This window comes from Bacillus sp. B4EP4a (assembly GCF_006680105.1).
Taxonomy (GTDB): domain Bacteria; phylum Bacillota; class Bacilli; order Bacillales; family DSM-1321; genus Peribacillus; species Peribacillus simplex_E.
In genome coordinates, this window is record NZ_VHIK01000016.1 from 57,349 (window position 1) to 115,019 (window position 57,671).

The 57,671-nt window shown below is 41.9% G+C and carries 52 protein-coding genes and 1 riboswitch (2 of these 53 only partly in view); of the genes, 29 read left to right on the forward strand and 23 right to left on the reverse strand.

Going from position 1 to position 57,671, the window contains the following annotated elements; genetic code table 11:
- Positions 1–495: the 3' end of a CitMHS family transporter gene (locus tag FNK51_RS08655; RefSeq protein ID WP_098372560.1), read on the forward strand. Its footprint begins 813 nt before the window's first position; 495 of the gene's 1,308 nt are visible here — the last part of the coding sequence; the start codon falls outside the window, past its left edge; it ends in the stop codon at positions 493–495.
- Between the two features lie 168 nt (positions 496–663).
- Positions 664–1,296, forward strand: coding sequence for a superoxide dismutase family protein (locus FNK51_RS08660; RefSeq protein WP_098372559.1), 633 nt, complete (start codon positions 664–666; stop codon positions 1,294–1,296).
- Positions 1,297–1,608: 312 nt separating this feature from the next.
- On the opposite strand, the gene trhO is transcribed toward FNK51_RS08660, so the two are convergent.
- Positions 1,609–2,574, reverse strand: a complete 966-nt coding sequence (gene trhO, locus FNK51_RS08665) for an oxygen-dependent tRNA uridine(34) hydroxylase TrhO (protein WP_141993065.1) — start codon at positions 2,572–2,574, stop codon at positions 1,609–1,611.
- A gap of 140 nt (positions 2,575–2,714) precedes the next feature.
- On the opposite strand from trhO, the gene FNK51_RS08670 reads away from it, so the two are divergent.
- Together FNK51_RS08670 and FNK51_RS08675 are read left to right on the forward strand one after the other, a co-directional pair.
- Positions 2,715–3,728, forward strand: a complete 1,014-nt coding sequence (locus FNK51_RS08670; RefSeq protein WP_286178610.1) for a nitronate monooxygenase — start codon at positions 2,715–2,717, stop codon at positions 3,726–3,728.
- A gap of 20 nt (positions 3,729–3,748) precedes the next feature.
- Positions 3,749–4,204, forward strand: coding sequence for a GNAT family N-acetyltransferase (locus tag FNK51_RS08675; protein ID WP_141993172.1), 456 nt, complete (start codon positions 3,749–3,751; stop codon positions 4,202–4,204).
- A 264-nt stretch (positions 4,205–4,468) separates the two neighbouring features.
- Here FNK51_RS08675 and FNK51_RS08680 read toward each other — a convergent pair whose 3' ends face one another.
- Positions 4,469–5,047: a GNAT family N-acetyltransferase gene (locus FNK51_RS08680; protein ID WP_141993066.1), complete on the reverse strand. Its 579-nt coding sequence runs from the start codon at positions 5,045–5,047 to the stop codon at positions 4,469–4,471.
- A gap of 103 nt (positions 5,048–5,150) precedes the next feature.
- Here FNK51_RS08680 and pdxR point away from each other — a divergent pair, with 103 nt between their 5' ends.
- Entirely contained in the window at positions 5,151–6,542 is a 1,392-nt protein-coding gene (pdxR, locus tag FNK51_RS08685) for a MocR-like pyridoxine biosynthesis transcription factor PdxR (protein WP_141993067.1), read from the forward strand.
- 68 nt (positions 6,543–6,610) lie between these two features.
- Here the strand turns inward: pdxR and FNK51_RS08690 are convergent, their stop codons facing one another.
- The gene (locus FNK51_RS08690) at positions 6,611–7,030 is read right to left on the reverse strand and encodes a MarR family winged helix-turn-helix transcriptional regulator (RefSeq protein WP_076367409.1); all 420 of its coding nucleotides are present in this window, start codon (positions 7,028–7,030) and stop codon (positions 6,611–6,613) included.
- Positions 7,031–7,381: 351 nt separating this feature from the next.
- Complete coding sequence (locus FNK51_RS08695; protein WP_098372640.1) at positions 7,382–7,585, reverse strand: hypothetical protein; 204 nt, start codon at positions 7,583–7,585, stop codon at positions 7,382–7,384.
- A 128-nt stretch (positions 7,586–7,713) separates the two neighbouring features.
- Here FNK51_RS08695 and ytvI point away from each other — a divergent pair, with 128 nt between their 5' ends.
- Positions 7,714–8,757 carry a sporulation integral membrane protein YtvI gene (gene ytvI / locus FNK51_RS08700; protein WP_179891126.1) on the forward strand — a complete coding sequence of 348 codons (1,044 nt, stop codon included), beginning with the start codon at positions 7,714–7,716 and terminating at the stop codon, positions 8,755–8,757.
- A 346-nt stretch (positions 8,758–9,103) separates the two neighbouring features.
- On the opposite strand, the gene FNK51_RS08705 is transcribed toward ytvI, so the two are convergent.
- Positions 9,104–10,456, reverse strand: coding sequence for a hemolysin family protein (locus FNK51_RS08705; protein WP_141993068.1), 1,353 nt, complete (start codon positions 10,454–10,456; stop codon positions 9,104–9,106).
- 615 nt (positions 10,457–11,071) lie between these two features.
- Here FNK51_RS08705 and FNK51_RS08710 point away from each other — a divergent pair.
- From FNK51_RS08710 to uptA, 4 genes are all read left to right on the forward strand, one after another.
- Positions 11,072–11,644, forward strand: a complete 573-nt coding sequence (locus tag FNK51_RS08710; protein WP_311608592.1) for a YitT family protein — start codon at positions 11,072–11,074, stop codon at positions 11,642–11,644.
- A 94-nt stretch (positions 11,645–11,738) separates the two neighbouring features.
- Positions 11,739–12,452, forward strand: coding sequence for a FixH family protein (locus FNK51_RS08715; protein WP_098372553.1), 714 nt, complete (start codon positions 11,739–11,741; stop codon positions 12,450–12,452).
- Between the two features lie 92 nt (positions 12,453–12,544).
- Positions 12,545–12,709: an Lmo0850 family protein gene (locus tag FNK51_RS26505; RefSeq protein ID WP_179891125.1), complete on the forward strand. Its 165-nt coding sequence runs from the start codon at positions 12,545–12,547 to the stop codon at positions 12,707–12,709.
- A gap of 163 nt (positions 12,710–12,872) precedes the next feature.
- Positions 12,873–13,502: an undecaprenyl phosphate transporter UptA gene (uptA, locus tag FNK51_RS08720; protein WP_141993173.1), complete on the forward strand. Its 630-nt coding sequence runs from the start codon at positions 12,873–12,875 to the stop codon at positions 13,500–13,502.
- A gap of 52 nt (positions 13,503–13,554) precedes the next feature.
- On the opposite strand, the gene FNK51_RS08725 is transcribed toward uptA, so the two are convergent.
- From FNK51_RS08725 to FNK51_RS08740, 4 genes are all read right to left on the reverse strand, one after another.
- On the reverse strand, positions 13,555–14,886 hold the full coding sequence (locus FNK51_RS08725; RefSeq protein ID WP_098372552.1) for a hemolysin family protein: 1,332 nt from the start codon (positions 14,884–14,886) through the stop codon (positions 13,555–13,557).
- Positions 14,887–15,167: 281 nt separating this feature from the next.
- Positions 15,168–16,277, reverse strand: a complete 1,110-nt coding sequence (locus FNK51_RS08730) for a histidine kinase N-terminal domain-containing protein (protein ID WP_181762225.1) — start codon at positions 16,275–16,277, stop codon at positions 15,168–15,170.
- 227 nt (positions 16,278–16,504) lie between these two features.
- Complete coding sequence (locus FNK51_RS08735; protein WP_098372636.1) at positions 16,505–17,392, reverse strand: cation diffusion facilitator family transporter; 888 nt, start codon at positions 17,390–17,392, stop codon at positions 16,505–16,507.
- 470 nt (positions 17,393–17,862) lie between these two features.
- Positions 17,863–18,387: a universal stress protein gene (locus FNK51_RS08740; protein ID WP_181762226.1), complete on the reverse strand. Its 525-nt coding sequence runs from the start codon at positions 18,385–18,387 to the stop codon at positions 17,863–17,865.
- A gap of 320 nt (positions 18,388–18,707) precedes the next feature.
- Between FNK51_RS08740 and FNK51_RS08745 the strand changes: the two genes are divergently transcribed.
- Positions 18,708–20,705, forward strand: a complete 1,998-nt coding sequence (locus tag FNK51_RS08745; RefSeq protein ID WP_286178612.1) for a transglycosylase domain-containing protein — start codon at positions 18,708–18,710, stop codon at positions 20,703–20,705.
- A gap of 190 nt (positions 20,706–20,895) precedes the next feature.
- Here the strand turns inward: FNK51_RS08745 and FNK51_RS08750 are convergent, their stop codons facing one another.
- Positions 20,896–21,204, reverse strand: a complete 309-nt coding sequence (locus FNK51_RS08750; protein ID WP_098372549.1) for a hypothetical protein — start codon at positions 21,202–21,204, stop codon at positions 20,896–20,898.
- Between the two features lie 191 nt (positions 21,205–21,395).
- Between FNK51_RS08750 and iadA the strand changes: the two genes are divergently transcribed.
- The 6 genes from iadA to FNK51_RS08780 all read left to right on the forward strand — a co-directional run bounded on the left by iadA (position 21,396) and on the right by FNK51_RS08780 (position 29,900).
- On the forward strand, positions 21,396–22,571 hold the full coding sequence (gene iadA / locus FNK51_RS08755) for a beta-aspartyl-peptidase (RefSeq protein WP_141993072.1): 1,176 nt from the start codon (positions 21,396–21,398) through the stop codon (positions 22,569–22,571).
- 770 nt (positions 22,572–23,341) lie between these two features.
- A complete protein-coding gene (pdhA, locus tag FNK51_RS08760) occupies positions 23,342–24,430 on the forward strand; it encodes a pyruvate dehydrogenase (acetyl-transferring) E1 component subunit alpha (protein WP_098372633.1) in 1,089 nt (362 codons plus the stop codon).
- Entirely contained in the window at positions 24,430–25,413 is a 984-nt protein-coding gene (locus tag FNK51_RS08765) for an alpha-ketoacid dehydrogenase subunit beta (protein WP_098372634.1), read from the forward strand. The genes pdhA and FNK51_RS08765 overlap by 1 nt, the downstream gene beginning before the upstream one ends.
- 29 nt (positions 25,414–25,442) lie before the next feature.
- Entirely contained in the window at positions 25,443–26,723 is a 1,281-nt protein-coding gene (locus tag FNK51_RS08770) for a dihydrolipoamide acetyltransferase family protein (RefSeq protein WP_141993073.1), read from the forward strand.
- On the forward strand, positions 26,724–28,148 hold the full coding sequence (gene lpdA / locus FNK51_RS08775; protein WP_141993074.1) for a dihydrolipoyl dehydrogenase: 1,425 nt from the start codon (positions 26,724–26,726) through the stop codon (positions 28,146–28,148).
- Between the two features lie 372 nt (positions 28,149–28,520).
- Positions 28,521–29,900: an amino acid permease gene (locus tag FNK51_RS08780; protein WP_098372545.1), complete on the forward strand. Its 1,380-nt coding sequence runs from the start codon at positions 28,521–28,523 to the stop codon at positions 29,898–29,900.
- Between the two features lie 89 nt (positions 29,901–29,989).
- Here the strand turns inward: FNK51_RS08780 and hisC are convergent, their stop codons facing one another.
- On the reverse strand, positions 29,990–31,102 hold the full coding sequence (gene hisC, locus FNK51_RS08785; RefSeq protein WP_141993075.1) for a histidinol-phosphate transaminase: 1,113 nt from the start codon (positions 31,100–31,102) through the stop codon (positions 29,990–29,992).
- 173 nt (positions 31,103–31,275) lie between these two features.
- Here hisC and FNK51_RS08790 point away from each other — a divergent pair, with 173 nt between their 5' ends.
- Positions 31,276–31,743, forward strand: coding sequence for an Lrp/AsnC family transcriptional regulator (locus FNK51_RS08790; protein WP_141993076.1), 468 nt, complete (start codon positions 31,276–31,278; stop codon positions 31,741–31,743).
- Positions 31,744–31,842: 99 nt separating this feature from the next.
- Here FNK51_RS08790 and FNK51_RS08795 read toward each other — a convergent pair whose 3' ends face one another.
- Positions 31,843–32,238 (reverse strand): carboxymuconolactone decarboxylase family protein, encoded by a 396-nt coding sequence (locus FNK51_RS08795; RefSeq protein WP_141993077.1) that lies wholly within the window; start codon positions 32,236–32,238, stop codon positions 31,843–31,845.
- A gap of 118 nt (positions 32,239–32,356) precedes the next feature.
- On the opposite strand from FNK51_RS08795, the gene FNK51_RS08800 reads away from it, so the two are divergent.
- Both FNK51_RS08800 and FNK51_RS08805 read left to right on the forward strand, forming a co-directional pair.
- The gene (locus FNK51_RS08800; protein ID WP_098372542.1) at positions 32,357–32,785 is read left to right on the forward strand and encodes an Lrp/AsnC family transcriptional regulator; all 429 of its coding nucleotides are present in this window, start codon (positions 32,357–32,359) and stop codon (positions 32,783–32,785) included.
- 87 nt (positions 32,786–32,872) lie between these two features.
- Positions 32,873–33,838, forward strand: coding sequence for a catalase family peroxidase (locus tag FNK51_RS08805; protein WP_141993078.1), 966 nt, complete (start codon positions 32,873–32,875; stop codon positions 33,836–33,838).
- Between the two features lie 281 nt (positions 33,839–34,119).
- Here FNK51_RS08805 and FNK51_RS08810 read toward each other — a convergent pair whose 3' ends face one another.
- Entirely contained in the window at positions 34,120–35,790 is a 1,671-nt protein-coding gene (locus tag FNK51_RS08810; RefSeq protein ID WP_141993079.1) for an ABC1 kinase family protein, read from the reverse strand.
- A gap of 15 nt (positions 35,791–35,805) precedes the next feature.
- Positions 35,806–36,108 carry a phasin family protein gene (locus FNK51_RS08815; RefSeq protein WP_141993080.1) on the reverse strand — a complete coding sequence of 101 codons (303 nt, stop codon included), beginning with the start codon at positions 36,106–36,108 and terminating at the stop codon, positions 35,806–35,808.
- A 244-nt stretch (positions 36,109–36,352) separates the two neighbouring features.
- Between FNK51_RS08815 and FNK51_RS08820 the strand changes: the two genes are divergently transcribed.
- Positions 36,353–37,102 (forward strand): SDR family NAD(P)-dependent oxidoreductase, encoded by a 750-nt coding sequence (locus FNK51_RS08820; protein ID WP_141993081.1) that lies wholly within the window; start codon positions 36,353–36,355, stop codon positions 37,100–37,102.
- Position 37,103: 1 nt separating this feature from the next.
- On the opposite strand, the gene FNK51_RS08825 is transcribed toward FNK51_RS08820, so the two are convergent.
- On the reverse strand, positions 37,104–37,334 hold the full coding sequence (locus tag FNK51_RS08825) for a hypothetical protein (protein WP_141993082.1): 231 nt from the start codon (positions 37,332–37,334) through the stop codon (positions 37,104–37,106).
- Positions 37,335–37,397: 63 nt separating this feature from the next.
- Positions 37,398–38,189 carry a TIGR00266 family protein gene (locus FNK51_RS08830; protein WP_076367363.1) on the reverse strand — a complete coding sequence of 264 codons (792 nt, stop codon included), beginning with the start codon at positions 38,187–38,189 and terminating at the stop codon, positions 37,398–37,400.
- Between the two features lie 192 nt (positions 38,190–38,381).
- Here FNK51_RS08830 and glpK point away from each other — a divergent pair, with 192 nt between their 5' ends.
- Both glpK and FNK51_RS08840 read left to right on the forward strand, forming a co-directional pair.
- The gene (gene glpK, locus FNK51_RS08835; protein WP_098372536.1) at positions 38,382–39,872 is read left to right on the forward strand and encodes a glycerol kinase GlpK; all 1,491 of its coding nucleotides are present in this window, start codon (positions 38,382–38,384) and stop codon (positions 39,870–39,872) included.
- A 73-nt stretch (positions 39,873–39,945) separates the two neighbouring features.
- Positions 39,946–40,413 (forward strand): CBS domain-containing protein, encoded by a 468-nt coding sequence (locus FNK51_RS08840; RefSeq protein WP_098372535.1) that lies wholly within the window; start codon positions 39,946–39,948, stop codon positions 40,411–40,413.
- Positions 40,414–40,467: 54 nt separating this feature from the next.
- On the opposite strand, the gene FNK51_RS08845 is transcribed toward FNK51_RS08840, so the two are convergent.
- From FNK51_RS08845 to FNK51_RS08855, 3 genes are all read right to left on the reverse strand, one after another.
- On the reverse strand, positions 40,468–42,579 hold the full coding sequence (locus FNK51_RS08845) for a peptidoglycan D,D-transpeptidase FtsI family protein (RefSeq protein ID WP_141993083.1): 2,112 nt from the start codon (positions 42,577–42,579) through the stop codon (positions 40,468–40,470).
- 373 nt (positions 42,580–42,952) lie between these two features.
- Positions 42,953–43,306, reverse strand: coding sequence for a hypothetical protein (locus FNK51_RS08850; protein ID WP_141993084.1), 354 nt, complete (start codon positions 43,304–43,306; stop codon positions 42,953–42,955).
- Positions 43,307–43,501: 195 nt separating this feature from the next.
- Positions 43,502–44,500 carry a DUF2515 family protein gene (locus tag FNK51_RS08855; RefSeq protein ID WP_141993085.1) on the reverse strand — a complete coding sequence of 333 codons (999 nt, stop codon included), beginning with the start codon at positions 44,498–44,500 and terminating at the stop codon, positions 43,502–43,504.
- A 774-nt stretch (positions 44,501–45,274) separates the two neighbouring features.
- Between FNK51_RS08855 and FNK51_RS08860 the strand changes: the two genes are divergently transcribed.
- From FNK51_RS08860 to FNK51_RS08870, 3 genes are all read left to right on the forward strand, one after another.
- Positions 45,275–47,026 (forward strand): ABC transporter ATP-binding protein, encoded by a 1,752-nt coding sequence (locus tag FNK51_RS08860; protein ID WP_098372531.1) that lies wholly within the window; start codon positions 45,275–45,277, stop codon positions 47,024–47,026.
- Positions 47,023–49,041 (forward strand): ABC transporter ATP-binding protein, encoded by a 2,019-nt coding sequence (locus FNK51_RS08865; RefSeq protein ID WP_141993086.1) that lies wholly within the window; start codon positions 47,023–47,025, stop codon positions 49,039–49,041. The genes FNK51_RS08860 and FNK51_RS08865 overlap by 4 nt, the downstream gene beginning before the upstream one ends.
- A 133-nt stretch (positions 49,042–49,174) precedes the next feature.
- Entirely contained in the window at positions 49,175–49,423 is a 249-nt protein-coding gene (locus tag FNK51_RS08870) for a type B 50S ribosomal protein L31 (RefSeq protein WP_098372529.1), read from the forward strand.
- A 112-nt stretch (positions 49,424–49,535) separates the two neighbouring features.
- On the opposite strand, the gene metC is transcribed toward FNK51_RS08870, so the two are convergent.
- Together metC and FNK51_RS08880 are read right to left on the reverse strand one after the other, a co-directional pair.
- A complete protein-coding gene (metC, locus tag FNK51_RS08875) occupies positions 49,536–50,717 on the reverse strand; it encodes a cystathionine beta-lyase (RefSeq protein WP_141993087.1) in 1,182 nt (393 codons plus the stop codon).
- A complete protein-coding gene (locus FNK51_RS08880; RefSeq protein WP_141993088.1) occupies positions 50,714–51,826 on the reverse strand; it encodes a methionine biosynthesis PLP-dependent protein in 1,113 nt (370 codons plus the stop codon). Before FNK51_RS08880 ends, metC begins: the two co-directional genes overlap by 4 nt.
- Positions 51,827–51,912: 86 nt before the next feature.
- Positions 51,913–52,026: riboswitch (SAM riboswitch) on the reverse strand.
- Positions 52,027–52,342: 316 nt separating this feature from the next.
- Here FNK51_RS08880 and fumC point away from each other — a divergent pair.
- Positions 52,343–53,725: a class II fumarate hydratase gene (gene fumC, locus FNK51_RS08885; RefSeq protein ID WP_141993089.1), complete on the forward strand. Its 1,383-nt coding sequence runs from the start codon at positions 52,343–52,345 to the stop codon at positions 53,723–53,725.
- 108 nt (positions 53,726–53,833) lie between these two features.
- On the forward strand, positions 53,834–54,076 hold the full coding sequence (locus tag FNK51_RS08890) for a hypothetical protein (protein ID WP_098372525.1): 243 nt from the start codon (positions 53,834–53,836) through the stop codon (positions 54,074–54,076).
- Positions 54,077–54,465: 389 nt separating this feature from the next.
- Here FNK51_RS08890 and FNK51_RS08895 read toward each other — a convergent pair whose 3' ends face one another.
- Together FNK51_RS08895 and FNK51_RS08900 are read right to left on the reverse strand one after the other, a co-directional pair.
- Complete coding sequence (locus FNK51_RS08895; protein ID WP_141993090.1) at positions 54,466–55,611, reverse strand: ABC transporter ATP-binding protein; 1,146 nt, start codon at positions 55,609–55,611, stop codon at positions 54,466–54,468.
- A gap of 125 nt (positions 55,612–55,736) precedes the next feature.
- Positions 55,737–56,621, reverse strand: coding sequence for a PucR family transcriptional regulator (locus FNK51_RS08900; RefSeq protein WP_181762227.1), 885 nt, complete (start codon positions 56,619–56,621; stop codon positions 55,737–55,739).
- 181 nt (positions 56,622–56,802) lie between these two features.
- Between FNK51_RS08900 and FNK51_RS08905 the strand changes: the two genes are divergently transcribed.
- Positions 56,803–57,671: the 5' portion of an NAD-dependent epimerase/dehydratase family protein gene (locus FNK51_RS08905; protein WP_141993092.1), read on the forward strand. It continues 169 nt past the right edge of the window; 869 of the gene's 1,038 nt are visible here — the first part of the coding sequence; the start codon lies at positions 56,803–56,805; its stop codon lies off the right edge, out of view.

A 57,671-nucleotide genomic window follows, 5' to 3' on the forward strand; every position in this document is an offset into this window, starting at 1 on the left:
CCGAACCCAAAAGAACAGCAGGAAAGGATTTTAAGTCATGCCAATAGTTTTGTGATGATCTGTACACTCATTTTCGCTGCAGGGATTTTTACGGGTGTATTCACAGAAACAAAGATGATGGACTCGATGGCTGCTTCAATCGTAACTGTCATTCCAGAGTGGCTCGGGGCACATTTGCCACTGGTGGTAGCGCTGACGAGCATTCCGATGGGCTTCATTTTTTCACCTGATGCCTATTACTTTGGTATTCTGCCAATAATAAGTGAAACGGCATCGAACTTCGGTATTGCTCCTGTAGAAATCGGAAGGGCGGCTTTATTAGGCCATTCGACCGCAGGGTTCCCATTATCGCCATTGGTGCCTGCAACATTCATATTAATTGGCCTTGTAGGCGTGGATTTTGGGGATCACCAAAAATTCCTGTTTAAATGGGCATTTGGGACAACCATCATCATGACGATTGCAGCGATTACTTTTGGGGTCATCACTTTGTAAAATGTGAGCCCATTAAGCTATAATGCAAAATTCCTGTCTGTGAATTTAGTAAGGTGTTCACCCTCACGGTATAATCTATTTTCCTATTTATTCCGATTTCTGTTTATTCTTCCATTATGGTGGAAAGTAATAAGAGGAAGATACATATAAGAGAGTGAGGGAGTTTATATGAACTATAAACAAAAACTTGTGCTGCCAATATGTGCTGCCCTTTTACTGTATGGATGTAATTCAGCGGATGATTCAAATCAGTCCGACAATGATGCCGAGGAAATGACTACAGTGGGACAAGGAACAGAAACAGGGGTTGATCCGCAGGTGAAAGCGGAAGTTAAAGATGTAGAAGGTAAAACACTTGGGACGGTTAACTTTACCGCGGAAGAGAATACTGTAGTGATCGAGACCGCTTTGGAAGGCCTTGAGCCAGGCTATCATGGATTCCATGTCCACGAAAACGCAGTATGTGAGCCGGATGCTAAGGAAGGCCCGTTCACTACAGCGGGAGGACACTTTAATCCAACTGATGACACGCACTCTAAACATGCAGGGGATATGCCCCCTTTATATGTAAAAGAGGATGGGACAGCCAAATATACGGCAACATTGGATAACATGACGATAGACCAGCTGAAGAAAGAAGAGTTGGCTGTAATCGTTCATGCGAATCCAGACAACTTTGCCAATATTCCTGACCGTTATGAAGCCAATGGAGAAAAAGGACCTGATGTAGATACCTTGAAAACAGGTGATGCAGGCGATAGGCAAGCTTGCGGGATTGTTGTAAGTGCAGAGGAAAAATAGCATTAATGAAGCAAGAGCGATTCTTCAAAAGAGGAATCGCTCTTTTTATTGAAGGTAAAACCGCTGACCGCTAAAATCTTAAAAGAGCTGAATTTTTTCTTTTTACGTTTTAAGAAGGTTTTTTCTATTGTGATATAGAAGTTAGAGAGTAAGTAATATTGCATTAGAAGCAGATGGTATTAAAAGATCATAGTTAATTCTTGCATTGGGATGAAGCCCAAGGCATAGGTTTAATATAGGAAAATAAGATTTACTTTGAAAGGATAAAAAAACCCGAATAGGGATCATGTCCACTGATTCGGGTTTGCTTTATCATTTTGCGGTAATGGTTTCTTCGATTAGCTGTAATCTCTCAGCCACTTCTTCTTCAGAAAGGTTATGCTCGACTACATAGCGGTTACGGGGATGCACTCGGCATTCATGAGTACAGCTGCGCATATGTTTGTGCTCGTTCTCTTCACTGCAAAGGATTTTCTTGTTGCATTCAGGGTTAGCACAATTAACATAGCGTTCGCAAGGTTCGCCGGAATAAATGTCTCGACCGACAATGACATGTTCCTTTTGATTGATAGGTACGGCAATCCTTTCATCGAATACATACATTTGACCATCCCAAAGCTCACCTTGGACTTCGGGATCCTTTCCGTATGTTGCGATGCCGCCATGCAGTTGGCTTACATCTTCAAAGCCTTCTTCGACAAGCCAGCCGGAGAATTTCTCACATCGGATACCGCCGGTGCAATACGTTAGGATTTTTTTGCCTTCGAACATTTCTTTATTTTCCCGGACCCAATCTGGAAGTTCACGGAAATTCGTGATTTCTGGCTTGATTGCACCCCTGAAATGTCCCAAATCAAATTCATAGTCATTTCTGGCATCAAGGACGATGGCATTTTCATCTTGCATTTGCTCGAAGAACTCCTTCGGGCTCAAGTGTTTGCCTGTCGTCCGGTTCGGGTTGATGTCTTCTTCCAAACGAAGCGTTACAAGTTCATTTCGTGGACGAACATGCATTTTTTTGAAAGCATGGCCGTCAGCTTCATCTATTTTAAACACGATATCGTCAAAGCGGGGGTCGCTTTTCATCATGTCCATATATTTGTTGGTTTGTTCGATCGTACCAGAAACTGTTCCGTTGATACCTTCTGCTGCCACCAAGATACGGCCTTTCAATTCAAGTGCTTTACATGCCGCAAGATGCTCGGCTGCGAATTCTTCGTGATTCTCGATAGGTACATACAAATAATAAAGTAATACTCTATATGGTTTTGTTTCCATTTTTATTTACCACCTATGTTTTATATTTGCAAGATATAAAGGGTGATCATTTAGACACTTTTCTCTTACAGATAATCATTATATCAAGAAAACGTAAAAATGATAAGGGCATGAAGAAAAATCAAAAGGAGTTGTATGGAATGTTGAAAGATTTAATGAGATATCCAATCATCCAAGCACCGATGGCAGGAGGAGCTTCCACCCCGAAGCTTGCGGCTTCAGTATCCAATGCAGGAGGATTGGGCTTTCTCGCAGCTGGCTATAAGACTGCAGAAGAGATGAAGGACGAGATAGGGCAGACCCGTCAGTTGACTGAGCACCCTTTTGGCGTGAATGTCTTTGTGCCAGGCAACGAGGCGGTGGATGAAAATATATTATCTGCCTATCGTGAAAAGATCGAAAAAGAGGCCGAGAGCGTTGGGGCTGAGATTGGAAAAGCCGATAGTGATGACGATGATTGGGAAAATAAAATAAAGGTATTGAAGGAGGCTGGGGTCGCCGTCGTCAGTTTTACGTTTGGATGTCCAACGGATGATGTAATAAGGGAGCTCCAAGATGTCGGTTCCCTTATAGCCGTGACAGTAACCAACCTTCAAGAAGCAAAAAGGGCGGCGGAAGGAGGTGCGGATGTACTATGTGTACAGGGGTTTGAAGCAGGGGGTCACCGGGGCAGCTTTGAAAACCGCACAGAAGATGATTACGGTCTTTTAGTTTTGATACGGTTGATACAAGGTGAGCTGAACTTGCCGATCATTGCGGCGGGTGGATTGATGCATGGAAAGGATATCGCAGCCGTGCTCGAAGCGGGAGCAACAGCGGCACAATTGGGAACAGCTTTCCTTCGCTGTCCCGAAAGCGGGGCAAGTCCCGTCCATAAGGAAGCTCTGGGAAATCCCCGGTTTACCCAGACCTCTATTACCCGAGCCTTCAGCGGCCGGAGGGCACGCGGGTTGGTGAATCACTTTATAACCGAATATGATGGCGTTGCACCAGTCGCCTATCCTCATGTCCATCACATGACAAAGCAAATGCGAAAAGTGGCTGGACAAAAAAACAATCCTGAATTGATGGCTTTGTGGGCAGGACAAGGATATAGGGTGAGCAGGGAACTTCCCGCATCGGAATTGGTTGAACTTCTTGTAGAAGAACTATAATGAGAAGGGTTTGTATGGAGATGGAGATAAGGGAATTATTCATGGATGAGCCACCGCCGATGCATTTATTGCTTTTGGCAGATCCTTCAAGGGAATTGGTCGAGGAATACTTGGGAAGCGGAACATGCTTTGTTGCCGTGACTGATGAGCGAATGATCGGTGTTTATGTTTTACTGCAAAAAGGTCCAAAACTGATAGAGATAATGAACATCGCGGTGGATGAACGGCACCATGGAAGAGGAATCGGCAGGCAATTGATTGAACACGCCATAGGCCATGCAAGGCAACAGGGATATAAAACGATTGAAATCGGCACGGGAAATTCGGGGATAGGGCAGCTTGCCCTTTACCAAAAATGCGGTTTTAGAATAACTGGGGTCGATCGGGATTTTTTTTATAGAAACTATTCCGAGGCCATTTATGAAAATGGGATTCAATGCCAGGATATGATTCGCTTGTCACAAAGTTTAGACTAAGCAATGATCATCCAAGTTTGACGGAAAAGCTTTACAGACAAAAGTGCGCGTCGCATTGCTTAGGGGAATGAACTTGTTCATTGGAGATATGATTTATCTTCTTTTTGCTTTACTAATGCCGTTTTTATTTGCGCTTGGCGTTTTCATATTCATTCGATCAACAAAAAGGCAAAAGGATTTTTTATCGGAGATTAATAAAGACTCACATGAAAGATAGCAGCAAGAGAAAAAGAGTGCAAAACAACGGCACTCTTTTTCATATCTTCACCTTTTCAAAAAGGCTTCCAAATTCCTTTTCACACTGGGCCATTCATGCTCGAGAATACTGTAGACCACCGTGTTCCTTATCCTTCCATCTTGCAGTTTTTTCTCCATTCTCAAAATGCCTTCTTCTAGGGCGCCGAGCCTGGTTATTGCTGCACGCGATCTTTTATTGCATTCGTCCGTCCTGAATTCAACCCGTTTCATTTTCCACTTTTCAAAAGCATGCTGCAATAGCAGGTACTTACATTCTGTGTTAATGGCTGTCCGCCATTTGTCGGGATGATACCAAGTCGCACCGATTTCCAGGGATTGATTATGAAATTGAATATTTCTTAAGCTCGTGCTGCCAACTATCGAATCATCAGTCTGATCGATAACGACAAATGGATGATGAAGTTCCTGTTCCCTTGCTCGAATGCCATCCTTTACATAGGAAATCGCCTCTTCATATGACAAAATTTTTGTTGCGCTCCATTCCCATATTTCAGTTGGCAGGGAAGCGGTGTAAAGCGGTTCGATATGATGATCCATCATCGGGGTGAGTATCACGTGTTTCCCGAATAATTCGATATGTTCCATAGTCTCCTCCTCTTGATTGATATCTTCATTATAAAAATATTCTGGTCCTGCAATAAGGGCCAATGCTGATATAATTTATGGAACCAGTTTGAAGGAGGACCAAATGTTTGAAATCACTCTAAACTTAGATAAAACGAATAAAGAAGCTTTATATGTCCAATTGTATAAATACTTTATAAAGGAAATACAGAATGGACAAATAAAGGCCGGAATGAAGCTGCCTTCTAAACGAAAACTAGCTTTGCATTTAGGGATAGGCCTAAATACAGTGGATACGGCTTATCAGCAGTTGATGGCAGAAGGATATGTGGAAAGTCAATTAAGGAAAGGTTATTACGTAGCCGATTTAGAGCCGATCTCACCTTTGAATGAGCCTTTGCCTGTAAAAGAAGGGATGATGTGCCCTCCGAATGAAAGAAATGAGATAGATTTCAATCATGGACGGGTGGACGTGGATTCTTTCCCGCATGCCGTGTGGAAAAAATGCTTGAACAATACATTGTATCTACAGGAAAGGGAAATGTTCATGAGCGGTGATCCTCAAGGGGAATGGGGGCTCCGGTCTGAGATCTCATCCTATCTATTTCAATCGAGAGGAGTTCGCTGCGGGGCTGATCAAATCATCATTGGGGCAGGTACCCAGTATTTCATCCATCTGCTGCGGTTACTTCTTGGAAATGAGCGGGTATTTGGGTTGGAAGACCCTGGCTTTCATCGAGTAAGGGAGGTACTGAGGTTGGAGGAAGCGGATATGGCATTCATACCCTTGGATGAAAGTGGAATGAGTGTGGACTCCTTGAAAGAGAGTGCCGCGAATGTTGCCTATGTCACTCCTTCCCATCAATTTCCTTCCGGTATGATCATGCCGATAACTAGAAGGGTGGAATTGCTGAATTGGGCAGTGGAAAAAAAAGGTTATATCATTGAAGATGATTATGACGGGGAATTCCGACATTCAGGCAAACCGATTCCGTCCTTGCAGGGGTTGGACACAAAGGGAACGGTCATTTACCTAGGCACTTTTTCAAAGTCGCTCATCCCATCAATCAGGGTGGGATTCATGGTGTTACCCATGGAGCTGGCTTGCCGCTATCAGGAGAAGTTAATTGGATATAAACAGACCGTTTCCAGACTGATTCAGGAAACGCTCTGTCTTTTTATGAAAAATGGACATTGGGAACGCCATCTAAATAAAATGCGAACGATTTATCGTAAAAAAAATAAGGTGCTGCTGAATGAAATAGAAGAGAGCTTCCATGATCGTGTAGCCGTAATCGGTGAAAAGTCAGGATTGCACGTTCTTTTAAAAGTAAAAAACGGCAGCAGTGAGGCAGAGCTCATTCAAAAGGCTGCCAGTGTTGGGGTTAAAGTCCGCCCAACTTCGGTTTATCATTCTAAGAATGTGAAAGATCCGACTATTTTGATTGGGTACGGTGGTTTAACCGAAAAGGAAATCAAAGCGGGAATCCGACTTTTAAAAATGGCATGGCTATAGCTTGGTGCGAAAAAATAAGGAAAAGGCCTTGATTTACACTTATTCAACAATGATATAAGGTATCCATTTTAGTTTCTTATATTATTGAGGATTTTAAGGACCGTCTGGAAAAATATTTCCTGTTCTTCCTCAGTAATGCCTTCCAGGGCTTTTCCTTCGATTTTTTCTGCAATCTTAAGACATTTTGTATGTACTTCTTTTCCCCGGGGAGTCAGTTCGATTCGTTTTTCCTGTTCATCTTTTCCAGGAACTTGTTTAATCATATTATTCTGTTCCATGCTGTTGACCGAACGTGTGATGATAACACTATCAACATCCAAGTAACTGCAAATATCGGGAATTGTGGAATATCCACAGTTCTTTAAATAATTGAGGATTGTCCACTGATTATGGTAAATTTCAAGGGCTGTAATTTGTTCATTCATTTTGCTGACTAATGATCTCGATACTTGTAAATATTGATGAAATAATTGAGTAGGGTTCGTCATATGATTCTCCTTTATAATGGTCGACCAGTCCATTATATTCTTTAATTCTTAAAAGTCTATTGTAAAGAATCATTTTTTTCAGTCAATGTTTATTTTTGGAAGTAAAGCAGGAGAGGGGGGGATTCCGGCAATGCGAATGAATTATGGGAGAGTCCAATTGTACTGAATTTTCAAAAAAATACAAGAGGGACCTTAATATATGATGGCAAAAATATATTTTCTTCAAATGTTCCATTAGCAGGTACCAAAGTGCCGCCGAGAATTGGTAAAAGTCAATACGACACATCACCTTGAAGCTGAATGCAATTATTCTGCAACCAAAAACCAGCCTCTAAAGTGGCTGGTTTTTGGTTAAACCCTCTCGCTGGTGGAGCGGTGCTTTGTTTCTTTTTTATTTCGTTCTTCTTGTCGTTCATATTTTATTTCATCAATTGGTAAATCATCAATGGGCATGACCACTTGATCACGTTCCAGCTGTTTTTCCTGATCTTTCTTGAATGCCTTGGATTTATCATTACGTTCCTCAAGATACTTTTCTTTATCTTTATTATCCAATGTCAATCCCTCCATCTCTTTGTATCTCTTTTTCCCCTTATTGAGAAAATAAAACGTATAAGCGAAATATATGTGACCCCATTTCATAAATATAAGGAGAACAGGAAAGTGCAAGGAGGGTTTGTTCAGTGAATGTCGCCGTCTTTTTCCGTTGGTTTTGGAGAGGTATTCTCCTTTTAGGCATATTAATCGTCATTCCCTATTCATGGGCTTTGATTTTAGCATTGCTTACCGCCATTCTTTTGGATGGATTGGTCCGCATGATTAGTGAAACGGCAAAGCTGCATCGCTTTTGGGCAGTATTGATTTCGTTTGCTCTATATGTAGGCGGGCTTATGAGCATCACTTATTTTTCCTTTTCGGTATTAATCAAGAAGGTCATTATCTATTCGGAGGAATTTCCTGGTTTCATACGTGAAGTGTATTTGACGGCTATATTGCCAGTCATTAGGCAATGGGAAAGGTATTCCCAAACGTTGCCGCCAAATCTCATACAGTCCATTGAACAAACGATGGAAAAGGGAGTCAGGGCTTTAGAGGGGTTCACAGAGGGCTTTGTTCAGGATATGGTTCAGTTCGTTACACTCATTCCCGGATTTTTCATTGACTTTTTAATTTATTTAATCGCTTTATTCTTATTTAGTCTTGAATTGCCTAAGTTAAGAAAAAAGGCAGTCCTTTATTTAAAGACATCCACTTATCAAAAGATTTCGCTAGTTTATCAAGATTTAAGTATGGCAGCCGTAGGCTTCATCAAGGCACAAATCCTTTTGAGTTTAATAACGTTCATCATGGCTTATGGAGGACTGTGGTTATTAAATGTGAAGTATACAATTCCATTGGCATTGTTAATAGTAGTTGTGGACATTCTTCCTATCTTGGGGACGGGATCTGTACTGGTTCCTTGGGCAGTAATTGTTTGGGCTCAAGGAAACCATCATCTAGGTGTTGGCCTCATCATCCTATTCCTGGTCATTACCATCGTAAGAAGGACCATCGAACCGAAAATCTATTCAGCAAATATGGGATTGAGCCCATTGGCATCTTTGGTCAGCCTTTATTTAGGGTTTAAAATGCTTGGTTTCATCGGGCTTTTCCTTGGACCTTCGATACTGATTGTTTATGATACGCTAAAGAGGGCAGGTGTCATCAAACCCAACTTCAAAATATGAAAGATTATTAGATGTTTTTTGCCTGATTTCTTAAATTTGACATATCCTTTACAGCTTTACCTTGACCGTTACAATGATTGCAGTCCCGGGAAAAGAATTGCAGATAGCGGGTTTTCCCTTTCCCTTTGCAGTGTTGGCAAATGGTTATGAGTTTCATGATTCCTCACTCCTTCAAAAAGTATCGCTTTTCTAACAGTATGAAACAATAAAGGTAGAACTATACTTCATGTAATCATTCAATGTTAAATGAAGCAGGTTTTATATAATATGTTTTTATTTCATTTCATGTACCAGTTGGAAAAAAATAACCCCCGCTCCTATTGTCAATTAGGAACGGGGGTTATTATCATGAAACGATTTCAGTTTGTGATATTATCGGGAATTCTTTTACTTCGCTTACGACTTTTGCTTGTTTGTATATTTCAATATAACGAATATGGTGATCTTCCATTTCTTTTATCCTAAAGTTATAGGGACCATAAGTCAGGATATCACCTTGTTTGGCCTCGTAATTCTCGGTAAGGATCCATCCGCCCATCGTATCAATATCTTCGTCATTGATATCCAATCCAAGTAAATCATTCACTTCACTGACTAATACCTTGGCATCGATGATGTAGTGATCTTCTTTTAATTTGCGGACATCCGGAACTTCATCCAGGTCGAACTCATCGCGGATATCGCCAACGATTTCTTCAAGGATATCTTCAACGGTCACCAAACCTGACGTACCGCCGTATTCATCCATGAGGATAGCCATGTGGATGCGCTCCTTTTGCATTTTTAAAAGTAAATCGTGAATTGGGATACTGTCAATGACACGGATGATCGGACGAACATATCGTTGGATCGTTGATGCTGCCTGATTGTTCCTGTCTATCATTTCAGTGAATAGCTCTTTTATATTGACCATTCCGATAACATGGTCTTTATCTCCGTCAATGACAGGATATCGTGTAAAGTTCTCTTCCGCCATGACGGTGAAAAACTGTTGAATCGTATCATCTTTGGATACCGTTGCAATTTCTGTACGTGGAACCATGATTTCTTTTGCAATCCGATCATCGAATTCAAAAATTTTATTCACATATTTAAACTCTGATTGGTTAATTTCGCCACTTTTGTAGCTTTCGGAAACAATGATACGAAGCTCTTCTTCTGTATGAGCCAAATCATGTTCGGAAACTGCCTTTAATCCTAGCATTCTTGTAAGCGTCCTTGCAGAGCCATTCAGTACCCAGATGAAAGGATACATGATTTTGTTAAAAGCAATTAAAGGTTTGGAAACCAATAAAGTTACTTGCTCCGCTTTTTGAATCGCCAATGTTTTTGGAGCCAATTCCCCAACAACCACATGTATGAAAGTAATTAAAGAAAAGGCAATTGCAACCGAGAGTGCATGTGAAGCTGAATTTGGAAGATTCAATTGATTCAAGAGTGGGTGCAAAATCTTTTCAACTGTCGGTTCCCCAAGCACCCCAAGCCCTAGAGCGGTAACGGTAATTCCGAGCTGGCATGTTGAAAGGTATTCATCCAGGTTGGATATGACTTTCTTTGCTGAAAGAGCATTCGGCTTTCCTTCTTCAATTAATTGATCGACCCTCGTGCTTCTCACTTTAACAATCGCAAACTCCGTAGCTACAAAAAATGCTGTTAAAGCAATTAAAATGGCAATAAGAACCAAGTTTATTATGTCCAAATAGTCTCCCTTAACTCGCCTTCGAGACGAATAAGGAGTACACCTCCTACATTTTTAAAATATACAAGTATATTTTTTTTGCCGTGCTGAATATTATCGGGAATCATTCAAAGTGGCTGTGGTAATTGATGTCCAGCCGCTTGAACTCCCATTTCTTTAAGTGATGAAGAGAATAATAGTATATGCCGATTGGCGATGCGTAGACGGGAAATAGAAGAATTTCTGTCTGAAGGAGTGCAGCCATTTTTCAATAGGATGCACATATCCATTACGCAAATCAGCGTCCGCCTGTCAAAACGAACATTCTTTAATGCCCCATCAAATCACCTCAATCTAATTAATTTAAATACTTTCATTATAGAAAGAGTTAATCATTCAGTCAAATAGCTTCCGGCACCATAAATCCGGTAAATTGCTTGTAAAGGATCAGTTTGAGCTAATAATTAGCTGTTTTTGACTGTTTTCTCTACTTTATTGTATGATATTATAGAATATTCAGAAAATTAGAGGCGGTTTCATAAAAAATTGGTCAGTTTCATTATTTTTTCGATGGTTCATACATATTCTATAGAGTCCAAGACAAGTTCTAAATGCAGATTAAAGGGGGTGGCAGCCATGAAAATCATGGAAAGGATGGCAGCGATCATTGCCGGCAGCATGCTTGTAGGCGTGGGAATCAATTTTTTCCTGATACCTTATCATTTATTGGATGGCGGCATGATAGGGATTGGGCTGATTTTTCATTACTATATAGGACTTCCGACAGGCCTGGGTGTGATTTTGAGCAGCATTCCATTATATATATATGCTTGGTACTTTGAAAAGAAATTATTCCTGAACAGCTTGCATGGCCTGCTTTTTTCCTCTTTATGCATCGATATTTTTTCCGACGCTGTCATCGGATGGAATCTTCCCATTTATGTAAGTGCGATGATCGGGGGAGGTTTGATTGGATTAGGAATCGGCTTGATGCTTCGGTATGGGACATCAACAGGCGGAACGGATATGCTGGCGCAGATCCTATCCAGGAAGAGCGGATTCAATGTAGGTTTGCTGATTTTTATAATTGATGGATGCGTACTTCTTTGCGGATTGAATGTTGTGGGGACTTCAATCTTTTTATATTCATTTTTAACGATCATTGCGGTTGCCATGCTGACCTCAGTCACGGTGATGCGAACTATTTAATGTTAAATGATGTATAAAAATCTGAAAAAAGGAAAGGATGGGCAATATGAAAAGGACAGATTTTTAGTCTAATAAATAGTAAAGGAAAGTTCATATGAAAAAACTCTATATGTTTACTGCGTTGTTAGTTATGCTGGCAGGTTGTCAAGAGTCTGAAATGCCAGAGGATAAGGAAGTGAACAGTGCTGTTCCAGAATCGATGGATGCATCAATTGTCATTAAAGGCAAATTGGAGCCAGGAAAAGAAGTCATTCTTGAAACGAAAGTGAAACAGGGTAGCCAATTGGTGAATGAAGCAGATGAGGTACTGTTTGAAGTGAGAAAGTCAGGGCAGGATAAACGGGAAATGCTTGAAGCAAAGAATACTGGAAGTGGCATGTATCAAGTGATGCATACTTTTGAAGAACAAGGCAAATATATTGTAGTCTCCCATGTAACGGCCAAAGGCCTTCATGTAATGCCTGAAAAAGAAGTTGTCGTTCCAGAACATGAAAGTGAAGGCGCATCGGTTCATCCAAGTACGGATGTATCCATCGAGTTTCAAAGTAAACCTGTAAAGGCAGGAAACAGTTCGGACTTTGAAGCGACAGTTGAATTGAATGGGAAGCCACTGACAAATGCAGATGTGAATTTCGAGGTGTGGAAGGAAGGCAGCGAAGAGAGTCATTTCACCAAAGCTGAAGAAGATGGAGATGGAACATATCTAAATAAGGTATCTTTCGAAGAATCGGGAACCTATAAGGTGCAGGTACATGTTGAAAAAGACGAAGTGCATGAACACCAACTGCAAACCATTCAAGTCAATTGATTGTTTTTTGGAGCGAATTGTTTAAACAGGTTTTATCCTTTCGTTAAATGGGAAGTTAAAGGATAACGGTACAGCAGAAAGGGAGGGTAAGCATGAACAATCAAATAATCAACAAGTATAAAAATCTCGGGATTCATATTGAAAAAACGAAATCACGCCAGGAGATTTTCACTAATGTTTCGCAAAATGATTCATCCTTACTCACCACAGCTGTTTTTTCTCAATTTTCCCAAAAACGGGAGCTAAAAGAATATTGATGCAATGAGACCGGAGTATATATCAGCTGGTCTTTTTTTGTGCATTCCTAAATGTGATGCATTGTGAAACTGGATATGAAAAACCGAATAGAACGTTATGAGCTGAAATAGGATAGAAGGACAAACAATTTGAAATTAGCGGTAAGGGGAGTCCGATAGCATGATATCACAGCTTATTATGACGATATTGAATTGGTTTGCGGAAATGGGATATATGGGGATTTTATTGGGGCTTATGGTTGAAATCATCCCGAGTGAGCTTGTTCTAGGATACGGTGGTTATGTGGTCGGCCTGGGGAAAATGAATTTTTGGGGAGCTGTTATTGCAGGTGTGGCAGGCGGGACGATGGCACAACTATTTCTCTATTGGGCTGGTTATTATGGAGGACGGCCCTTTCTCTTGAAGTATGGAAAATATATTTTAATAAAAGAAAATCATATTATAAATGCTGAAGAGTGGTTTCAAAGGTATGGCGTAGGCGTGATTTTTACGGCTCGATTCATTCCAGTGGTTCGCCATGCTATTTCCATCCCTGCCGGAATTGCGAGGATGTCCGTATGGAAGTTTATATTTTATACGGTTGCGGCTGTCATACCTTGGACCATATTGTTCCTGACCTTAGGAAGGGTTCTCGGCGAGAATTGGCAGCAAATCCGGGAACTAACTGAACCATATCTAATTCCGGCTGCTGGTTTTTCATTTATCTTTATCATGCTGTATATTTTATGGAAAAAAAAGAGCACTCCTCCAATCGTAACGGTCAAAAAAATGGGACGTTTTCTCGATAAATGAACAAGAAAAAACAGCCACGTAAAATCACCTTTTACGTGGCTGTTTTTAATCATTATCCTTGAGGAAGGTCTTCTTCCAGAGGAAGCTGTACGACCTTTTTGGTGACCTCAATAGAACGAATGGCGTGATCTTCCATTTCAATCACTTTAAAGCAGAATCCGTCTTTTTCCATGATGTCCCCTACCTTCACATCATAATTTTCAGTAAGGACCCATCCGCCTATAGTATCGACATCATCTTCTTCTAAGTGAATGCCAAGTAGATCATTCACTTCCTTTACAAGAAGTTTAGAGTCTAAAATATAATGTCCATCTTTAATTTTCCTGATCGAGGCGACTTCATCGATATCGAATTCATCACGAATTTCCCCAACGATTTCCTCGAGGATATCCTCGACTGTGACAAGTCCGGAAGTTCCGCCGTATTCATCCATCAAAATGGCCATATGAATGCGTTCTTTTTGCATTTTTAACAGCAGATCGTGAATTGGTATATTTTCCATCACCCGAATGATCGGACGAGCGTAATTTTCAATCGCTTTGATATGGATTTCCCGGTTCTTAATAAGATCCGAGAAAACTTCCTTTAAGTTCACTAAGCCGATGACATGGTCTTTATCACCTTCGACAACAGGATATCGAGTGTATTTTTCCAATTTGGCCACATCGACGAATTCCTGTACCGTTTCATCTTTGGATATGGTCATGATTTCTGTCCTTGGAACCATGATTTCTTTGGCAACACGATCATCGAACTCAAAGATGTTATTTACATATTTAAATTCCGACTGGTTAATTTCTCCGCTTTTATAGCTATCTGATAGGATGAAACGTAATTCTTCCTCCGTATGGGCTATTTCGCTTTCGGATGCTGGCTTAAAGCCAAATAATCCGACAACGAATCGGGAAGAATGATTCAAGGCCCAAATGAAGGGGAAGGCTATCTTATGGAAAAAAATCAGCGGGTTGGCAATTGCCAAGGCCACTTGCTCAGCCTTTTGGATGGCAACCGTCTTTGGAGCCAATTCACCTACAACCACATTCAGGAACGTAATCAGGGAAAATGAAATAACGAATGTCAGAATGCTTGCGACTTCTTGAGGGATGTTCAATGCCTTGAATAAAGGCCCAACCAATTTGAGGACGGTCGGTTGTCCTAGCCACCCCAATCCAAGGGCAGTTACGGTAATTCCAAGCTGTGTCGCGGATAGGTACTCATCAAGATCGGATGTAACCTTCTTTGCCGCAATGGCTTTTTTGTTTCCCTCTTCAATCAATTGATCGATCCGAGAGCTACGAACTCTTATGATCGAAAATTCCGAAGCTACAAAAAAGGCCGTTAAAGCAATTAAAATAATGACAAATAAAAAACTTAATATGTCCAATTAGTGTGGGACTTAATTGAATCGCCAGATGTTGAGAACGATTTAATTATCCCAGTCACCTCCCAAAACCAATAATGAATGAAATGATATTAGTATATAAAATGTTAGATGAAAAATAAGTCTCGTCTATCTCGTATGAAAATTTCTCTGGTTTTTATTTTCAATCTATAGGATCATTCACCTCGATTAGTAGTGGAACCTACCTATTAGTATAAGTAACTGGACGTCAATCAGTCAAAAATTTCACACTAAAAACCTAAGGAAAAAAGGATATTTATCCATTATTTAGTTTTTAATTGAATGGAAAAGGTCGTAAGGAAATCGGTAGAGTGACAGGATAAGGTTCCCTGATGCTTTAAAACGATTTCTTTACAGACGAATAATCCCAATCCCGTTCCTCTTTTTTTTGTGGTGATGAATGGTTCAAAAATATTCGGCAGGACGTCGTCAGGTATCTTCGGCCCATTGTTCGATATATTTAAAGTAAGAATGCCGGGTGGTGATTCAGAGCCTGAAATGTAAATGGACGGGGAAGACATCCCTGCAACCACATCAAGAGCATTTAATATAATATTAAGTAAAACTTGACGGAATTCTTCTTTAGAACCGGAAATTACGGCATCCTCGGCAATATTACATGTAATGGAAGCATTAACTTCCAAAATGCTTGGATATAAAAATTCGATCACCTCATTCACAAGCTGAGCAATGGAAAATAGATCAGGTGGTGATGCTGAAGTTTCTTTTTTGGAAATATTAAGAAATTGTGTGATCCGGTAATTGAGCTGATCCAATTCCTTCGAAATGATATCAAGGTATTTTATCTCAGGTTGTTCTGCCTGTAACAATTGTATGAATCCCATGATGGAAGTCAGTGGATTTCTGAATTCATGGACAAAGCTTGAGGTCATTTGGCCAAGGAGTGTCAACCGGTCTTTATGGTTTGGGCTTATGAATTGATAGCTTTCTTCAAGCTCCATCGTTTTCAATTCGGTATAATGGGAAAATGCAATATGAATGAGTTTATCGAAGTAAACGTTTACTTGCTTAATTAGATCCGATATTTCTTCTTTGGGTGATTCGGAATTCAAAACATGCTCTATGATGATGGATCTCCCGATGGTTGCAGTGGAAAAGAAATTTTCCATATCCAATTGCTTATTAACTCGATCAGACGCAATTTTTTCCCCTACGACCTTCAGTACATCGTCTATTTCAGTATCCGATTTTCCAAGCTGATCCATTAGAAGATTGAAAATATTTTCCACTTCTCCTTTAAAATACCCCAGATATCCGTCCGGTAAATGCAGCAACTCATCTTTCCATTTGGAAATGATACTGCTTTTTTGAGAAGATAAAAAGTGAATGGTCATTTCTCGATTAGATACCATTTTGCCCTCCATACTGTAGGAAAATGAATTTACTTTTGACCCAGAACTTGCTTTATTTGAATAAAATTACAAAATATCAAAATAATTACATCTTAATTTCATGATAACAGATTAATGTCCTTTTAACATGTGTCAATTGGATAAATATTCGGCAATCAATCAATAAATCCCTTTTTTTGACACAGTTTTATTACAGTAATTGATAACAAAAAAAGGTATCCGTAAAGTTAATGACGGTTACCTTTTTTATGAAATGCATATGGTTCGATGTGAACGATCGCATGCTGGATATTATATTCCTTCAAAAGATTTTCTTCGATTTTAACTGTAATATCATGACCTTGAATGACGGTCAAGAGAGGGTTAACATGAACGGTAGTTTCGAGCAAGATTTCACTGCCGTGCATCCGGGCTTTAATTTCACTCATGTCTTTAACACCCTCTGTCAATATAATGGTTTGTCCGATCTTTTGCAGGAGCTGCTCGTCGAAACCATCAGTTAAAGAGATGGAGGCATCACGAAAGATGTCCCAGGCCGTTTTGCATATGATGACCCCCACGACTGCTGCAGCTATCGCATCCAGCCAAGGGATTCCCATCTTAGAACCGATTATTCCAATGAAAGCACCAACACTGACAAGGGCATCGGAACGATTATCCTGTGCAACTGCATAGATGGAAGTGCTGTTGATCTTTTTACTTAATGATAAGTTATAACGGTAGATTCCGTACATGAAAATTGCAGAGAAAAGAGCGACATAACCGGTCAGCATACTGGGAACGGTTGTTGAATCTTGGTTTATGAAGGATTCAATGGCACTGAATACTACCTGAAGGCCTACGGTGATCATGATGAAGGCAGCTACCAACGAGGCTACGGTTTCCGCCCGTAAATGACCATATGAATGATTATCATCAGGAGGTCTCTTTGAGATTTTCAAACCGATCAATACGGCTAAGGAAGCGATGATGTCGGTCGTATTATTTAAACCATCAGCCCAAAGCCCTTTAGAATCACCGAAATAACCAAATGACAATTTAAGAGCAGACAAGAACATGTAAGCGGCAATGCTTATGTAGGCGCCTTTTTCAGCTGAAATCGAATGTTTATCCATGTCCATTCCCTCCCCAATGTAAATTAGGCTTATTAAATCAAACCTTAGTGAGTCTATAGAAAATTGTCGTATTTAGCCATCTAACTTGATTAATGGCAGGTGTAATGAAGGCCTGTAAAGAAGTTGGTTAAACAAAAGAATATCGCCATAAAATGGGAATGGCAAGTTGAGATGATATGTACATTTTCTTTAATTGTCATTTGTAGAAACTAATAGTATATTCTAACCGATGATCGAAAATTAAATACTTCCGCAAAGGGAGCCAAATGGCTGAGAGTGACACTTTGAACCTGATAGTTAGCGCTGTGTAGGATGTGGTTTTGGGCAGCAATTAGCGCCCCAGTGTTTTTCGGCTGCTCCAAATGTATGACTGAAAAAATCCTATTAACAAAAAGGCCGGATTCTATAAGGATCCTGCCTTTTTCGGAGAATGCTCTACTTGAGCCATACAGGGCGAAGCCGCTCAATTTTCATTTTGCAATGAATACCGAACAGGGTGCGTTTTTCGCAATGGAACTACTTGTACTGCCAAGGAAGAATTTCTCCAAACCGCTTTTAGCACTATTGCCGACAACGATAAGATCGGCTGAAGTTCTTGCTGCAAAGTCACATATGCTATCTGGGGCATATCCTTCCAATAGTTCGAATTTCCCCTTGACTTGACATTCACTTAACAATCTCAACGTATTACTTTCTGCGTTCTGAATACTATTCTCGACGGGGGAAGGGGGGGCATTTACCTTTTGAGATCCTGGCTGATCGACTTCAATAACGGGATGTGTCTGGACTGGATCCACATAAAATCCGGCAGCAGGTACGAACCCCGGAGCCGAGGCGTCTCCCATGATACGCTGTTCAACCTTATCATTCAGGACATGAACTACGGTTAACTCGGCTTTTGGAAAGGCCTTTTTCAATGTTGCTCCATATTCCACCGCCCGTTTACTCTCTTCATTTCCATCAAAAGCGACGATAATATGTTTTAAGTCTTTCATTAATATCATCTCTCCCCTTTATAAGACGTTATAAGTGTTATACCCACTTTTAAATGGCTTCACGCCTTTAATCGGTATATAGATTGCCTTTTACGGGTAAAGGATAGATACGAGCATAGTTAAAATGGTAGGATGAAATCTGGTCCTTCATTTAGCTGGCATGCTCAGGCGATGAAGGGATATCATCAGCAAGGATGCCGATTCGCGAGTATAGTGCTACAAGAAAAGGGCGCCTTTTATTCAATCGGCGTGTTTTCTTTAATAAAAAGGGTAAAATATTTTTAATGAAACATGTCGCAGATGGGAAAATGGGGGTACAAATGAGAGGGTTAGTGAAATTAGGTCTAATTATAATATTGGCAATTGTGGTTTTAGGAGCCGGTTCATTATTGTATTTCAGGCAGGGTGCAGATATAAGCCATCTTGAAAATATTCTTCAGCAACCGACAGGAATCTATGATCTGGATGGGAATCTTGCCAGTACGATCACGGCCAATAAATCCGAAGGGGTTGCGATAGATGAAATACCGGAACATATGAAACAAGCGGTGGTTTCCATTGAGGATCACCGTTTTTATGAACATCACGGCATAGATTATCAAGGAATTATGCGGGCTTTGGTTAAAAATGCGAAGGCTGGAAGTGTTGTTGAAGGCGGGAGCACTCTCACCCAGCAGCTTGTGAAAATCACGATGCTGGAATCGGAACGAACATTGAAGAGGAAGATAGAAGAGTTTTTTCTAGCCCAGGAAGTTGAAAATCAATATACAAAAGATGAAATTTTGGAAATGTACTTGAATCAAGTTTATTTTGGCCATGGGGCATGGGGAATCAAAAAGGCTGCAAATATTTATTTTTCCAAAGAGGTCTCTGAATTGACCGTTGCCGAGGCAGCTTTGCTGGCGGGTGTCATTAACTTGCCATCTAAGCTTGATCCTTACAAGAATTTAGACGGGGCAGTCAAGAGGCGTGATTTGGTTCTTTCGAGAATGGCGGAACATGGTTATTTGACGAAAGACGAAGAAGCAGCTGCAAAAAAAGATTCGGTGACACTTCTTATGGGGGAGAAGGAAACCGATCCATTAAGAGGTAAATATCCTTATTTTGTCGATCAAGTTTTATCAGAAGCATCGAGTAAATATGGAATCAAGCTTGAGGAGCTGCTTTCAAAGGGCTACAAAATTTACACGACACTGGACCAATCCATGCAGCAGTCTACAGAAACCGTGTATGCGAATGATGCCAATTTTCCAGTGGGAACAAGTGCAGATGAACTGGTTCAAAGCGGGTCTGTCCTCCTTGATCCTGAAACGGGAGGCATAAAGGCACTTGTCGGTGGGAGAGGTAAGCATCAATTCATGGGATATAACCGGGCAACCCAGCTGACAAGATCTCCTGGTTCATCCATTAAACCGCTTGTCGTATACTTGCCAGCGGTTGAAGAGGGATACGATATCACTGACCCTTTAAAGGATGAAAAAATGAGCTTCGGTGAATATGAGCCAACAAACCTTAGTGGTGAATATAAAGGAGAAGTACCGATGTATGAAGCGGTGATGAATTCCTTGAATGTACCAACGGTTTGGCTATTGAATGAGATTGGCATCGATAAGGGGCTTGATTCACTTAAGCGGTTTGGGATTCCATATGAAAAGGATGATCGAAACCTATCGATAGCTTTGGGGGGGATGAAAAAAGGTGTGTCCCCGTTGCAGATGGCGGGAGCCTTTTCAGCTTTCGCCAACGAAGGGGAAAGGATGGAAACCCATGCCATTGTAAGAATAGAAAATGCCGATGGAAAAGAGGTAGCCGCTTGGAAAGAGAAAAGCACCAAAGTGACCTCTGAAGGCGCCGTCGACAAAATGAATGCCATGCTGCTTGGAACAGTGGAATATGGCACAGCGAAAAACGCGGCTGTTTCCGGTTATGAAATAGCAGGTAAAACAGGTTCCACACAAGTTCCCATCGAAGGAATATCAGGGGTTAAAGATCAATGGTTCATCGGTTATTCACCTTCGCTGGTCGGTGCTGTATGGGCTGGATATGATAAGACGGACGAAAAGCATTATCTAACGACACACAGCAGTCAGGGAAGTGCAATCATCTTTCAAAAAATAATGTCGCAAGCTTTACAGAATCAAGCCGCTCAATCCTTTAAAGCTCAAGATATCGGTCCGCTTATAGCTGAACAACAGGCACTTGTATCTGAGCAAAACGCAAAAGAAGAGGAGGAGCAAAAGAGACAATATTGGATTGATAAAGGAAATGAAATTCGGGAAGGTTTGAATAAATGGAGGGACTGGAAGTTGCCGTGGTGATTCTCAGGAAAGGGAGCATGAACAAGCTTTTGCTTAATTCACTCAACAAAAAAGACTGTCAATAATTGACAGTCTTTCATCGTTCTTAAAAAATGAGATTTGCTATTATGCCGATTACGACGATTGCGCCTATCACCATTAAAATGGTTCTCACTTCTATACACCCTCTTCATGACGTAGTTGGAATCATTTAAATATTAACGGTTTGGTTCGATTGGAATCCAAATGAACTTTCATCATTTTCTTTACATATAGCCTGTACTTTTTCTAGCATGGCATGTACATTCTCGCCTTCAAGTATGACTTTCATGGTTGCACACTCTTGAAGAATGAGCACAAAGGATACGAAAGTCGAAAGTTTCTTGGCATCGACCAATTTATGGTTGCAGATAAAATATATATTCCCTTTAAATTCTTTTGTAACTTGATATAGGTTCATGATTTGTCGCATGGATAATCTTTTATTTGTTTTAATGTCAGAAGAAATCACTTTATTCATGTCGTTTACTCCTTTTGTTTTTATACTTTTGGAAAAGCATAATCAAGATGTCAATTCAGCTACAACTTTTTAAAATGAACAAGTATGTTTGGTCTTTTTTATGTAATTGTTAGCGGGTCATGTTGTATATTTACCCGTGTGAAAGATTTTGAAACCTATTTGAAAATTTCAATTTTGAGGGGGAACGAACAATGCTCACACTTATTAAAAATGGGGAGCTTTATGGTCCAGAATATATGGGCCAAAAAGATATCCTCTTGGTTGGAAAGCAAATTGGCTTCATTGAGGACAAGATTGATGTACCTGCCAATTTCGTTGAAATGAAAGTGATTGATGCGAGTGATCAAATTGTGGTTCCGGGTTTTATAGATGCCCACGTACATATTATCGGCGGAGGTGGGGAAGGGGGCTTTAAAACGAGGACACCAGAAATCCAATTAACAGATGCCACTTTAGCGGGTATAACGACATTGGTAGGGGTCATCGGAACAGATGGAACGACAAGGACCATGCCAGCACTGCTTGCTAAAGCGAGAGCGCTTGAAGAAGAAGGAATTAGCTGCTTCGTTCAAACTGGTTCCTATCAAGTTCCAGTCAAGACGTTAACCGGTAAAATCGAAGATGATTTGATTCTTGTGGATAAAATTATCGGTGTTGGCGAAATAGCCATTGCCGATCATCGTTCTTCACAGCCGACTGCAGCTGAACTGGCTAAACTGGCCTCTCAGGCGCGTAATGGAGGTCTGTTGTCCGGGAAAAGCGGTATCGTCAACATTCATGTAGGAGACAGTCTAGATCATTTGCATGTAATTGAAGAAGTTGTCGAGACAACGGAAATACCGATCACTCAGTTCTACCCTACACATATAAACCGAAATCCGCATTTATTCAATGCAGGTGTGGAATATGCAAAAAAAGGGGGGTATATCGATTTTACGACAAGTACGATCCAGAAGTTCCTTGAAGAAGGCGAGGTCAAAGCAAGTACAGCAATAAAAATGGCACTGGAAAAAGGCGTTGAAATCGGGCAGATCACCATAACTTCAGATGGACAAGCCAGCCTGCCTGACTTCGATGACGGCGGTAACCTGCGCGGTTTGAACATTGGTACATGCATGTCCTTATATGATTGTGTTGTCGATGCGATCCTCGAGGATGGAGTGACAATTGCCGATGCCATAAGAGTTGTGACGGAAAATCCGGCAAACATTTTAAAACTTTCTACAAAGGGGCAGCTTGCGGTAGGTAAGGACGCCGATATCATCATGATGAAGAAAAAAACTTTAGAAATGAATAGTGTTATCGCGATGGGGCAGATAATGGTCAAAGATGGTCAAACAGTCGTGAAAGGAACATTTGAAAGGTAGATCTTTCTAATTTTGTTGGTAGGGTATTCCGCGAATGGATCTCGGTTATGGCAGGAGCGAATTCCGATGCTTGTAATACCCCCATCAATCATGAAATGCAAAAAGACCCATAATTATATAATGGGTCTCAGTTTGTCGACAAAAAGGGGTTCGATTGATCTAATCCCAAACCATTATTTTAAAAGTAAACTTGGATATGAATGAAACCTTCATTGGATTGAAGAAATTTACGACACTCCTGCCAAATAACTGGGAAGCCGAGACCCCACAGAGCTCGCTTTGATGAGGCTTGGCAGACAGTCGGCGGAAAGGGAGCGGATTTCCGAAATCAACTGCAACATTTTTAAAGAAAAAAACGGCAGGCAACTAGTCTAAGACGCATTTATTATATAATGGGTCTTTTTTTGTGCTGGATACTTTTTGGATAGGTCTTGAATCGATCGAGCATATCAACAATTTGTAGGTAATCAATATGATATTTCCACATTAAAGGTTCTCGTTTTCAAAATGAAGGTGAGGTATCAGAAAACATATTCTAAATAAAGGTAAATTGCGAAAAATTCATTCTATTTAACATATTATTAAAAACATGGATGTATTATCCTTTTATATAAGGAAATTAGTTTATGAAACAGCATTTAATCACAGACATAAAGACCAATAAATACATTTTGGGCTGTTATTTCATGACTGTTCAAAACCTTGGTAAGTTTGCGAAACAAATCTATCTTAAGGGGAGAAATGAAATGGAAAAGACGGGAAACCCAATAATGAAAGCGTATTCAAATGAAGTTGAGCCGGAAATGTTTCGTGTATTGACTCCTGATGGGGAAATCATTGAAACGATTGATGGGAAAATCGATAAATCACTTATGTTAAAGATGTATGAGAGCATGCTCCTGCTCAGAACATTTGACCGAAAATCCATTAATCTCCAGCGCCAAGGCAGGATTGGAACTTATGCACCTTTCGAAGGACAGGAAGCATCCCAGGTAGGAAGCGCTTTAGCGTTGTCGGCAGGGGATTGGATGTTTCCCACATACCGTGATCATGGAGCGGCAATCATTCATGGGCAGGAATTATACCGTGTTTTCCTATACTGGATGGCGCATTTTGATGGCTCAATTTGTCCAGAAGGAAAAAGGATATTGCCTCCAAGTGTTCCAATTGCCACTCAAATGGTTCATGCAGTTGGAACGGCTTGGGCAAGTAAGATTAGAGGCGAAAAGAATGTTAGCATTGCCTATTTTGGTGATGGAGCCACTTCTGAAGGGGACTTTCATGAGGCACTGAATTTTGCTGGAGTTTATAAAACCCCAACAATCTTTTTCTGCCAAAATAATGGCTACGCGATCAGTGTCCCTTTTGAAAAGCAATCGGCATCCAAAACAATATCCCAGCGGGCTGCCGCTTATGACATCCATGGGGTGCGAGTGGATGGAAATGATATTTTCGCAGTATGGCTGACTGTAAAGCAAGCTGTCGAAAGAGCGCTTAAAGGGGAAGGACCTACATTAATCGAAGCCATTACCTTTCGTTATGGCGCCCATACTACTGCAGACAATCCGAACATATATCGCGATCAGGATGAAATTTCAACGTTCTGGAGGGAAAACCGGGATCCGATTACACGTCTTAGAAAGTATTTGAATAAAGAAGGTCACTGGAATGAAAAGCAGGAGGAATTGGCGGTAAAACAATTCAACGAACTGATTGATGCTCACCTTCAAAAAGCCGAAGGGTATCCAAAATCCGACCCGCTCGAAATGTTTAACCATGTATATGCCGAGGAGTCATGGCATTTAAAGGAACAGAAGCAGGAATTGAACCAAATCCTAAGGAAAGGCGGGAAGAAATAATGGGCAAAAATTTAACGATGCTCCAGGCTATTACGGAAGCGATGGACCAAATGCTGGGTCATGATGATCGCGTGATGATCTTGGGTGAGGATATTGGAGTGAATGGCGGGGTTTTTCGATCGACGGAAGGACTTTATGAGAAGTATGGAAAAGATCGAGTCGTTGATACGCCATTAGCTGAATCCGGAATCATCGGCTCTGCCATTGGTTTAGCCCTTAATGGAATGCTGCCCATAGTAGAGATACAGTTTCTCGCCTTTATTTATCCGGGATTCGAACAACTCGTTTCCCATGCTGCCCGTATGAGGTATCGTACCCGTGGGCAATTTGGGGTGCCCCTTTTAATCCGTACGCCATATGGTGCCGGAATCAGGGGCCCTGAACTTCATTCCGAAAGTGTCGAAACCTTCTTTGCCCATACCCCGGGTTTAAAGGTGGTTGCACCCAGTAATCCATATGACGCAAAAGGGCTGCTCATTTCAGCCCTCGAAGATCCAGATCCTGTGATTTTTTTGGAACCGACTAAATTGTATCGGGCTTTTAAGGAAGAAGTTCCCGAAGAAATGTACCGAATACCAATCGGGCAAGCAAAAGTGGTCCAGGAGGGAAGCGATCTGACCATTTATGCATGGGGTGCCATGCTAAGGGAGGCATTGAATGCCGCGAAAAAGATTGAAGCAGAAAAAGGCTGGAAGTGTGAAGTGGTCGATCTTCGAACATTATACCCTTTAGATAGGGATACGATCGTGCAATCCATTAAAAAGACAGGTCGTGCATTAATCGTCCATGAAGCCCATAAGACTGCCGGATTAGGTGCGGAGATTATCTCCATCATTAATGATGAAGCTCTTATTTACCTGAAAGCGCCGATTAAGCGTGTAACAGGATTTGATGTACCGGTTCCGCCGTTTACAATAGAAGATCATTATTTACCGACTGTTGACCGTGTAAAACAAGGAATTGTCGAAACATTATCATTTTAATTGTGATTAAGGGAGAAGGAGGATGACGCATGATGGAATTTAAACTTCCTGATGTAGGGGAAGGGATGCATGAAGGGGAAATTATCCAATGGCTCATCAAAGAAGGGGAGGCGGTAAAACAGGACCAACCCATTGTTGAGGTGCAAACGGATAAAGTCAATGCAGAACTGACGGCTCCTGCGGCGGGAGTGGTCAAGAAAATATTTTTTTCCGAAGGGGATATCGTGGAAGTGGGAACCACCATATTCACAATTCAGGAAGAGAACGATGTGTCAGTTCCGGATAAAGGCATGATTGAAGAAGAAATCCAAGTCGTGCAATCTGGTGATGTAAAAGTAAATGCAGAGCATATTACGACTAAACAGCATCATGAGGTAGCGCGTGCGTTGGCAACGCCATTCGTTCGTCAAATGGCGAGGGAAATGAAGGTTGATATCGAGAAGGTTAAAGGCTCCGGTCCGGCTGGGCGAATTACCGAAAGTGACCTAAAGCAGTTTAAAGAAAATAACTCGATTACACTGGAAGATGCCAAACATCATGATAACAAGATTGTTCAAGAGATGGACCAGATGAATGATGCCATCCAGGCAAAAGGAGTGGAAAATGAGTGGGAAGAGCGGATCCCGCTTAAAGGCATTCGAAAAAAAATCGCTGAACATATGGTAAAGTCGGTTTCGACCATTCCTCATGTAACCCATGTAGATGAATTGGAAATGGACCGATTGAAGGAATTTAAAAATCAATTAAAAGAGTACTCCGATGATAAGGATATTAAGTTGACTTTTTTGCCATTTTTCGTTAAAGCCATTGTCATCGCCTTAAAGGAGTTCAAAACATTAAACGCTTCAATTGATGAAAAGACCAATGAAATCATCCTGAAGAATTATTATCATATTGGGATTGCGACGAATACAAAAGAGGGTCTCATAGTTCCTGTCATAAAACATGCCGATCAAAAGACCATTTTCCAACTGGCTGATGAAATCAGGCAATTGGCAGCCCAAGCCCGTGAAGGGAAGTTGAGCATTGATCAAATAACAGGCAGTACATTTACCATCAGCAATGTAGGACCGATCGGAGGGATGCACGCGACCCCGATCATTAACTATCCGGAAGCGGCCATACTAGCTTTGCATAAAATGGAACATCGCATGGTCGTTCGCGATTTGGAAGGTGTTATCCGTTTAATGATGAATATGTCTCTTTCTTTCGATCATCGTTTGATTGATGGGGTAACAGCGGTGCATTTTACCAATAGAATCAAGGAATTGCTGGAAAATCCAATTCGTTTAGTTGTGGAGATGAGATAAATGGTAGTAGGGGAAGTTGCTGTAGAGACGGATGTTATCATCATTGGAGGAGGTCCGGGAGGATATGCTGCGGCTATCCGTCTCGGCCAGTTAGGAAAATCGGTCGTGCTGGTTGAAAAGGAAAAGCTGGGCGGGGTTTGCCTTAATCGGGGCTGTATACCTTCAAAGGCATTAATTCACACAGCTGATCAATACCAAAGGCTTAACGATTTAGGGAAAATGGGAATCCGGCTATCCCAGGAAAGTACCACTATGGACTTGGGAGTTTGGCAGGATTGGAAAGCGGGCATCACATCTCAGTTGAGGCAAGGTATTGCCCATTTGTGTAAGGAAAATGGAGTGACGGTGGTTAAAGGTCAAGCAGCCTTTTTATCTGATGACCGTATTGGAGTTGAAACCGATGGCGATTTTGAAACCTACAAGTTTGAACAGGCAATTATTGCGACGGGGTCCAGACCATTCATTCCATCCTTCATTAAAGTCGATGGAGAATATATATTGGATTCAACATCATCTTTGCAGCTGCAGGAAGTTCCATCAAGCTTGTCGATCATTGGCGGTGGATATATCGGAATCGAATTGGGTATGGCATTTGCAAAGCTAGGTACTAAAGTGACCATCATTGAAATGGCCAATCGCATACTCCCCCAAATTGCTGAAAACCTTGTAAAGGAAGTCAACCGGAATGCCAAGAAGCTTGGGGTGAATATTAAAACATCCACGAGGGTAGAAAAGGCGAGTGTAGTGGATGGCCATGTACACCTTCATGTATCCTCAGAGGAACAGGGGATGGAAGTGGTCGTGAGTGAAAAGACCCTGGTTACAATTGGGAGGGTACCTAACTCTGAAGAAATTGGCCTGAATCGGGCTGGAGTTACAGTTGGTGAAAAAGGCCATATAGCAGTGGATATGGAATGTCGTACAAATGTGCCGCACATCTTTGCCATCGGTGATATTACACCTGGTCCAGCTCTTGCGCATCGAGCGTCCAAACAGGGTATAGTGGCAGCTGAAGTGATAGGGGGGCTGCCAAGTGCCGTTGACTCACCTAATGTTCCCTATGTAATCTTCTCGGACCCACAAATAGCTGGTGTTGGTTTAAGCCGTGAAGAAGCTGAACAACAGGGATACAGCGTCAAAATCGGCAAATTTCCGTTCAGTGCCAATGGAAGGGCGCTTGCAACGAATGAAACAGAAGGATTTGCTGAAGTGATCGTGGATGCTGATAGCCACATATTGCTCGGAATGCATATGGTAGGTGCTGATGCTTCCAACCTTATAGGTGAAGGGGTCCTTGCCCTTGAGCTGGCGGCTAGGGTCGAAGATATAGCCCTCATCATGCATCCACATCCAACTTTGACTGAGGGGTGGATGGAAGCGGCTGAGGCAGTTTTGGGACATGCGATTCACATCGTAAATAAATAGGAAAAGGTAAAGTCATGGGGATTACCAAAGTAGTCCCCGATTAGAGTGTTTTATTTTAATGGAGTCAGAAACCTGTCACTGGTCCTCGAAAGGCAAGGCTATCAGCAAATTCACGCCATTTCCAAAATTTGACCCGGCGTTTGACCAGATAGGATCCGTAATAGCCTGCGATGATTCCTCTTGTAAAACTAACAACATATTGATATCATTTTTACTTTGGTGAAGTATGAAAAGATTTTTCAAGAAGGCTTTGCATCCTTCCACTCCTAAACCAAAACGGTTGATGAGATAACTTATCTATTCGCCATTCAACGATTGAAATGGGTTTAATTTTTTATATGAAAAAATTATGGAAAGAAGGAGGCAGATGTAATGGAATCAAATGGTGGGTCACTGCAAAAGAAATTATTGCCGCGGCATATTAGCATGATGGCAATGGGAGGGGCAATAGGTACTGGCATTTTTAAAGGAAGTGCCGAAACCATATCGTTAGCAGGGCCCGGAGTCATATTCACTTATATTTTTGCAGGATTATTACTGCTTGTAGTCATGGGTGCTATAGCGGAAATGGCAATTGTCTATCCAAATACGAATATGAAAGGTTTCGTTCAGAAAGCATTCGGTAACCGCTTTTCATTCATCATAGGCTGGATGTATTGTTTCATGTGGCTATCCGTATGTGTCATTGAGGTAGTAGTGGCAGGAAGTTTCTTGCAGTATTGGCTCCCAGCAATCCCGCTATGGATATTAAGTTTGGGGTGTGCGGCTTTCATCATTGGGATTAACATGATGAATGTCAAAAATTATGGTGAATTCGAATTTTGGTTTGCTGGCATTAAAATTACAATGATCATCGTATTCATCATATTGGGAGCCTGTATTTTATTTGGAGTCATCCCAAGCGGCGGATCTAATTATCTTCAAAACTTCACCGGGCATGGTGGGTTTTTCCCAAATGGGTGGATGTCCATCTTTTCGGCATTACTGATCGTCATGTTCTCCTATGGCGGTTCAGAGTTAATCGGGGTGACGGTAACCGAAGCAAAGGATGCGGAACGCATTTTACCGAAGGTCATTAAAAACTATATTTGGAGAGTCGTATTATTTTTCACCTTACCGATACTTGTAATCTGCGGTTTGATTCCTTGGAACGAAATTAGCGACCAGGCAAGTCCGTTTGTACAAGTTTTGTCAATGTCCGGTTTTCAGGGATCTGCACATATCATGAATTTCATTTTGATTACGGCCGTCTTATCTGCCGCTAACTCTGGAATATATGGGTGTACCCGCATGCTGCATTCTTTGGCTGCAGAAGGGGAAGCTCCCAAGTCGTTCTCTTATGTATCAAAAAATGGCGTTCCTTTGTATAGTTTGATATTAAGTGCTTTTGTATTGGTCGTCGGCTCCATGATTACTTTCGTTGCACAGGACAAGGCATTTACTTTATTAATGGCGTTTCCAGGTTTTGTAGTATCCCTTGTATGGATCAGCATCTGTTTAGCGCAGCTAAAACTTCGCAATTCATATCCCAAAGCCCCGAGTTTTAAATTGTGGGGATTTCCATATGTAACCTTGTTTGCCATAATCACCTTAAGCATCATTTGTGTATCGTTCGTTTTCAGTGAACAGAATCGGATCAGTATCATTGCTTGCCTGATTGTGTTGGCTGCATTAATCTCGATTTCCATTTTTAAATTTAAAAGTGGGGATGAACAGGAAACAACGATAATAGAAAAGGATATTGCTAAATAAATCACGGAAAAGATACGACATGGGCAAAGGCGTCCATGTCGTATCTTTCATTAATAATCATCGATATACTGCAAATTCATTTCGATCGTTCATGTACCTGACGTTTCATTAATTATATGTTTTAAGGAGGATATGAACCTCTCGTTTTCAAGTGGAGTGCCGATGGTCACGCGGATAGTATTTTCATAGCCTAGCAAATGACCGGAACGGATGATGACACCTTGAATTAATAACTTCTCAAAAATGTCCCTGCCAGGCTGAGTCAATTTAACCATCAAGAAGTTGGCATGTGAAGGGAAGAATGTTAATCCTATCTTGCTTAGTTCGTTTTCTAAATATCTTCTTCCTTCCCCATTCTTACGAACACATTCCTCAACAAATCGATGGTCGTCGAGGGAAGCGAATGCCGCAGCCTGTGCTAAACGATTGGTATTGAAGGGTTCTTTCACTTTAACTAGCTCTTGTATGATGGAAGCATCCATTAAACCGTATCCAATCCTTAATGCAGCCAGTCCATAAATCTTTGAAAAAGTGCGTAAGATGACCAGATTTGAATGCATATTTAAAAGCGGCAAGGTTTCTAAATATTCTGCATCATCGACATATTCATAGTATGCTTCATCAACAATCAGTAAAATATGTTTCGGCACCTTCTCGATAAAAGAGCGTAACTTTTCTTTTTGAACGATTGTTCCTGTCGGATTATTGGGATTACAGACAAATATCATTCTTGTTTTTTCTGTTATGGCATCATACATCCCCTTCAGGTCATGTACACCATTAATAAGAGGTATCTTTACAGGTGTGCCGCCGTCAATCAATACATTCGTTTCATATCGTGGAAATGTCACATCAGCCATGATGACTTCATCATTTTGTTGGATATAGGTTCGTGTTAATAAACGAATCACTTCATCAGATCCATTGCCTAAAATGATATGATCTTTATTGATATTCAATTTCCTTGCCAACTTTTCAGCTAATGCAGGTGCCATACCTTCAGGATAAAAGGAGGTTTGCTCCATTTCGGTAATCATGGCTTCTTTTGCTAGAGTTGAGCAGCCGAATGGATTTTCATTGGATGCCAATTTAACAATCGTTTCAAGACCAAGTTCACGTTGCACTTCTTCAATTGGCTTGCCCGAAACATATGGGCTAATGCTTTCGATGTTTTGTCGAACCGGGATTTTCGTAAAGGTCAATGCAGGTTCCTCCCTTTGGTAAATTCTGAATTTTCTTTTTCTATTGGATTATTTTAATGATAGAATATTAACTGATAAAATTACATACAAAAAAGAATGTATTTTTCACTATCCATACAACATTTTAAAGAAATATAAGCTTATATTCCTTCATTATGAAAGGCGGTTGCTTCATGGATGAAATAGATGTCAGTTTACTGGAACTTTTACAAAAGGATGGACGCATTACGATTAGTGAACTATCGAAGAAATTGGCTCTCAGTCGACCTAGCATCTCTGAACGTATGTATCGCCTGCAAGAAAAAGGGATCATTGAGGGGTTCAGCGCAAGGGTTTCACCTCTGGCAATAGGAAGGGGGGTACTTGTGTTCATTCAGGTGAGTGAACTTAAGGTTCCAGTTTCCGATTTTGAGCAATTGGTGAAAAATGATTTAGACATTATCGAGTGCCATCGTGTAACAGGAACTGTTGGATATTTTTTGAAAGCGGCTTTGGCTGATATGGACAGCATGAGATTACTGATAGATCGATTAATACCATATGGACATCTGAATACATCCGTGGTTTTGACATCCCCGGTACCTTCCCGCTCCATCCTTCCTAGGATCAATGAAATGGAGGATCAAGGTGCGAAATCCTAAGTGGAATTTCAACCGATCCTTGTAAATGGGTTTGCACGGAAACTAATGAAGATTTACAGAAAGGAACGAGGCGCAGTGCCTGTTCCTTTTTTGGTGTTATTATAAGTCCATCAAAGCCCCGAAATATTGCTGGGCCGTTGTAAAACAAATGAATGCCAATAGTTCAGAAATCTCTTCATCACTGAATGCCTCCTTCAATACTAGGAAGAACTTTTCCTCCGTTTTTTCACGTTGCAAGAGGAATACTTCCGCAAAGGCGATTGCATAGCTTTCTTTCATATCTTCCGGCTGTAGTGGAATCCCTTTTGCCTGACAATATGAGCAGCCATTACCGTATGCCAGAACCCTTCTGACGTTTTCCTTTAACTTCTTTGAAAGTTTCCCATCTGCAGATATGCAATCTGAGAGATCCGACCATTTATGCGAAATCTCTTCAGAATGAAATAATCTTTGAAATGGACTGGATCCCCGCGATGATTCTTTTATTCTTGTCATGTACATCTCTCCTTTGAGATAATCCTAATATAAAAATCCAGGAATTTTAATTCCATTTGTAAAGCATTTCGGTTTAATAATGAATAAATGTAAAGAAAAGAAGGGGAATATTTATAGAATGAAAATTGATGAAAAAGACCAGAGCATCCTTGCTGAATTAACGTTGAATAGCCGAATTTCCATGAGGGAATTGGCAAAGAAAGTAAACCTCTCCGCTCCCACCGTTGCCGAACGGGTACGGCAAATGGAGTCGTTCGGGATCATTAAAGGGTATGTTGCCGAGATTGATCATAAAAAGATTGGTTTTCCAATTGAGTGTATCGTGGAAGCAACGATAAAAAATGGGGAATATGAGAAATTCAAAAAGTATATCTCCAAGGTGCCGAATGTTGACTTTTGTTATCGAATTGCCGGGCAGGCTTGCTTTATGCTGAAAATCCACAGTGAGAGCCTTGAAGAAGTTGAGGAATTCATCAATCGGACCATTCCGTTTGCGGCAACTGTTACCCATGTGATCCTTTCAAAGGTGGAGCGGGAACTGGAATGAGTAATTTTTCTAACATGATGTGTGCAGCGCCTGGATATTTCCAGGTGTTTTTAAGAATAAGTATTGGAATAAGGGGTACATGTAATAATGGATTCGAATCTGAAAAGGTGGGGTGAGGTATTGGAGGGAATGGACGACTTTAAACCTGAACTAGCCAGAGAAGCAGTTAATGTGATTGAAAATGTAGCTGGAACATATCCTGGTTATCGGCGTGCGCATGCAAGGGGATATGTTTATGAGGGGGTTTTTACCCCAAACGGAAAAGCGTCCCCATTAACGGTGGCTCCGCATCTTCAGGATGAAGCTGTGCCGGTGATCATTCGTTTTTCAAATAGCTCGCCGATTCCAAGCCATCCTGATGCCATTTCCCCTGTAAAGGGCATGGCCGTCAAGTTTCAATTGCCGAATGGAGAGGAATCAGATCTTATTACTGTGACCATTCCGTTATTCTTTGCGAAAACACCGGAAGCGTTTGTTGATATTGCTGACTTTTTCAAGGCTGCCAAAGAAGGTTTCCCCAATCTGAAAGAGCTTGCAAAAATCATGTGGAAATACCCTGAAAGCAAGGCAAGCCTGCAAATGCTTAAAGAAATGCGTTCTCCAGCCAGTTTCTCAATGTGTCAATATTACTCCATTCATGCATTCTATTTCATTAACGCGGAAGGAAGGCGGCAGGCCATCAAGTACGAGTGGGTACCTGATGCCGGCCTTAGTATGCTAGAAAAAAAGGAGGTGGCCAAGCAGGCGCCGGAGTATCTGGATGAAGAAATGGAAGAGAGGCTCAAGCAATGTCCGGTGGGCTTTAAATTGAACATCCAAATAGGAGGGGAAAATGACCCGACTGACGATCCAACCACAGCTTGGTCGGAAGATAAACAGGTAATCACGATAGGGCATTTAATGATTTCCAGAAAATCGGCAGTGTCAAAAGATACATTAATGTTCGATCCAACCAATATTCCTGAAGGAATCGAATGCTCGGAAGACCGAATCTTGCATTTTCGCCATAGTGCATATGCCGTCTCTTATGAACGTCGGATAAATAACAAATGAATGAAATCAAGAAAAAAGGGAATTCCCTTACTATAGGGGTTCCCTTCAGAATGTTGGCAAACTTACTTTAAGAAATCAGCTTCCTTTCCTCGGACTGAGCCGAGCCTCTTCAAAGCAAAGGCCTGTAGGGACTTTGCTAGCCAGTTATTCGGCAGGAGTGTCGCAAATTTCTTCAATTTTACAAGGGTCTCATTTATATAACAGTAAAAAAACATGAAGGATAACCTAGTATGTTTTAAAATCATGGTCCGGAGATCAATTCGAACCCCTTTTTCGTAAGTTTACATTTTTCCGGATCTGAAAATGGTGTAGAGCATAAGTAAGAACATCAGGGTTGCAACGACAAATCCAATCTCGATAACCGGTATCTTCCATAGGATCAAGGTTTCCCCGCCTATTGCAGAGCCGATAATGAGACCGACCATGATTATGCTGAATGCTAGCAGGATAATACTGAAAGACAGCCGGTTCGAGATTTGATCAAGCTTATGTAAAAAAACTTGGAGTTCGGGAATGTTGATATCGAGCCGCAATTTCCCTTTTTTAATGATACCTGTCACTTCCCTGATATCCTTGGGCAATTCGGCAATGGCTTCAGCAGACTCGATGAATTGATTCCAGGCGTTCTTCGCAATGTTTTTGGGATTGTAGCGTTCCTTAAAAAGCCTTTCCCCAAAAGGTTCAGCTGCCTTCATAATGCTGAAATTCGGATCTAATCCTTCGACAATTGCCTCCATGGTAAGCAAAGCCTTGCCGAGCATCGTGAATTCGGGAGGGATTTGGACTTGATGCCGATTGGCAACCGTGAACAGGTCATTGACAGCTCCGCCTAAGCTGATTTGGCTCAATGGGATATCATAATATTTATTTCGCAGTTCATCGATATCCCCTCTTAATGGGGCCATGTCGATTTCATCCGTCAGGAGGCCCATCTCTGAAAGCGTCTTGATCAATCCATTGGTGCTGCCGCGTTTCAGATTAATGACAAGCGAGGCGAACTGAAACTTCGTTTCTTCCTCCAACCGTCCCACCATTCCGAAATCCATGAGTGCGACGACATTCCCTGGCAAAATGATGATATTGCCAGGGTGGGGATCGCCGTGGTAAAAGCCATCGATCAATATTTGCTGAAGCATGGAATTCGCTAATCTTTCCGCAATTTGCCGGCGATCATAACCTTCTTCATCAAGCTGTTTAAAATGATTGATCTTAATTCCTTGTATGAAATCCATCGTCAGGACCCTTTTTGTGGAAAACTCCCAATGAATCCTTGGTACCTTAAACCCTTGATCATCGATGAATTGCTTGGCTATTCTTTCCCCGTTTCGGCCCTCGGAGTTATAATCGAGTTCTGCACGGAGTGATTTAGCGAATTCATCAATCATTTTTCTGATTTGGTAGCGTCTTGCCCAAGATATGCGTGCTTCCATTAGTCTTGCCAAATCATCGAGAATTTCCAAATCCGTTTCCACAGTCGGCAGGATATCGGGCCGCTGCACTTTGATTGCTATGACTTCCTGTGATGGAAGCCGTGCCGTGTGGACCTGCCCAATCGAAGCGGTTGCCAGTGGGGTTTCATGAAATTCAAGAAAAAGGTTTTCCAAAGAATCACCCAATTCGGCTTCGACAATTTTGCGAACCCTCTCAAATGGAAAGGGGGTGACCTGGTCCTGTAGCTTTTCAAGTTCGCGGACGATTTCGTCAGGAACGAAATCACGCCTCGTACTTGCAATCTGTCCAAGTTTAATGAATGTAGGTCCCAAGTTTTGTAATATCGTATGCAGCCGCTCTCCGATTGAGCGGAGGTTCAGGTTTTCATCTGGTTGGAGTTTCGATGCAGCTTTGCTCTCGGATAATCCCAGACGATAGATGAAGTAACCAAAACCATTTTTCAAGAAGGCATTAATGATTTCTTGGTAACGATGTGCGTGTTTCAGTCGCTTGCGAAACATTCAAGTACCTCCTGATCAGGATTGTATGTTTTGGTTCTGTTTTTCCAAAATCACGATACGGCGCTCCAATTCCTGAACTTCTTCTTTAGTTGCCAAGTTTAGGCCATTGAGCGCTTGGGTGACTTTAGCCTTGACGGAATCATCCAGCTGCTTTTGGGCTTGTTCCCCTTTTTCGACCCATTGCTTAATAAGAACCTTGGAATCTTCTTTTGAGATATCGCCTTTTTTCACAAGAGAGTCCACTGCTTTTTCAATTTGCTCTTTTGTAGCAGCGGCAGCACCTAATCCTAAAGAAAACACATTTTTTAATAAGTCCATTTTTACATTCCTCCAATATAAATTTTCACACTGTAAGAAAGATAATGGCGAATGCCTTTCACCGTGGTTCATTCTTGTTATTACTATCTATCATACATCACTTTAGGGCCGCTACAAAAATATAAGGGTTCTGCAGATTTTTGATGATAAGGAAAAGGATTAGTTGATCAATCGTGGAAATGTTTGAAGTGAAGCGAATTGGATATTATGATAGGGACAAATCTGTGAAAGAGGGGATGGAATAATGGGATTCACAAATAAAACGGTGATTGTAACAGGCGCTTCGAATGGTATAGGTAAAGGCGTGGCCAAGGGATATGCAGAAAGCGGCGCTTCAGTCGTTCTCGCAGATTTGGACGAGCGGGAAGGTGTTCTGTATGTGGAAGAGCTCAAAAGTAACGGTCATGAAGCAATGTTCGTTAAAACGGATGTACGAAAGGAAGCTGACATCCAACATTTGATGGATGTAACTTTAAAAACATATAAAACCATTGATATATTAATCAATAATGCAGGAAAGGCATTATTCAAATCGCTTTATGATCTGACGATTGAGGAATGGGACGATATGATGAATACGAATTTGCGCAGTGTTTTCCTTTGTTCCCGGGCAGCCGCGGAATCGATGCGGAAAAATGAAAAGGGAGGTGCAATCATCAATATAGCATCAACCAGAGCGATAATGTCTGAGCCGGATTCGGAGTCCTATGCAGCGACAAAAGGAGGGATCAAAGCACTGACACATGCACTTGCCGCTTCTTTAGGCAAAGAGAAAATTACGGTCAATTCGATTTCTCCGGGCTGGATTGAAACGGGAGATTATGACTCTCTGAGGGATAAAGATCATCAGCAGCATTTTTCCAATCGGGTTGGCAAACCGGAAGACATTGCAAGGGCCTGTCTTTATATGACGGCAACGGAAAATGATTTCGTTACGGGTGCGGATCTTATCGTCGATGGAGGCATGACAAGAAAAATGATGTACGAGGAGTAACTCATTTTTTCCGATAGAGATATTGCAGTTCAGTTCCGAGCTCACGGTTGAGCAGCTGTTCCATTTCTTCAAGCTCTTTTATGCCGATAGGGGCATCGGCAGCTGTCCAGTGACTGGTATAAACAAAATAGTAATCTCTTATTTTTCGGAAAATAACAGGCGAATTTGGGAATTGATCAAAAATTGCCCTGATATTATAGCGTCTCATGTAGGACCACTTAACAAGCTGCATGTAGCTACCCATCCTTTTCAAAAGTGATCAATGACTGCCAGGATGGCAGCCATTGGTCGGTTCTTATTTATCGTTGAATAAATTGAATAAGCCTCTAGCTACGCTGCCTTCTTCGGATGATCCTCCATTTTGCGGCGCTGCAGCAAATACACGGCTGGCAAGCCGGCTGAATGGCAATGATTGCACCCACACGGTTCCGGGCCCTTTTAATGTTGCAAAGAATAAACCTTCGCCTCCGAATAAAGCGGTTTTCACGCCTTTTACAGTTTCAATATTATAATCTACCCCGCTAGTCATTGCCACTAAACATCCTGTATCGACACGTAGAATCTCTCCTGCTGCCAATTCCTTTTTATGGATCGTACCGCCGGCATGAACGAAGGTCATTCCATCTCCTTCAAGTTTTTGCATGATGAAGCCTTCACCGCCAAAGAAGCCTGCCCCTATTTTTCTCTGAAACTCAATTCCGACCGAAACGCCTTTTGCTGCCGCCAGGAAAGCGTCTTTTTGACATATGATTTTCCCGCCGAGCTCGCTTAAATCCATCGGGATGATTTTACCTGGATAAGGCGAGGCGAATGAAACGTGTTTTTTATCTCGTCCTTCATTCGTAAAAGCCGTCATGAAAAGACTCTCACCAGTAAGGAGCCGTTTCCCGGCACCGAATAGCTTACCCATCATTCCGCTGTCACCATTCGAAGACCCATCGCCAAAGATGGTTTCCATCTTGATTCGATCTTCCATCATCATTAAACTTCCAGCTTCGGCAATCACCGTTTCCTGAGGGTCCAATTCCACTTCAACAAACTGCATGTCATCTCCATATATTTTAAAATCTATTTCATGGTTATTCATTTTCCATTCCTCCTATCCGCCTTATTTTCATTGTAAAAGATAAACTCTTAACCTGCCAATATTTTTCAGTTTTTCGCCGTGATTTATATATTTTTTGTTTTCAAGGGTATATCTAGTAAAATGAAGAAAGAAAAAACAGCATGACACTTAAGCTGAAATGAAACGTAATCTTAAGTGTAGGGGGAGACAACCATGGAGACTTACATATTATCATTGGACCAGGGAACGACAAGTTCGCGGGCCATTTTATTTAATAAAAGCGGGGAAGTCTTGCATATTGCGCAAAAGGAATTCACCCAATATTTCCCCAATCCTGGCTGGGTGGAGCATAACGCCAATGAAATTTGGGGTTCCATCCTATCGGTAATCGCTTCCTGTCTATCGGAAATGAATGTAAAACCGGAACAGATCGCTGGAATTGGCATAACGAATCAACGGGAGACGACCGTGGTATGGGATAAGGAAACAGGTCAGCCTATCCATCATGCCATCGTCTGGCAATCCCGACAGACAAGCGAAATTTGCACTCATTTGAAGGATGAGGGTCTCGATGACTTATTTTTGCAGAAAACCGGTTTGTTGATTGATGCTTATTTTTCCGGTACAAAGGTGAAATGGATTCTCGACCATGTAGATGGGGCACGGGAAAAGGCTGAAAACGGAGACTTATTGTTTGGTACGATCGATACGTGGCTGATATGGAAACTTTCGGGTGGTAAAGCACATGTAACCGATTATTCGAATGCTTCAAGGACGCTGATGTATAACATTCATGACCTGAAGTGGGACGAAGAGCTGCTGGAAATCTTGCAAGTGCCGCAATCGATGCTCCCGGATGTTCGCTCTTCATCAGAGATATACGGGAAAACAGCGCCACACCATTTCTTTGGACACGAAATCCCGATTGCCGGAGCAGCTGGAGATCAACAGGCAGCTTTGTTCGGCCAAGAATGCTTTGAAAAAGGAATGGCCAAGAATACGTATGGCACCGGATGCTTTATGCTGATGAATACAGGAGAAAAGGCAGTGAAATCAGAGCATGGCCTGTTGACCACGATTGCATGGGGGCTGAATGGAAAAGTCGAATATGCCTTGGAAGGCAGTATTTTTGTCGCAGGTTCGGCCATACAATGGTTAAGGGATGGGCTGAAACTCTTGCATGATCCGAAAGACAGTGAAAAGTATGCTTTGCGGGTCACTTCAGCCGATGGAGTCTATGTAGTCCCCGCATTTGTTGGATTAGGCACCCCTTATTGGGATAGTGATGTCAGGGGAGCTGTATTCGGACTGACAAGGGGGACATCGAAGGAGCATTTCGTCCGGGCAACATTGGAAGCGTTGGCTTACCAGACAAAAGATGTCCTTAGCGCCATGGAAGTCGATTCAGGGATTAACCTAAAGTCATTGAGGGTCGATGGCGGGGTCGTCAAAAACAACTTCTTGATGGAATTTCAAAGCGGTCTCCTGAATGTCCCCGTCGAAAGACCGGTTATTAGTGAAACGACAGCGTTAGGTGCAGCGTATTTGGCTGGACTAGCTGTCGGGTATTGGGAAAGCCAGGAAGAGATTTCAAAGCTATGGGCAGTCGATAAGAAATTCGAACCCAGGATGGAAGAACAGGAACGAAAGGAATTATATACTGGCTGGAAAAAGGCAGTTCAGGCGGCAACGGTTTTTAAATAGAGTAAGTAAGGGTATTATTTATAGAGTAGAGAGATGAATACAGAACGTCCAAACATAAAAAAGGGGTGGTAATATGTTAGTTAAGGATTTCATGATAAGAGAAGTCTATGTAGCCCGTCCAAATTTTACATTAAAGGAAATTCTGCGAATCTTAATCGAAAATAAAGTGGGCGGGGTACCGGTCGTGGATGAACATGATAAACTATTGGGAATGGTTACGGACGGGGATATCCTTCGTTATTTGACACCTGCAGAAGAAGCCATCATGGGGTATTTCACATACATTACGGTTCTTCCCGGTGAAGAATTGGATGAAAAGGTTACATCCAAAATGAATGATAAAGTCTCACAAATCATTAAAAATAAAAGGATAACAAAGCTTTCCCCCGAAGATCCGTTAGATGAATTGATAAAGGTCCTTTCCAAGCATCATTTCAAGAAAATCCCCGTCGTGGACAAAAATGATAAAGTCGTCGGCATCATCAGCAGGGGAGATGCACTTAGGGCTCTATATAAGGAATTCGTTCAAAAGCTGGAATAAATGAAGCATCAAAAAAAGGCCTGCTCGTAATCGAGCAGGCCTTTTTTGTAATTATCATTGAGTGCTTTCTACCGCCTTATCTGCATCAGATTCACCTTTTGCTCTTTTTTCCTTCAATTTAAAGTAGGCGTCCATTACGTCCCGCCCGATCCGTTTGTTAATATCATCAGAGGGCTTGCCTTGATACACCCATGGCACGACGACAGAGAATGCCACTTCCGGATTATTGTGAGGTGCATATCCTACAAGTGTCAGATTGATAGTCGGGACTGGAGCGCTATATTGATTCCTCCGCGGTCCGTCGTAAAAGGCCTCGGCAGTACCCGTTTTTGCTGCCGCACGGTAGGACTTCCCGCCGAAATATTTATAGGCCGTCCCGCCTGGCTCCTGGGCAACCTGCCTGAATCCTTCCTGGACACGCTGTATCCAAACGTCTTTCCCATTTAAGTCATTTAACACTTTGGGGCTCATTGTTTTAAAAACGCTCCCCAATTCATTGTGTTCATTGGAAGGATTCCTTATTTCCCTGACCATACGGGGCTCCAGCCTTTTTCCGCCATTTGCAATCGTCGATACGTACTGTGCCAATTGCATAGGAGTATATGTATCATACTGCCCGATCGATAAATCCAGCAGCAATCCATCTGTAGACATGTCGACTCCTTTAAATCCGACTGATTCATTTGGCAGGTCGATGCCTGTACGGACACCCAAGCCGAATTGGGCATAATGATTCCGCATGATGGCATAAGCTTCCCTGTTGATTCCTAACGGTCGATGTGGTATATAATGCCCGCCCGCTATTTTGATCGCCGTCATGAACATATAGACATTCGACGATTTCTTTAACGCGGAGACATCTGTTACATAACCCAAATCACTATAAGATCCTTTCTTAGCCCCTGCTAAAAGGAGTTTTCTGTCAAAAAAAGCTGACCCTGGTGCGATGGCTCCTGTCTGAAAGCCCGTGTAGACAGTGGCTCCTTTAACAGATGACCCCATCGTATAGGAGGTCGTAATGTTACCAAGGGCGAAATCGTTCATTTCGGTCAAGCCGGTTTTACTGTTGCGGCCGTATTGTCTACCGGCCATGGTTAGCACCTCGCCTGTGTTCGGATCCATTAAAACGACGAAGGCACGATCCAATAAGTAGGTATTTCCTTTAGCCTTAGTTCTCCGCAATTCGTTCTCGATGATAGCTTCTACCTTTTGCTGCAGCTCCATATCAATTGTCAGGACCAAGTCTTTTCCGCTTTGCCCTTCAGTGAGGGTATTCGTATTGATGACTTCCCCTTTGCTCAGCACATTTTCAACCCGCGTCTTTTGACCGCGCAGGACATCTTCATATTGTTTTTCGATATAACTTTTTCCGACCCGGTCATTCCTGGTATAGTCGCGTGCCAGATAATAGTCAATATTTTCACTGGGAATGCCTTCTTCGGAAGAAGAGACCTTGCCAAGAACCGAGCGGAGGGTCTCATCATACTTATAGGTCCTTTCCCAATCCGTCGTTACGTCCACGCCTGGCATTTCATCCAAATGTTCACTGACCCTGGCGAATTCCTTAGTGGTGACATCTTTATTCTTCACGATCGACGGTGCGAGGGCATAGCCACTATTGAATTCCCGGAAGATGGCGATCACTTCCAATTCATCCTTGGAAAATTCCTGGACATTCTCATCGGTCACCCGTTCCATTTGAAGTTTGTATAAATCTTTTTGCTCCAGTTTCTTTTCGATTACTTTCTTCTTCTCGGCCTTGGTGATTAAGGCATCGGCTTCTTTCGGATGTTTTAAAATCCAAAAATCCTTTTTATCCGGCAGGGTCACCTTTTTGGTATCTTTTTCTATCAAGGTAGCAAGGACCTCTGCCGTCTTCACCATATCGGCCGTTTTCGTATTCGGGTATTTCGTATAAGTGATGGCATTACGTGGCTCATTATCAACGACCGGATTCAAGTTGCGGTCATACATCTTGCCACGGGGAACGGGGGTATTGGCCACATCGTTTTCCGTTCGGTCCACTTCTCGAAGGTAATCATCCCCATACACGATTTGGACGATGCCAAGCCGGATGATTAGGCTTGAAAACAAAATGAATATTAAAAAGAACATAAAGTTCAGTCGGAAAGGAATTGGGGTTTTTTTCTTTTTTTCTTTGGCCATCAGTAACATTCCTTTCTAGTAAAAGTAAAAAATAAGAAAATTCCTATCTCCAATGATATATAAAATTAACTTATTTTTCTATGCTTTATCCGTAAATTTATCTATATTTCCAAAAGAATGTTTTGAAGTTATATAATTCCTAGTAATCTTATAATTGGGAAAATTGATATAAAGGCCGATGAGTCCGAAGGGGGTTTAATAGATAAAGAGAGGGCGAAACGGCACAGCGACAATCATGGGGGGGGAGAGATGTATATATGAGTCGCTTCTGTGAAAAAGGGGAGCTCACAAAGTAAATGAATGAACAATTAATGACTTTAACCTTTGGAATCATTCACAATGACTTTAGTACCATGATTTTTTATTTTAAGCATTAATTTGCTTCATACTTCTTAACGGGAGTTTGAGTCGCGACGCTGATAACCTCTTTGAAATATCCGCAAAGCTCAAGCCATTTTTCAGGGTATATATAGATGAAGCGTTCGATCGTTTCTAGAGAGTGAAGCACCAGGCAATCGATTTGACCCGTTTTTTTATTTTGTAAATTGAGTAGAAGCTCATGCGGGATGGTGTAATAAGGATGGATTTGATACGGATTCAGTATGACCGGGGAAATATTCTTCCATTCTATATACTTGTCCGTCATAATCTTTTGGATTGCAAAGCTTTCATTCGTATGTAAATCCCCGATTTTGTAATGTGGATTCAATAGTACAATGCCTCTCATTTGATTCACCCATTCTTTTTGCTAACCATTCTTGCCAAATGGGGGATGGGATATTCAAAGCAAGAGGCTTGATGCTAGAAAATGGATTTCATTCCGTTAAGGGTTTTCAGCTGCTTGACATTTTCGAGCACCTCGTTGGTCAGGTCCGTCTTTTTAATGATCGGTGTGCTTCGTAAATCTTCTATGAAGCTTTCATTAGTGAACCCAATCAAAGGAATGGGGAGGAAAGAAAAGTTGATCTTCCCATGCATCATGTAGAGTGGGGCTGTAGACTTTATCATCTTTTGACGTGGATGCATCAGAGGTATATATGCTTCCCCAGTAATCCTCTCTGGAACCAGTGTGGGGAATCTCTTTTGTAAATTGGCCAACACCGCGAAAAACCGCCGGATGCTGAAAAAGAAGCCCATATAATAATTTCCCCGTTTCAATACGCTGTTTCGGGTCGGCAAAGCGTTCGACGGTAAGGCCTGTCAAGTTATGAAGTCTTTTTTGCTTGTTTGCATAAGGAAAGATCACTTTCATGAAGCCTAAGTACTCCTGAAGCCGAAAATCAAGCCTGCGGAGGATTTCACCATGACGGGTGCGCTTTAAGATCCTTTCCTGAAGCATTCTTTGTTCATTAATGATGAGGGCCGTTGTCAAAAGGGGTGAATGGGGATCTTCGATGAAAGATTCCCAAATCGGGGCCATGAATCTTGAAATGCGGAATACTGGTAAATACCTTCTTAGCGGAAGTTCTTTTTGTTTAGCATGTTCATATAAAAGAAGCTGGGGGAAGGCATCTGCAAATATGGCTGAATTGGCGCGCTCAAGGAACAGGAAAAATTTTTGCCGTTCGGCTCTGTCAAGGAGATGGGTCATGGTCGAACTTTTCAAGTCAGTCATATGGTATCCCCCATTCCTCGAAACCATATGTGCTAAAAAGGCCCAATGGACCTCTGGATTACGATTGTAAAAGGCAAGATATGCTTGTGTTCTTGTGATATTGTTCCGGTTCAAGGCAGCCGTCTCGGTTCGAATGCTTTTTATAATGGCAGTTTCCTCAGGAAAAAATGCTTTTGACTCATCAAAAGGCTGAAAGAGCTCTTTTTGTAAACGGGATTTTAGCGTGTCATATCTTTCAGCATCGATGATGGGTTTTGTTTTGACAGGGTGTTTGCCCATCAGCTTCTGCAAATATTGGGAAAGCATACAATCACCACGAATGTTTTTCGATCATTATATGCAGAGCCGTCAAGAAAGGGGCGTTGCATTTGCAACGCCCCCGGATTTCTTTTGTCATCAGTTATTTTTCTTCTTCTTTTCCAGGTACAATAAAATATAATAAACTATCCAGAAAAGAAACACAGGAATGAAGGATAATATTCTATATTTTACCGGTACGGCAAATAAGATGAAAATGGATGAAAATAAAAAGGGAACCGCCAGGAGTATATATTTTCTCCATTGCATATGCTGAACCTCCTTAGGTTACGTCATTCTTATAAGAATAAAGGATTATCCAGCAATAATCTAGAAAAGTCACAATTGACAAAGATAGGCACACGTAGTAATCTTTAAACATAAGTTAAAAATTACCATTAAATAATAGAAAAGGAGGCGAACGTCATGACTAAATCAGTTAAGCACAGTGATGTCACAACCGAATATCATACGTCCGCCTGCCCTGAAACCTTGTCGTTCTAGACAAAGGATTCGACGTGTTCATTGATCATTTTAAAGCGCAGGTTGTGGAATTTTCGCGCGCGGCCTGCGCTTTTATATGTGTTATTACGCATCTAAAAAAGCTTCCGCTAATTGGCGGGGGCTTTTTGGTATTTGGGGTACAGGTGCATTAGCATCCTTTCCATATAAATGATAGGAGGAATTTTAAATGAGACGAAAGACATTGGAAATCTTATTGCAACCCGGAGATCCAGAAAGCGGTTAGCGAGTGAAAGGTTTGAACAAAAGGGAGGGAAATTCATGTTTGCGATTTTTAAAAAGCTGTCCTGGTTCTTTAAAGAACAGTGGCGGCGTTATACCTTGGCGATTTTATTTCTGTGTCTGGTGAATATCCTGGAGGTTATCCCGCCAAAACTCGTCGGGAATGCCATCGATGATATGAACAATGGCAGCATGACACAGGAAGGGGTCATGAAATACGTTATTTATTTGCTCATGGTACTGAGCGGCAGTTACCTATTTGGTTACTTATGGAGTTATCTGTTATTCGGCGGCGGTAACCTGGTCGAACGAAAGCTAAGGTCCGGATTTATGGGCCATTTGCTGAAAATGACGCCGACGTTTTATGAAAAAAACCGTACAGGGGATTTAATGGCAAGGGCAACCAATGATTTAAAGGCAATATCCCTCACTGCTGGTTTTGGGATATTGACGCTTGTTGACTCGGTGCTGTTCACCATTACGGTTGTGGTCATGATGGGAGCCACGATCAGCTGGCAGTTAACGATTGCGGCGGTGCTGCCGCTGCCGATCATGGCAGTGATGATGCAAATTTACGTGAAGAAAATTTACAAACGTTTTACGGATGCACAAGCAGCCTTTGGGACTTTAAATGACAAGGTCCTGGAATCCATTTCAGGTGTCCGTGTTATCCGGGCCTATGTCCAGGAACGGGAAGATGAAAAGCGATTTGATGAAATGACAGAGGATGTATATCGCAAAAATCTAGCCGTGGCAAGAATCGACGCCCTCTTTGATCCGACAATCAGCATTATCATCGGCATCAGTTATTTAATCGGGTTGGGCTACGGGGCTTATCTTGTGTTTCAACAGGCCATAACGCTTGGCGGACTTGTTTCGTTCAATGTGTACCTAGGCATGTTAATTTGGCCGATGATAGCGGTGGGTGAACTGATCAATGTCATGCAAAGGGGAAATGCTTCGCTAGATCGTGTTCAGGATACCCTTTCATATGAAGCGGATGTGAAAAATTCATTCGGTCTGAAGAGTATTCAAAAACCGGGAAATATCCAATTCAATTCAGTTTATTTTACATACCCTTCCTCAACGGTTGTGAATCTATCCAATATTTCCGTTCAGCTTGAGCGCGGTCAAACATTGGGGATAGTGGGGAAAACGGGAAGTGGAAAAACGACATTCGTGAAGCAATTGCTGCGGGAATATCCTTTAGGAACAGGTGAAATCGCTTTTGCAGGCATGCCGCTGGAGCAACTGAACCTTGAAGATATTCGTAAATGGATCGGCTACGTTCCACAGGACCATTTTTTATTCTCGAAATCTGTTAGGGAAAATATCTTATTCGGTAAAATGGATGCAACGGAAGAGGAGCTGGCTGAAGCTATCCGGCTTGCGGATTTTGAGAAGGACTTAATGATGCTGCCCAACCGTCTTGAGACACTCGTCGGTGAGAAGGGTGTCGCTCTATCTGGAGGGCAAAAGCAGAGGATCTCGATTGCCAGGGCACTGGTCAAAAATCCAGAAATCCTTATATTGGATGATTCCTTATCCGCTGTGGATGCAAAAACAGAAACGACAATCATCGAAAATATCCAAAATGAACGTGCAGGGAAAACGACAATCATCACAACCCATCGCTTATCAGCCGTTCAGCACGCGGACAGAATTATCGTGTTGGACAGCGGAGAGATCATCGAAGAGGGGACTCATGCGGATTTACTGCAGAAGGATGGCTGGTATAGAGCGCAATATGAACGACAGCAGGTTGACGAAGGGACGGAGGTGAAGGCATGAGGGTCGTAAAGAGACTTTTTAATTATGCTGCCTTTTATAAAAAATTGATCATTGGCGCCCTGATCATGCTGGCACTTTCGGTAGCGGCCGATTTAACAGGTCCTTTCGTTGCCAAGAAAATCATCGATTCACATATACTTGGCATTGAATCTACCTGGTATGAAGCGGGTAAAGGAAAAGATGCTGTTAAGTATGATGGAAATTGGTATAAACGGGCTGATTACTTTGCAAAAGGTGAGAAGAAAGGCAGGGAAGTCCATGTTCTGCAGGTTGGCAATCAATTTGTCTTCGTAAATGAAGCTGTCCCTATCGAGGGGCGCAGAACCTTGGAGAACCAATCGTTGATCATCAAGAAAGACGGGAAAGAGCAGCGTGCGCAAGCAGTGAAATTGTCGAGTCAGGAAGTGATGCGGTTTTACCAACCGGAAATCCCGCGGATCATTAAGCTAGTGGCTTTTTATTTTAGTCTTGTCATCCTTTCCTCCATTTTTCAATATGGGCAGAGTTTTTATTTACAGAAAGCGGCGAACCGAATCATACAGAAGATGCGAAATGATATTTTTACGCATATTTCCCGTCTGCCGATACGTTATTTCGATAATATGCCAGCGGGTAAAGTTGTAGCCAGGGTCACTAATGATACGGAAGCGATCCGGGAATTATATGTAACCGTGCTCGCCAACTTCTTCTCGAGTACGATTAATATCTTCGGGGTTCTGATTGCTTTGTATATTCTGGATCCACGAGTCGGTACCATTGGTCTTTTACTTATTCCAATCATCGTTATCTGGACGATGGTATACCGTAAATTCGCCTCGAAATATAATCACATCATTCGGGAACGGGTCAGCGATATTAATGGGATGATCAATGAATCCATTTCTGGAATGAGTATCATCCAGGCATTTGGGCGTGAAAAGGAGACGAAACAATCTTTTGAAAATCTGAACCGGGAGCATTATTCCTATCAAAATAAAATGCTCCATTTGAATTCGTTGACGGGCGGAAACTTGATCGGTGTCATTAAGGTTTTGGCACTAATGGCATTCGTCTGGTATTTCGGCGGGATTTCCCTTACAGCGAGTTCAGCCATTTCTTTAGGGATGATGTATGCAATTGTTGATTTGATCAGCCGCCTGCTTCATCCGCTTCACGGAATCGTCAATCAGTTCGCTAACCTTGAACAGGCACTTGTTGCAGGGGAGCGGGCATTCAGTTTATTGGATGAGCACGGAGTGGCAGTCAGTGATGAAAACATGTCCAGATACAAAGGAAATGTGCAATTCGAAAATGTTTCTTTTGGTTATAAAGATAATGAATATGTGTTAAGGGACATTTCCTTCTCAGCTAAACAAGGGGAAACGGTCGCTTTAGTTGGCCATACTGGGTCAGGAAAAAGTTCCATAATGAATTTATTGTTCCGTTTTTATGACAGTAGTGAAGGTCAAATCAAAATCGATGGCACGAATATATTGGATATCCCCCATCAGACGCTTAGGGAGCATATGGGAATCGTCCTTCAGGATCCCTATTTATTTACTGGCACCATCGCTTCCAATATCAGTCTGAATCATAAAGGCATCACAAGGGAAATGGTTGAAAAATCTTTAAGAGATGTAGGGGGGGACAAAGTGCTGAAGCATCTTCCTTTAGGGTTAGATGAACCCGTGATCGAAAAAGGAGGAACGTTGTCTTCCGGACAGCGGCAGCTAATCTCTTTTGCACGTGCTCTTGCATTCAATCCGGCGATATTGATTCTGGATGAAGCGACAGCAAGCATCGACACTGAAACCGAGGCAATTATCCAGGAGGGAATGGAAGTGCTGAAAAAAGGGAGAACGACCTTCATCATTGCCCATAGACTATCCACGATAAAAAATGCCGACCAAATTCTTGTACTGGATAAAGGGCGGATTGCTGAGCAAGGTACACATGAAGAATTAATGGAATTAAAAGGGAAGTATTATCAAATGTATGAACTGCAGGCTGGTCCACATAAAGGCGTGGCTGGCTGAACACCCGAATAAGGATGGATAATCAAGATCAAACTATAATGAGGGTGCCGTAATCGGCACCTTCAAGCGAAATTGTTGATAATAGTAATCATTACGTTTAAGATATACCTATACAGACGATGAGGTGATTATAGTGAAACAAGAAATTCATCCAGATTATCGACAAGTGGTATTCATGGATACCAACAGTGGGTATAAATTTTTGACAGGCTCCACGAAAGCGTCAAATGAAACGATCGAGTGGGAAGATGGCCAAACGTATCCATTATTAAAAGTGGAAATCAGTTCAGATACGCACCCCTTTTATACTGGAAAGCAGAAGTTTGCTGAAAAAGGCGGACGGGTGGATCGCTTCCTGGATAAATATAATATGAAGAAATGAGAGTCAGGCCATCGGGAGATCGATGGTCTTTTTTTATGACTAGGGTGAAAAAGAGTTAATAATGATGCTAAGAAAAAGGGTGCCCATAATATATGAGGCACCCATCCTGAAATCATTTTGCAGCAATTGCTTCCCCTTTAGCAATATTGACGAGGGCGGCATCGAAGTCCTTTATTAAATCATCCGGATTTTCAAGTCCGACAGAGAGGCGGAGCAAGCTGTTCGTGATGCCTCGCTTTTCCCTTTCATCATCTGGCATGGCAGCATGGGACATTTTGGCCGGGTAAGATAATATAGATTCGACCGCTCCAAGGCTTACGGCAAAAACAGGGAGCTCGACAGTGTTCACGAAAGAACGGAAGACTTCCTCACTGTCCAATTCAAATGATAGGACCGCCCCAGCTCCAAGTGACTGGCCTTTCTGGATGGCGTGCTGTGGATGATCGGAAAGGCCGGGATAATACACTTTTTTCACCAAGGGCTGCTCCTTTAAGTAGGCTGCAATCTTTTCCGCCCCTTTTTGGGAGTGCTCCATTCTAACTGACAAGGTTTTCAGACCTCTCATTACAAGCCAGGCGTCCTGGACACCAAGAACCGCCCCAAAGGAGTTTTGGAGGGAACCGAGTCTTGCTGCCAATTCCGGATCTTTCACTACTGCAAGCCCAGCTACCACATCACTATGTCCGGATAAAAACTTCGTCGCGCTATGAAGGACAACATCAGCACCCAGATTCAGTGGTTTTTGCAATGCTGGAGTCAGGAATGTGTTATCAACAAAACTTAAGGCACCGGCTTTTTTTGCGATATCACATACGGCTTGAATATCGGTCACTTTAAGTAACGGATTTGAAGGCGTCTCGATGTATATGGCCCTGGTATTTGGCTGAACGGCCGCTTTGACGCTTTCAAGGTCCGTCATGTCAACGAATGTATGCTCAATATTGAAACGCGTCAATACACTAGTGACCATCCTGAACGTTCCGCCATACACATCTTCGGAAATGACGATATGGTCTCCGGCAGACAACAGCAGGAAAGCTGTTGAAATGGCAGCCATACCTGATGAAAAGGCAAATCCGTGTGTGCCGTCCTCAAGTTCAGCAATGATATCTTCCAGCGCCTCACGAGTGGGGTTCCCGCTTCTACTGTAATCATATTTGCCGAATTGATCGATATCGGATTGATGGAAAGTCGATGCGTGCTGAATGGGAACGCTCACACCGCCCGTTGCAGGATCGAATTTATGTTGATTATGAAGTAATTTGGTCTCAAAGCTAAAATCATGATCTGTCATCGTAGTGCCTCCCTTTTTACATGTGCGAATGCTTGCTGTAAGTCCTGGATCAAATCATCGCTGTCCTCGATGCCAACGGAGAAGCGGAGCAGGCGATTACAAACTCCATTTGCCGTTCTGACTTCAAGCGGTATATCGGCATGCGTTTGTGTAGCGGGATAGGTGATGAAGCTTTCAACCCCTCCAAGGCTTTCTGCAAACGAAATTAAAGAGAGCGATTGTAAAAATGGGTTGACTGCCGATTCATCAATGATACGGAATGAAATCATGCCGCCTCTGCCGGGATACAATACGTCCGTGACACAATCATGTTCCGACAAGTAATCTACAAGTATCTTGGCATTCTTTTCATGACGCTCCATCCGCAATGCCAAGGTTTTCATTCCACGCATCAACAGCCAAGAATCAAAGGGGCTCAAGACAGCTCCGGTTCCATTGTGATGGAAGGCAAGTGCATCACATAATTCAGCGCCGCTAGCAACGATCAGTCCTGCGAGCACATCATTATGACCACCGAGATACTTGGTTGCACTGTGAATCACGATATCCGCTCCAAGCAGGATGGGTTGTTGAATAAGAGGCGTGTAAAAAGTGTTATCAACGATTAACAATAAATTATTTTGTTTGGCCAATGCGGCAACAGCGCTAATGTCCGTTTGCTGCATAAGGGGGTTAGTGGGAGTTTCGATGAAGATGGCTTTCGTGTGAGGAGTGATGGCTTTTTCGATATCCTCCAAACAACAAGTGTTTACATAGTCACACTGCAACCCCCATTTTTTAAAACCTTGTTCTAACAGACGATATGTACCGCCATAAAGATCTTCGCTGACAATCCATGCATCACCTGATTTAAAAAGGGCAAGGATAGTGGAAATGGCGGCCATTCCTGAACTGCAGGCATAACCTTGGTCGCCTTTTTCCAGATCGGCGATGGAACGCTCCAATAATTGGCGTGTAGGATTACCTGTCCTTGTGTAGTCGAATCCCGTTGATTGGCCAATTCCTTCATGGCGAAAAGCTGTTGAAAAGTATACCGGCGGATTGACTGTTCCTGTCGCCGTTTCGCTGCGATTTCCTAATTGAGCAAGATATGTTTCAGTTTTGTACATGGTTTTCACTGCTCCTTTGAGTTATATAAAATAAAAAAAAGTCTTCTTTAAGAAGAAGACTTTGATTAAGTAAGGACGAGTCATTCTTCTTATCTTCCAAGTTCACAAACTTGTGGAATTAGCACCTTTTCATTGGTTTGAAACAAATGAAGGTTGCTGAGGTGTCATCGGGCCATTCCCTCTACCTCTCTCGATAAGAGTTTAGATTATTCAATTTCTTTTGAATTTACTATATATACAAAATACTGTCAAGAACATTTTGTGATGGATAATGCTTGGATGTTCATGACCAGGTCAATTGGAGCTTAGTGCCTCTACACTTTATGTGTCTAAAAAAAGAATATCCGAATTTTCATATAAACATGAAGGGTCCAGAAAAAGTGAAAGGGTCAGCGGATATTTTTGCTTTAAAATAATAAAGTTTGTACAATGTATGGAGAGAAAGAATAATACGACATTATTCATTTCATATGCAAATGGTCTTCAATGAATAGTGCAAACATAGGAGGAGAACACATGGAATACAGAATCGAACGAGATACGATGGGTGAAGTGAAAGTTCCTGCTGATAAATATTGGGGAGCACAAACTGAGAGAAGCCGTAACAATTTCAAAATCGGTAACGAAAAAATGCCGATTGAATTAGTTCGTGCATTTGCATACGTTAAACAAGCTGCGGCAAAAGTGAACTATGATCTTGGTGATCTTTCGGAAGTTAAAAAGAATGCCATTGTCAAGATTTGCGGCGAAATCCTTGAAGGTACGCTAGATGAACATTTCCCGCTTGTAGTTTGGCAAACGGGAAGCGGCACGCAAAGTAATATGAACGTGAATGAAGTGGTCGCTAACAAAGGAAATGAATGGTTAAAAGAAAATGGTGATTCTGAAACCCTTCATCCGAATGATGATGTTAACAAGGCACAGAGCTCCAATGATACTTTCCCGACAGCCATGCATATTGCTGCCTTTATGGAAGTCGCTGAAAAATTGGTTCCTGCCATTAAAGCTCTTCGTGATACATTCGATACAAAAGAAAAAGAGTTTTGGGATGTCGTGAAAATTGGCCGGACACATCTTCAAGATGCTACACCATTAACATTGGGACAAGAAATTTCCGGTTGGAAAGCGATGCTCGACAAAGATCTAGCGATGATTGAGGAAAGCAGCCAAAAATTATTGAACCTTGCACTAGGCGGAACGGCTGTAGGAACCGGAATCAATACAAAAAAAGAATTCCCGGGACTTTCCGCCAAACAAATTGCTGCTGATACAGGATATCCTTTTGTCACATCTGATAATAAGTTCCATGCATTGACAAGCCATAATGAAATCGTCTACGCACACGGTGCTTTAAAAGCATTGGCAGCGGATTTAATGAAAATTGCAAACGATGTCAGATGGCTGGCAAGTGGTCCAAGAAGCGGAATCGGCGAAATAGCCATTCCAGAAAACGAGCCAGGCAGCTCCATCATGCCAGGTAAAGTCAATCCAACACAAAGTGAAGCGCTTACCATGATTGCAACACAAATCGTGGGTAACGATGCTACAATTGGCTTTGCAGCAAGCCAAGGTAATTTTGAATTGAATGTATTCAAGCCAGTAATCATCTATAACTTCCTGCAAACGGTAAAATTATTGACGGAAGGCATTCATTCATTCAACAATAATTGTGCGGTTGGCATTACTGCAAATGAAGATAAAATCAAAGAAAATGTAGAACGTTCCCTTATGTTGGTAACAGCATTGAACCCGCATATCGGTTATGAAAAAGCAGCCAAAATCGCCAAAACTGCATTCAAGGACAACTCAACATTGAAAGAAGCTGCGTTGAAATTGGAGTTCCTGACGGAAGATGAATTCAAAGCATGGGTCGATCCTGCTAACATGGTTAATAAATAATTGTATGGAAATTCCCTCCCTTGGTATTAGGGAGGGTGTTTCCATGTGTTAAAATAATGGAACCAACAAATACTGAGATCATAAGTATCGGGAACAGGAGGAAAAACAATGTCTTTATGCCCGCTTTGCAACGGTCTGAGAAAAATTCATGTGAATTGCCCGGAATGCGGCAGTGATCTTGAAGATAAAGGGAAATTCATGGACTACGCTGATGATTACAGTGCTTATATGGATATCGACATACTTAAAGAAAACGACGGATACCCTCAATCCCTTCAAAAAGGACAATGCCCACATCTCATGAAATGCTCTGAATGCGGACATGATGAAGTGGTATTGGTTCAGGAATGAAATTTTGAAAAAACGAAAAATCTAAAGTAATCATTTCAAGTTGATCTTGCTTAATAGAATCATGTTTAGAAAGCATCCTCATCACCTCAAGTTTTAATAAAATTCTATTTTAAAACAATAAATACATTAGGCAGAAGAGTTCTATCTAAAAGTTAATACAAAGTTGATTGGAGCGTAAGGTGCGAGACTCCTGCGGGAAAAGCGAGTCCAGGGGAGACCCCGCAGGCGCAAAGGCGCCGAGGAGGCTCCCGGACCGCCCGCGGAAAGCGAGTGCCTGAAGTGGAAATCAACATTCAAATTGCACAAACCCTAAAAAAACTGTAGACAGACTCGATTTCCATCGAGTTTGTCTACAGTCTGAGGCCCATTATGAATGGGTCTTTTTACGTTTAATTGGCAGATAACTTCATGCTTTCCTGCATCTGTTCATCTTCTTCAACTAAAATGCGATGTTCAGTCCCTTTGTCAAAAAAGTGTGCTTTATTCATGTCGAGGGCAAGTTCGATGTTTTCGCCTGCCTGGATAATATTCTTGGCATCGACGCGTGCGACGAAGTCCTGCCCCTCTAATGTGGAGTAGAGCATGATCTCCGCGCCCATCAGTTCGGCCACATCAATTTGGGTTGTGAATGCAGTGTTAGGGGACTTCGTGAAGTAAGAACCTTCATTATGGAAATCCTCCGGACGGATGCCAAGGATTATATCTTTTCCGACATATCCTTGATCACGCAGCATTTTCATCTTCAATTCAGGTATTTCAAGTGTTTGTTCGCCTATTTTAATTGTGCCTTCTTTTAATGTTCCAGTAAAGAAGTTCATGGCAGGCGATCCGATAAAGCCGCCGACGAAAACGTTTATCGGTTTCTCATAAACGTCCTTTGGTGCACCGACCTGTTGGATGATACCATCTTTCATTACAACAAGACGTGTCGCCATGGTCATTGCCTCTGTTTGGTCATGCGTGACATATATCGTTGTGGTGTCGAGCCGTTTATGTAATTTGGCGATTTCCGCACGCATTTGAACCCTTAGCTTTGCGTCGAGATTGGATAATGGCTCATCCATCAAGAAAACTTTTGCGTCCCTTACAATTGCCCGGCCAAGTGCGACACGCTGGCGCTGACCACCTGAAAGGGCTTTAGGTTTCCTGTTTAGCAGCTCTTCAAGTCCGAGAATCCTTGCCGCTTCATTGACTCTTTGCTTGATTTCCGCTTTTGGCGTTTTCCTGAGTTTTAATCCGAATGCCATATTGTCATATACGGACATATGAGGATATAAGGCATAGTTCTGGAAAACCATCGCAATATCACGATCTTTAGGGGGGACATCATTGACTCGCTTGCCGTCTATATATAAATCCCCTTGGGAAATGTCTTCAAGTCCGGCAATCATCCTTAATGTTGTCGATTTGCCGCAACCCGAAGGTCCCACAAAAACTATGAATTCCTTATCGGCAACACGAAGGTTGAAGTCTTTAACAGCGGTCACCTTTTTATCATAAATCTTGAATATATGTTCCAACACTAACTCTGCCATGAAAAATCCCCCTTTTAAACTCCTGATTACTTGTACCAATTAGCTATAGTCTAAGCTATCGGATTTGAAAAAAGTATGGGCACATTGCACAAAAAAAGGGTGATATTACCTGTTTATATTGAAAGTTAATCATTTAGTAAAAGTATCAAGTATGCAGTAAGCGCATGACGGAAGTTTCTAATATCGAGACCAGTTCTTTCAGAGAATTTATCGATTCGGTATTGTAAGCTGTTCCGATGTATATAAAGCTGTTTGGCGGCATAGGTGGCATTTGAATTACATTCGATATACGTTTTAATCGTTTTGATCAGTTCAGTATCCTGCTTGGTCTTGCCAAGAATCTCATTGATATACCACTTTGCATCCTTAACGGATGGATCATTTATTAATGAGTGAGGGATGATGTCTGCCAAATCAGCCACCTTTAGATCTGGCAGATGCACCTGTGCCAAATCAAAACACTTTTTCTCCTGAGTCCAGTGCTGATGAAGGTCTTGATTTATAGGGTGAAAGCGCCCGGTAAACATACGGGTCTTTACATAAAAGTCACTTTCAAGCGTGGAAGAAATGGCGATTAGTTCTTTAGTTGATAAAGGTTCATCCTCGTCCGTTTCAATTAATACTCCTGCCGTTTCGTTTTCCCAGACAATAGTTGCGTCAGATGGAACGAAAGCGAGGAAGGCTTCTTCAAAATCGGAGTTGGAAAAATCAGCATGAGTCAGCTTGAAATGAAGAAATCGAACATTCTCCCAGCTCGTTAAAGGCAAAGGTGCATTCGGTTCGGATAAAAAGGTTTTCCATGATGAGTCTGGATGTGCATTGAGGTTATATGGGTTTATGGAAGGAGCAAAAAGCAGTTCCAATAAACGGATTTCTTCGGCTGTGATTTCTGAACGGTGAATGCCAAGTAAACTTCTTGAGTCTTCGAACCAAACATAGTCAGAAATTTCACCAGTATCCATTTTATTGGTAAGGGCGTTCGGGAATTTTTGTTTAAGATTTTCAAGCATCGTTTCCACCTTCTTTCTCCTTTTCCATATCATTATAGCGAAAAAGAATAAAGTTCAAAAGAATACGATATTGCTAGTTTTTCCTAAAAGGGAAAATCAAAGAAAAGTTGCAAGTATTATTAATTTTAGGAAAGGGTATTGCGTATGATTTATGGAATATCGTTAAAGAGGAGGGAATCTTATGAACATTTTAATATTGGGTGGTACACGGTTTTTAGGCCGGTATTTAGCAAAAGCTGCGATAGAGAAAGGGCATGAAGTCACACTTTTTAATCGTGGAAGCGATCCTTATGTTTTCCCCGAACTAGAACAGTTAAGAGGGGACCGCGACGGGAATCTTGAAATGTTGAAAGGGAGACAGTGGGATGCAGTCATTGACACATCGGGTTTTATCCCTCGAACTGTATCGAAATCTTGCAGATTGCTTAATCAAGTTAGACATTATACATATATTTCAAGCATCTCAGTTTATAGTGATCCAACCGAACCAGGCATTGATGAAAATGGAGAGGTTCATGCACTAAATGAAGATAAAGCGGAAGAGATCACCCGCGGAACTGCTGGACCGATATACGGTGAATATTATGGACCGTTAAAATCATTAAGCGAAAAAGCAGCTGAAAAAGAACTGCCGGGGAAAGTTTTGTCAATTCGTGCGGGGCAAATAGTAGGTCCATATGATTACACAGACCGATTGCCGTACTGGCTTAAAAGAATAGCGGAAGGGGGAGAAATTTTATCTCCTGGACGCCCTGGACGTCCAATCCAAGTCATCGATGCAAGAGACTTAGCTCAATGGATCATCCAAATGATAGAAAAAAGTATGACAGGTACATATAATGCCGTTGGACCGGATTACACACTAAATATGGGGCAATTACTTGAAGGCTGCAAAAAGGTAACAGGAAGTAATGCTGCCTTTACATGGGTATCTGAAAAATTTTTGGATGACAATAAAGTGGAGCCGTGGGGAGAGATGCCTTTATGGATACCAGAAGAATTCCCTTTACCGGGAGCTAAGGAACCTTTGAATGGGTTTTTGGCTGTCGA

Bases quoted from the DNA above. Each gene is read 5' to 3' on its own strand.
- FNK51_RS08660 (WP_098372559.1), top strand. From the start codon at position 664: ATGAACTATAAACAAAAACTTGTGCTGCCAATATGTGCTGCCCTTTTA.
- trhO (WP_141993065.1), bottom strand. From the start codon at position 2,574: ATGGAAACAAAACCATATAGAGTATTACTTTATTATTTGTATGTACCT.
- FNK51_RS08670 (WP_286178610.1), top strand. From the start codon at position 2,715: ATGTTGAAAGATTTAATGAGATATCCAATCATCCAAGCACCGATGGCA.
- FNK51_RS08675 (WP_141993172.1), top strand. From the start codon at position 3,749: ATGGAGATAAGGGAATTATTCATGGATGAGCCACCGCCGATGCATTTA.
- FNK51_RS08680 (WP_141993066.1), bottom strand. From the start codon at position 5,047: ATGGAACATATCGAATTATTCGGGAAACACGTGATACTCACCCCGATG.
- pdxR (WP_141993067.1), top strand. From the start codon at position 5,151: ATGTTTGAAATCACTCTAAACTTAGATAAAACGAATAAAGAAGCTTTA.
- FNK51_RS08690 (WP_076367409.1), bottom strand. From the start codon at position 7,030: ATGACGAACCCTACTCAATTATTTCATCAATATTTACAAGTATCGAGA.
- FNK51_RS08710 (WP_311608592.1), top strand. From the start codon at position 11,072: ATGAAAATCATGGAAAGGATGGCAGCGATCATTGCCGGCAGCATGCTT.
- FNK51_RS08715 (WP_098372553.1), top strand. From the start codon at position 11,739: ATGAAAAAACTCTATATGTTTACTGCGTTGTTAGTTATGCTGGCAGGT.
- FNK51_RS26505 (WP_179891125.1), top strand. From the start codon at position 12,545: ATGAACAATCAAATAATCAACAAGTATAAAAATCTCGGGATTCATATT.
- FNK51_RS08730 (WP_181762225.1), bottom strand. From the start codon at position 16,277: ATGGTATCTAATCGAGAAATGACCATTCACTTTTTATCTTCTCAAAAA.
- FNK51_RS08735 (WP_098372636.1), bottom strand. From the start codon at position 17,392: ATGGATAAACATTCGATTTCAGCTGAAAAAGGCGCCTACATAAGCATT.
- FNK51_RS08740 (WP_181762226.1), bottom strand. From the start codon at position 18,387: ATGAAAGACTTAAAACATATTATCGTCGCTTTTGATGGAAATGAAGAG.
- FNK51_RS08745 (WP_286178612.1), top strand. From the start codon at position 18,708: ATGAGAGGGTTAGTGAAATTAGGTCTAATTATAATATTGGCAATTGTG.
- FNK51_RS08750 (WP_098372549.1), bottom strand. From the start codon at position 21,204: ATGAATAAAGTGATTTCTTCTGACATTAAAACAAATAAAAGATTATCC.
- iadA (WP_141993072.1), top strand. From the start codon at position 21,396: ATGCTCACACTTATTAAAAATGGGGAGCTTTATGGTCCAGAATATATG.
- pdhA (WP_098372633.1), top strand. From the start codon at position 23,342: ATGAAAGCGTATTCAAATGAAGTTGAGCCGGAAATGTTTCGTGTATTG.
- FNK51_RS08765 (WP_098372634.1), top strand. From the start codon at position 24,430: ATGGGCAAAAATTTAACGATGCTCCAGGCTATTACGGAAGCGATGGAC.
- FNK51_RS08770 (WP_141993073.1), top strand. From the start codon at position 25,443: ATGATGGAATTTAAACTTCCTGATGTAGGGGAAGGGATGCATGAAGGG.
- lpdA (WP_141993074.1), top strand. From the start codon at position 26,724: ATGGTAGTAGGGGAAGTTGCTGTAGAGACGGATGTTATCATCATTGGA.
- FNK51_RS08780 (WP_098372545.1), top strand. From the start codon at position 28,521: ATGGAATCAAATGGTGGGTCACTGCAAAAGAAATTATTGCCGCGGCAT.
- FNK51_RS08790 (WP_141993076.1), top strand. From the start codon at position 31,276: ATGGATGAAATAGATGTCAGTTTACTGGAACTTTTACAAAAGGATGGA.
- FNK51_RS08795 (WP_141993077.1), bottom strand. From the start codon at position 32,238: ATGACAAGAATAAAAGAATCATCGCGGGGATCCAGTCCATTTCAAAGA.
- FNK51_RS08800 (WP_098372542.1), top strand. From the start codon at position 32,357: ATGAAAATTGATGAAAAAGACCAGAGCATCCTTGCTGAATTAACGTTG.
- FNK51_RS08805 (WP_141993078.1), top strand. From the start codon at position 32,873: ATGGATTCGAATCTGAAAAGGTGGGGTGAGGTATTGGAGGGAATGGAC.
- FNK51_RS08810 (WP_141993079.1), bottom strand. From the start codon at position 35,790: ATGTTTCGCAAGCGACTGAAACACGCACATCGTTACCAAGAAATCATT.
- FNK51_RS08815 (WP_141993080.1), bottom strand. From the start codon at position 36,108: ATGGACTTATTAAAAAATGTGTTTTCTTTAGGATTAGGTGCTGCCGCT.
- FNK51_RS08820 (WP_141993081.1), top strand. From the start codon at position 36,353: ATGGGATTCACAAATAAAACGGTGATTGTAACAGGCGCTTCGAATGGT.
- FNK51_RS08825 (WP_141993082.1), bottom strand. From the start codon at position 37,334: ATGCAGCTTGTTAAGTGGTCCTACATGAGACGCTATAATATCAGGGCA.
- FNK51_RS08830 (WP_076367363.1), bottom strand. From the start codon at position 38,189: ATGAATAACCATGAAATAGATTTTAAAATATATGGAGATGACATGCAG.
- glpK (WP_098372536.1), top strand. From the start codon at position 38,382: ATGGAGACTTACATATTATCATTGGACCAGGGAACGACAAGTTCGCGG.
- FNK51_RS08840 (WP_098372535.1), top strand. From the start codon at position 39,946: ATGTTAGTTAAGGATTTCATGATAAGAGAAGTCTATGTAGCCCGTCCA.
- FNK51_RS08845 (WP_141993083.1), bottom strand. From the start codon at position 42,579: ATGGCCAAAGAAAAAAAGAAAAAAACCCCAATTCCTTTCCGACTGAAC.
- FNK51_RS08850 (WP_141993084.1), bottom strand. From the start codon at position 43,306: ATGAGAGGCATTGTACTATTGAATCCACATTACAAAATCGGGGATTTA.
- FNK51_RS08855 (WP_141993085.1), bottom strand. From the start codon at position 44,500: ATGCTTTCCCAATATTTGCAGAAGCTGATGGGCAAACACCCTGTCAAA.
- FNK51_RS08860 (WP_098372531.1), top strand. From the start codon at position 45,275: ATGTTTGCGATTTTTAAAAAGCTGTCCTGGTTCTTTAAAGAACAGTGG.
- FNK51_RS08865 (WP_141993086.1), top strand. From the start codon at position 47,023: ATGAGGGTCGTAAAGAGACTTTTTAATTATGCTGCCTTTTATAAAAAA.
- metC (WP_141993087.1), bottom strand. From the start codon at position 50,717: ATGACAGATCATGATTTTAGCTTTGAGACCAAATTACTTCATAATCAA.
- FNK51_RS08880 (WP_141993088.1), bottom strand. From the start codon at position 51,826: ATGTACAAAACTGAAACATATCTTGCTCAATTAGGAAATCGCAGCGAA.
- fumC (WP_141993089.1), top strand. From the start codon at position 52,343: ATGGAATACAGAATCGAACGAGATACGATGGGTGAAGTGAAAGTTCCT.
- FNK51_RS08890 (WP_098372525.1), top strand. From the start codon at position 53,834: ATGTCTTTATGCCCGCTTTGCAACGGTCTGAGAAAAATTCATGTGAAT.
- FNK51_RS08895 (WP_141993090.1), bottom strand. From the start codon at position 55,611: ATGGCAGAGTTAGTGTTGGAACATATATTCAAGATTTATGATAAAAAG.
- FNK51_RS08900 (WP_181762227.1), bottom strand. From the start codon at position 56,621: ATGCTTGAAAATCTTAAACAAAAATTCCCGAACGCCCTTACCAATAAA.